Source organism: Clostridium lamae (assembly GCF_033043255.1).
GTDB classification, from domain to species: Bacteria; Bacillota; Clostridia; order Clostridiales; family Clostridiaceae; genus Clostridium; species Clostridium lamae.
The window spans coordinates 1-57,671 of record NZ_JASCQJ010000016.1; the positions used below are offsets into that span (position 1 = coordinate 1).

The window sequence follows — 57,671 nt, forward strand, 5'->3', positions numbered from 1 at the left end:
ATATAAAACTAAGTGATAGTATAAAAAATAAATGATAATAGAAATAAAAAAATCATTTATACTTAAAAGGATATAGAAATTAAAAATTATCTAGAGTATAAATTTTCTAGCTTATTTTTATTTAGAAAAGTTATAAATAGTTTATTCTATGAATAACTTTCACTTTCATAATTCCTAATGAAATGAGGAATTATTACCTTCAGTTTAGGAGGAGATAAATATTATATGACGGTGACTTGGAACGCAGTGACGGAACAAGGAATATAATATTTATCTCCTTTGCTTTAAGATTAATTTAAGGTAAAGATGATATTATTTACTCAATTAAATAATAGGAGGATTTTTTATGAGTAAAAAGATTATAGCGATTCTTTCTATAATGTCTATTTTAATAGGGGTTACAGGTTGTACAAATAAATCGGCTACAACTAATGATAATACTGTATCAAGTGATTATGCAGAAAATATAGATACTACTATTTCTTTAGGAGATACTATTTCAGTTGATGGAAATGGAGCCACAGTTGAAAATAATAAAGTTATAATAAGCTCTGCTGGAACATATGGTATATCAGGAACCTTAAAGGATGGACAAATAATAGTTGATGCAGGTGATGAGGATAATGTTAAATTAGTTTTAAATGGTGCTAATATATTCAGTTCAAAGAGTGCGCCTATATATGTTAAGAATTCTAAAAATGCATACTTAGTTTTAGCAGATGGTAGTGAAAATATTGTTACAGATGGAGAAAATTATGTTTTTGAAGATGAAACTAATGATGAACCAAATGCAACAATTTTTAGTAATGATGATTTGTTTATAAGTGGTAATGGTAAGCTAACTGTTAATTCTAATTATAATAATGCAATAGCAAGTGATGATGACTTAGAAATCGGTGATGCCAATATAGATATAATTTCTGTAGCAGATGGACTAAGAGGTAAGGATTCCATTACAATTTCTAGTGGTAATATTAATATAAATGCTACAGGAGATGGGATGAAATCTAACAATACAGAAGATACTTCAAAGGGTTATGTATTAATTAAGGATGGAACTATTAGTATAACTTCAGGAGAAGATGGAATTCAAGCTGAAACAAGTGCCACTATAACTGGAGGAGACTTAACTATAAACACTGGTGGTGGTAGTGAAAATGGCAGTCAATCTAGTTCTTGGGGTAACTTTGGAAATGGAATGTTTGGAGGAAATACTAATACTAATTCAGAAGAGGATACAGTTAGCGCTAAAGCTATTAAGGGTTCTGTATTAGTACAAATAGATGGAGGAAATATAAATATAGATTCTGCTGATGACTCAATACATTCTAATGGTAATGTAGAGATAAATGGAGGAAATATAAATATAGTTTCAGGTGATGATGGAATTCATGGAGACTCAACAATAGATATAAATGATGGAGAAATTACCATAACAAAATCTTATGAAGGAATTGAAGCAGAAACTATAAATATTAATAATGGAAAAATTAATATTGTTGCAAGTGATGATGGAATAAATGCAGCTGGTGGAAATGATGGTTCTTCTGTAAATGGTAGACCAGGACAAAATATGTTTGCTTCATCAGGAAGTGGAGTTATTAATTTAAATGGTGGAAGATTAGTTATAGATGCTAGTGGCGATGGTGTTGATGCTAATGGTTATATAAATATGAAAGATGGAGTAGTAATAGTAAATGGAACAGAGAATAATGGAAATGGTGCTTTAGATTATGATAAAGAGTTTGTAATTTCTGGAGGATTATTTATTGCAGCAGGAAGTTCAGGTATGGCTCAATCACCAAGTGAAACATCAAGTCAAAATTCAATTAATGTATTTACTTCAGTTTCAGCAAATACAATACTTCATATTGAAGATGAAAGTGGTAATGAATTAATAACATTTGCACCAAGTAAATCAGTAGGGTCTATTGTTATATCTTCACCAAATATAAAAACTGGAACAACTTATAAGGTTTATACTGGTGGAGAATCAACAGGTACAGCAACTGATGGATTATATTCAGAAGGAACATATTCAGGTGGAACAGAAGGAGATAGCTTTACTATATCTAGTACAGTTACTAATATAGGTGGAAGTGCTGGTGGATTCAGAGGTCCAGGTGGATTTGGAGGCCAAGGTGGTGGAAGAGGAAACCAAGGAGGAATGCCTTCAAGACCTTAGGTAAATAAAAAAGATAACATAGTGATTATAAATAAATTTAAGTTTAAGAAATGGAGTTGTCGCAGCAGCTCCTAAATTAAAAATGTAGAATTATTGAAGTAATTCCAAAGGAATTACTAAAAACATATATATTTTATAAACTCCTAAGGGAGTTTATTCTTTAATTTTACATTTTTCATTATTCATTTTACATTGTGCGACAGCTCGATTTTATAGTTTATATTAATTTTTTATTTCTCAGGTATTAATACTGCATCAATAACATGAATTGTGCCATTACTAGCAGGAATATCAGTAATTATTATTTTAGCGTTATTAATAAATACTGCACCATCCTTTACAGTTATATTAGCTGTTTTACCATTTAGTAATGTAAGTTTTTTACCATCTAATTTTAGTATATCTGCAGAACTTAAATTACCTTTAGCAACATGATAAAGTAATATATTCTTAAGTGTATCTTTATTTTCAGGTTTTAATAAGTTTTCTAAAGTTCCAGCAGGAAGTTTTTTAAATGCATCATCTGTAGGAGCAAATACAGTAAAAGGACCTTTTCCTTCAAGTGTATTTACTAAATTTGCCTTATTTAATGCTTCTACTAATGTATTAAATCTTCCATCACTCTTAGCAATTTCTACTATGTTTTTATCTTCTTTTACCTGTGTAGATGCATGAGAATACATAGAGAATACAGGTAATATCGAGATGAGAAATGCTAGTAATATTGTTGATATAAATGTTTTTGTGAAATTTTTCATAAGTTTTAATCTCCAATTTAAAAAATGTATTTTATAATATAATTAAGTGTTGAAATATAGTATTAATTATTACTAAAGAAAATTTGGTAATAATTAATACTAAAGTCTTTAATAAATATTAATCTTGGTAGTTTTGATAAGAGCTATTTGCTATTGATACTGCATTATTAACAGCAGTTAATGCTTTTTCTATCTCTTGTCTATTACTTGCTTTTTCAACAGAACTCATAGCTTGATTTAAGGCGCTTTGTGCAGTAGATAATTGATTGCAAGCACTTTGTAATTGATCCTTTGCATTTTTTTGCATACTTATTCACCACCTTACATTTCTTTGTATTACTTTTTACATACTTAGTATTAGATTTATAAGATAGTTATATTCATTAAATTCTTAAATGAAAATATTTTATAAATACTTCTTAGTTAATCCAAAATATTCATAAGTAATTTTTTTGTAATATTTCTTTTATAATTATATGTTAAAATTAGTAAAATAATTAGGTGGATAGGGGATGATGATAATATATAAAAGAGTTATTTATTTTGTTATTGAAATATTTTTATTAATTACTTGTTTTATTGGATGTGGAACTCTAAATAATAAAATTGATAAAAGCAAAGTAGATGTTCCAACAGAAATTGAAACAATTACTGAAATTATCCCAACCGATGCTAAAGTAGATGAAGAAACTTGGATTGGTGTTGATATGGCAACTATTAACTATGCATCAGATGATAGGATTGTTATTCATGGGAATTTTGGACTTTTCGTTTATGATTTAAATGGTAAAAGAATTATTAGAGGAATTGATGTTAAATCTATAGGATGTGGCTCAACTCAAGGAGATAATGCTTGTGTTGTTTCTGTAAGCAATAATGGAAATGTAATTAGATTACATCCATCTAGCAGTGAGGATATGTATATTTATGATGTTCAAGAAAATACACTAATAAAGACAAGATACGGTAAATTAGATGATGAACTTAAAACTTTACCAATAGATGAATCGTATGTACAATATGATGAGGAATATACTTATTCATATATAAAACTTCTTGATGAAGAGGTTAGTTATTTAAGGTGCCCTAGATCAAATATGGCAATAGATTTACAATATATAAAGAATGATAAGGTATATGAGATATTTAAATAAATGGAGTTTTGATAAGTTCTATACATCTCTTATTATTATTTTTAAGAGATGTATAGGAATATATTGACAATATTGATACTCGATATTACAATGATAATATAAGATAAAAAGTTTATTTTATATAGTTTAAATATCGAGTATCGATACTTAAGGAGTGAGTAAAGATGCCAAGAGAACAGTTTCAAAATTTAACTGAACCAATGTACTATATATTAATATCATTACTAGAAGAACGCTGTGGAGTAGATATAATGGCAGCAGTAGACGATATATCAAAAGGAAGAGTAAAAATAGGTCCTGGAACCCTCTATGCTTTACTTGGCAGATTTGAAAAAGAAGAAATGATTAGAGAAACTGAGGTCATTGGGAGAAAAAGAAGTTATATAATTACAGAAAAGGGATTTGAAATACTTAAAGAAGAATATAATCGATTAATAAGGTTAGTTAAAGATGGAGAATCTTTTTTAGGGGGAAATAAAATGGTAGAAATATATACTATGGAGACTATAAGTGAAGAAGAATTAATAAATACTGTTTATGAAAATGTATTTAAAGAAAAATAAAAGTGCATTTAAAATATATATAATAAGGAGTTGTCCCAAACAACTCCTTATTATGCAATTTTAGAAACTCCATAAGGAGTTTCCTCTATAATTCTTTCATTATTTCATTCTTTAATTTTTTCATTGTGCTATAGTACATAATTAGTTGTACACTTTTTCTTCAAGTCCAGCAAAGTTTAGAGAAATATTTAAATTTCCATTTTTACATCTTAACTCATCGATAAATTTCTTTTGATCTACATCAAGCTTCATTTGAATTATATAATGGATTTCAAAAAGAGAACCAAAATCTCTTGTTTTAATAGTTTCAATTTTCCATGAGTTTGTGTATTTGTTTAATATGTCATCAAATATTCCATCATAATTTAAATCTTCAGGAATTGTTATTTTAAGCTTTGAAGTTTTAGTTTTAGGCATAGCAAACTTTGTTGCATCTAATATTAGTGTTAAAGCACAAAGTACTATAGTAAATATAAAGGCATATCCAATATATCCCATACCACATGTTAATCCAACAGCTAAAGTAAAGAATACATAAGTTATATCCTTTGGATCTCCAGGAGCACTTCTAAAACGAATAATTGAGAAAGCTCCAGCTAAACTGAAGGCTCTTGCTACATTATTACCAACTAAAAGTATAATAATTGATATAATAACTGGTAACATAATTAGTGTTACTGTAAAACTTGGAGCATAACCTTCCCTTTTATGTGTTCTCATGTATGCAAGGCTAATAATTAAGCCAAGAACAATTGATGATGAAAGAATAATTAAAGCATTGAGTAAAGTAAATGATTCCCCGTTAGTTGATGTTATTATTGTTTCTAGCATATGCTTTTCCTCCTTATGTCAGAAATGTTATTTAAACAATAGCTCTTATATTCATTTCCATATTTAGAAAAGTGAGTATTGTATATTTTGAATTCTGAAAGTGATTTAGTTAACCAAAGTGGTATAGCACCTAATATTTTAACTTCCATAAGATAACAACCCTTTGGAAGTAGATTTTCTCCAAAGCCACTAATATTAAAAGATAAGTTATCACGTCTACTTAATATATTTGAATCAAATGTGATTCTAAAATCTTTATCATTTTTTCCGAATAAGGCTTTTCTACTATAACTTATAAATACTTTAGGCTTTACATTATTGTTTTCTAAATAGTACTCTATTTCATCTAAAACTTGATTATTTAAATAATCAATAGAGCTTGGCCTTATTCTAGATTCTAAAAATATTTCAGCTTCTTTCAATGTTAGGGTGGCCCTTCTTTTACTTACGATTCCATTAATTTTTTTCTTAAGTTCTAAAAAAACTTTATCATCTTTATCTATAGGAGCTTTATAACTTCTTAATCTAAGCTTTTCTTTATAGTAAGGTTTATTAATTGAATGTCTAATCACTTGATTATCATCAGTATCATAGTAAATACTATAAATATTATAGTTATTTCCATCTTTACAGTATTTATCTGCATTCATATATTTATATAAAATAGGTAGAAGAGATTTATATTGACTTTCATTTAATATGAACTTCTTTTCAAATCTTTTAAATGCTTTTATTGCCATATAATTACCTCCTGTTAATTTTCTTCTTGTGGTAATTATATAAACTTAAGCTTAAATAAATCTTAAATTGGAAAACATTATTTAAAAAATATGTTATTTCTTCTATAAAAATAGTAAAATGGAGGTAAGATATTTTTTTACAAAATTATGTAAACGATATAATGATTATTTATGGGGGATTAAATATGAGGGAATGTGATTATGAGATTGATGAGGAGAATATATTTATAAAAGATGTACCTAGGCAAAACTATTTGAAATTATTATCTAAGCAATATCCAAGTATAGCAGAGGCTTCAACTGAAATAATAAACCTTGAAGCAATTTTAAATTTACCAAAAGGAACAGAACATTTTTTAAGTGACATACATGGAGAGTATGAACCTTTCATACATGTTCTAAAAAATGGTTCAGGAGTAGTAAAAAGAAAGATAGAAGATATCTTTGGAAATTCACTTATGGAAAGTGAAAAAAAGAGTCTTGCAACTTTAGTTTATTATCCAGAGCAAAAATTAGAAATAGTACTAAAGGAAGAGAAAAACATTAATGATTGGTACAAAATAACATTATATAGACTGATAGAGTTATGTAGATTTGTATCATCAAAATATACGAGGTCAAAAGTAAGAAAAACTCTTCCTAAAGATTTTTCTTATGTTATAGAAGAATTGTTGCATGAACAAGTTAGTGAAGTAGATAAAGAAAAATATTATGATAGAATTATTACTACAATAATTGAAATTGATAGAGCAAATGAATTTATTGTTGCTTTATCTAAGCTTATTCAAAGGTTAGTTATTGATAGACTTCATATTTTAGGAGACATTTATGATAGGGGACCTAGACCTGATATAATTCTTGATACATTAACTGACTATCATTCAGTTGATATTCAATGGGGAAATCATGATATTTTATGGATGGGTGCAGGGGCTGGATCTAGAGTTTGTATGGCAAATGTATTAAGGATTTCTGCAAGATATTCTAACTTAGATATAATCGAAGATATATATGGAATTAATATGCTACCTTTAGCTACCTTTGCCCTAAAGTATTATAGAGAAGATCCTTGTAAAAACTTTATTCCAAAAGAATATGATAATAATTCAGAAATAGAATTGATAGCAAAGATGCATAAAGCTATAACAATAATTCAATTTAAGCTTGAATACGAAGTTATAAGTAGAAATCCAGAATTTAAAATGGAGCATCGATTATTATTAAATAATATAGACTTTGAGAATGGAATTATTAAGATTAAAGATAAAACTTATAAGCTTAATGACCTAAATTTCCCTACAATAGATAGAAAAAATCCATTTAAACTTACTAGAGATGAAAAAATATTAATTGAAAAAATAGAGTCATCTTTTATTAATAGTGAAAAGCTACAAAGACATATTGCATTCCTTTTTGAGAAGGGTACTATATATTTAAAGTATAATGATAGTTTATTATTTCATGGATGCATACCATTAAATTCTGATAAGTCCTTTGCAAGCATGAATATTCAAGGGAAATATTATAAAGGTAAAGATCTATTAGAAAAGTTTGAGTTATTAGCAAGAGAAGGGTATTTTAGCAAAAGAGATACTAAGGAAAAAGAGTATGGAATGGATATAATGTGGTATCTTTGGACAGGGGCTAAATCATCTCTTTTTGGTAAGGATGAAATGACAACCTTTGAAAGATATTTTATTGATGATAAAGCTGCTCATATAGAACATAAAAATCAGTATTATAAATGTAGAGATGATGAAGAAATTTGCAATAAGATACTTAGTGAGTTTGGAGTAAATTCAGATGAAGGAAGAATAATTAATGGACATGTACCAGTTAAAAATAAAAATGGTGAGAGTCCAATTAAAGCAAATGGGAAATTAATAGTAATAGATGGAGGATTTTCAAAAGCATATAGAAGTCATACAGGAATCGCAGGATATACATTAATTTATAATTCTTATGGGCTACAGTTAGTTGCTCATGAACCTTTTGATTCTACTGAAGAGGCTATAGTTAAGGAGAAGGATATACTATCTACAACTTTGGTAGTTGAGAAAAAATTAGAGAGAAAAAGAGTAGTAGATACAGATATTGGAGTAGAACTACAAAAGCAAATAAAGGATTTAAAAATGCTTCTTACTGCTTACAGAAAAGGGTTAATTAAATAATTTAATTGTTAAAACTCCATTTAGATTAACAATTGTAAAAAAATTAATTATTAAATCTCTGTTCAATTAAATTGACGGAGATTTTTTAGCTTTCTAAATTGTAATTTTAAAGTAATTTAGTAGTCGTGATTTTAATATAGAATTATATTGTAATTACAAAATTTGGTTAGAGGTGGGAGTATGAGAAAAATAATATTAACTAAAAATAAGGTTTTGATTAGTGTATTAATATTTATATTTGTAATAGCTGGATTTATAAGCTTTAAGAGTATATATAAGAAAGACATTTATGAAAATGAAGGAATTAATATGACAGAAGAAGACAAAGAGGTTGTAGATAAGGTTATAGAGATGGCACAATCAAAAATTGGATTACAATATGTTTGGGGAGGCAAAGGAGAAATAATGACTGAAGAGAGGCTTGATGAACTTATTAGTTATTACGGAGATAGTTACTATCCTTTAAGTAGAGAAACTTATATAGGTAGCCAAGCTTTTGATTGCTCAGGATTAACATATTGGTTGTATAGAGAAGTAACAGGCGAAGAAATAGGTTATTCAACCTTTGATCAAGAAGATATTTTACAAGGTTATGAAGTTAATAAAGAAGAGGTACAACCTGGTGATTTAATATATACTCCAGGGCATGTAGTTTTATATAAGGGTAGGGGGAAAACAATTAACGCTGAAAACAAATATAGCTATCCAATTGGAGGAGTAAAAGAAGGAAATCTTTATTTAAGTGATGATAGTGTAATTTATAGACCTATTGATTATATTAATTCCTTAAAATAATTTTAGATTAGGGAACTTTTTTAGTTATTTATTACTCTTAGTTATATAAGGTGGTAGCAAGTTAGGGGGAATATGCTTGGAACTAGAAGTGAAAAAGGCTATAAATGGTGATAAAGAAGCTCTTTTAAATTTAATTCTTAAAGAAAAAGATAATTACTATAAGTTAGCATATTTCTATATGAAAAATGAACATGATGCTTTAGATATACTTCAAGAAATGATAATAGTTGTATATAAAGAAATTCCAAAGTTGAAAAAATTAAGTTCATTTTATATATGGAGTAAGAAAATATTGGTTAATTTATGTAAGAAAGAATTAACTAAGGAAAATAAATTTGAAGAAATAGATGAATTCTTATATTCAGAAGAAAAGGGCTTTAAGGATACAGAGAATCAAATTTATTTAAAATCATTAATAGAAATGTTAAATGAAGATCAAAAGGAAGTAATTAAGTTTAAATTTTACTTAGATTATTCCTACGATGAAATTTCTAGGCTTCTAGGTATTCCTCTAGGAACAGTTAAGTCTAGAATTAATAAAGGTCTTAATAAAATAAGAAAAAATATAGGTGGTGATATAAATGATGGACTTAGATAAGGAATTGAAAAATTTAAAAGAAGATAAGTTAAATGCTCCACCAGGATTTGAAAATTTAATGAGAGAAGCTTTAGTTAGTGCTGAAAGAGATAAAAAGAAAAAATTTAATTTAAATAATAAATACATTAAGGTTGCAATATTATTTATATCATTTCTTTTTATTATTAATATTAGTACAGTTTCAGCAATGATAAAGAAGTTAATAGGATATGATGAATATTTTTCTTATTACAGCTATGTTGAAAAGTTAAATGAAAATGGAGAACTACAAGAGGTTAACCAAAAAGTAAGCTTTAGTAATGGAAAAGAAATAACTATCGAAGCTATAGTTTATGATAATAAATATACTGCTGTTTTTATAAGAGAGAAAATTACTAAAGAATATGGTGAAGAAGCTAATATTGAAGCTATAGATGGAAAAACTACAGGAGTAATAGGCGTATATGGGGGAAATGCTGAAAATGGAGAGTACCTAAGAGTTGAAAGATTTAAAATAGGAGAAAATAAAGAAGATTTGACTTTAAGTATAACTGAAGAAGGTGAAAGAAAAGAAATAACTATTGATATTGATGAATCTAAAATAGTTAAAGTAAAAAATATAAAGCCAGAAGATAATGAAATAGAAATAGATGGAGTAAAATTTGTAGTAAATAGTTTAAGAGTCAGTCCACTTGCTATAAATCTAGATTATTCACTTGTTTCAGAGGATGCTGAAAAAGTTAAAGCTATTCAATTAAACAATGGTGATTTCTTTAGTGAGGGAATATATTTTATGCCTATAATTGAAGGAAGAAATATTGAGGCGATGGGAGTATTATCATTTGATGAAAGAGAAAATTTAAGCAATGGTATTAGATTAGTTAAAAATTTTGTTCTTAAAGATTTAGCTATAGATAAGTTTAATAATGCAAAAATAATAATACAAAGAGCAAATTTTAGTGAAGATTTAAACTTAGATATGAAAAGTAATGTAAATGATATTAAAATAAATGATAATCTATTTATTGAAGAATTAAAATATAATGAAGGAATGAAAACTGTAGATATTGCTTATTGGAGTAAGTATAAGAAGAAATGGTCATATAAATATTTATATTATGAAATACTCCCTTATGATGGATATATTTCATTTGAGCCTTCAGCTCATAAAAGTAATATAAAAGAGTATTTAGGTAAGTATTATAGAGAGTATGAATTTAATAGAAGGCAACTATATATTGGAGAAGGTAAAAAGTTCTTTATTGTAAATGATAAAGCTATAGATATTAGTAAGAAAGATAGAACTATTAAAGTTAAAATTGATTATTAGTTTATAGAATATTAGAAAAATATTGACAACTATAAAAATAAGTTTTATAATCCGTATTAATAAATAAGCAAAACTAAGAATTATTTTAATAGTTCGGAATATAAGATAATAAAAGCTGTGATAAGAAGAAGTAGTGATTCGTAAGTCTTACAGAAAGTTACCGGTTGATGAGAGGTGCAAGAAAAACTAATTATGAATACATCTTTGAGCTTCACACCAAATGGCGTTATTGCATAAAAATAAGAATTAGAATAATAACCAAATTATTAACTTTAATTTAAAAAACTCTATAAGAGTTTTTACATTAATTCTACATTCTACATTTTACATTTTTCATTATGCGAAGCATTTAGTAGGCTGTGACGTATTCCTTGCACACGTTATAGTGCTAGAGTATTACCTAGTTTAATCTAGAGTACTCGAAAAGGTAGGCAATGTGAGTTGCCTATGAACTTAGGTGGTAACACGAAGATTTATCTCTCGTCCTTTGATATAAAGGGCGGGAGTTTTTTATTTTCTAAAATAGTCTTAGAGTTACAAGATAATGCAATATTGTCAATTTATAAATTCCGAGTTATGAGGAATTTAAACCTTTAGCTTTAAAGTATAAAATATACTGTTGTGATGACTTGGAGCTTGCGACGGAATAAGCAACAGTATATTTTATACGATATTATCCTTATAGAGCTTGCTTATATTAAAAAAATATAAGAGGAGTGTCAAAGAAATGAAAACAGTAGAGGAACAACTAAAAATTATTAAAAAGGGAGTAGAATTGATAGTTAGTGAAGAAGAACTTAAATTAAAGCTTGAAAAATCTATAAAAAATAATAAACCATTAATTATTAAATTAGGACTTGATCCAAGTGCACCTGATATACACCTAGGTCATGCCGTTGTTTTAAGAAAAATTAAGCAAATGCAAGATTTAGGACATAAAGCAATAATAGTTATAGGTGATTTTACAGGAAAAATTGGAGATCCAACAGGGAAAGCAAAGGGAAGAAAAGCATTAACTGAAGAGGAAGTATTAAGAAATGCAGAAACTTATAAAAATCAAATTTTTAAAGTCTTAGATAAGGATAAAACTGAAGTTAAATTTAATAGTGCTTGGCTTTCAAAGTTAAATTTTGATGATGTATTAAAGCTAGCAGCTACAACTACTGTAGCTAGAATGTTAGAAAGAGATGATTTTCAAAAAAGATATAAAAATAATGTTCCAATAGGAATTCATGAATTCTTTTACCCATTAATGCAGGCATTTGATTCAATAGTACTAGAAGCTGATATTGAACTTGGTGGAACAGATCAAACCTTCAATATACTCATGGGAAGAACTTTACAAAAGTCAAGGGGACAAGAGCAACAAATTGCAATGTTTATGCCTTTATTAGAAGGTCTAGATGGCATTGAAAAAATGAGTAAAAGTCTAGGAAATTATATTGGAGTTAATGAAGAAGCTAATGTAATGTTTAAAAAGGTAATGGAAGTACCTGATAATTTAATAATTAAATACTTTGAATTAGCAACTGATGAGCATCCAGATAAAATAGAAGAAATAAGAGAAAGACTTAAGTCTGGAGAAAATCCAAGAGATATTAAGTTAGAATTAGCAAAAATTATAACAGGTTTATACCATTCAAAAGAAGAACTAACTGAAGCTATAGAATTTTACAATACTGCATTTACTAAAAAATCTATACCAGATAATATTCCAAGCTTAAATATTAATGGTAGTACATTAAGAGATATTCTTGATGAATTGGTAAAGGAAAAATTCGTATCTAGCAAAAAAGAATTCAATAGATTACTAGAACAAGGTGGAATTCAACTCAATGGGGAGACAATAAATACACTAGACACAAATATTAAAGAAAATGATGTGTTAAAAATAGGAAAGAAGAAGTTCCTTAAACTAATAAGATAAAATAATAGGTATATTTGGTATAGAAGTAATTTTACTAAATCATAATATTAGTCTTTTTAATATTTGAAAAAAGTATAAGTCTATATAAGTGTATAATAATTATATATTTATATGATTATTATAGAAATTAGATAAAAATACAAATTGCGAGGAGATTAATATTATGTTTTGTGATTATCATGTTCATACAAATTTTAGCGATGACTCTGAATATATTATGGAAAATGTAATAAAAGATGCTATAAAAATGGGAATGAAAGAAATTTGTTTTACAGATCATGTTGATTATGGCGTTAAAATTGATGTAGAGGATTTAAATAAATCATTATATGTAAAGAAACCATTCTTAAATGTTAATTATCCATTATATTTTGATGAGATTTCAAAATTAAAAGAAAAATATAAGGATAAAATAGTTATTAAACAAGGAATGGAGTTTGGTATGCAGATGCATACTATACCTCAATTTCAAGCATTATTTAATAAATATCATTTTGACTTTATTATACTTTCAATCCATCAAGTAAATAATAAAGAATTTTGGATTTATGAATTTCAAAAAGGCAAAACAGAAAGAGAATATTATAGAGAATATTATATGGAACTATATAATGTAGTTAGAAATTATCATGATTATAGCATTTTAGGACATATGGATTTATTGAAACGCTATGATGACAAGGATGGGTACGATTCTTTTAAAGAAAATAAGGATATTATTACAAATATATTGAGATATATTATTGAAGATGGCAAAGGTATTGAGTTAAATACTTCTTCTATTAGGTATGAGCTTGATGACCTTATGCCGTCTAGAGACATCTTAAAACTTTATTACAATTTAGGTGGCAGGATTATTACAATAGGTAGCGATTCTCATGTAAAGGAAGATTTAGGAGCTCATATTGAAACATTAAAAGTAGATTTAAAAGAAATAGGCTTTACTGAATTTTGTACATTTGAAAATATGAAACCTACATTTAATAAGCTATAGAAGTAAAAAATAAGTATATTGTGATGACATATCAAAATTTACTAGGAGATGTTAAATATGAAGGAACTATATTTAAAATATAAAATAATAAGAATACTAATTAAAATTTTAATTGTCATTTTAGTACTATTCTTATTGGTATTTTTCTTTTTAAAGTTATGGGAGCCTTTTGGTGGAACTCCATCGAAAGAGGATAAAATAGATTATGAAGAAAGAGCTATTAATTATAAGGATGGATCATTTCATAGCCAAAATGATTTTCAAATGATTTATAATGATGACAAAGAAAATCAGTATGTTTCTAGTAAAGATGTGTTACCAATTGATGATTTACCAGTAGTAAGGCCAAGTTATTTAGAAAATCCAAGTGTTAATGATTTTAATATAACTTGGTTTGGACATTCAACTATATTAATGCAAATACATGGAATGAATATTTTAATAGACCCAGTATTTAATGAAAAGGCATCTCCAGTATCATTTTTAGGACCTACTAGATATAGTGATTTAGTTATGGGAACTGATGAATTACCAGATATAGATATCGTAGTTATTTCACATGACCACTATGATCATTTAGATTATAAAACTATAAAAGAAATAGATAGTAAAGTTGATAAATATATAGTTCCATTAGGAATAGAAAACCATTTGGAAAGATGGGGAGTAGATGAAGATAAAATAATAAATTTAGCTTGGTGGGAAGAAACAACAATTAATGGATTACTAATAGGCTGTACACCAGCAAAACATTATTCAGGAAGAAGCTTAAATGATAGGTATAATACTTTATGGGCTTCATGGGTGTTTATTGATGAAAACTATAAAGTCTTTGAAAGTGGAGACAGTGGTTTTGATAAGCATTTTGAAGAAATATATAATAAATATGGAGAGTTTGATTTTGCAATGTTAGAGTCTGGACAATATGATGTTAGATGGAGAGCTACACACATGACTCCAGAAGAATCAGTGGAAGCAGGTAAAAAACTTAAGGCTAAAATAATAATGCCAATTCATTGGGGTGCTTTTAAACTGGCAAACCACCCGTGGGACGATTCTGTAGAAAGATTTACTTTGAAAGCTTCTGAAGAGAATATTACTTATGTAACTCCTATGTTAGGTGAAACAATAAACTATGATTTAAATCCTGAAATAAATAAGTGGTGGACTAATATAAAATAAAAAAGGATATCTATTTCTTATTTTGGAATAAGGTCCAATTTATAGAAGTAGATATCCTCTATAGTATATTTTAAGATATTTCAAGCTATAAACTAGTTTTTACATCCAAGATTCTATAATAAATATGTTGAGGTGCAACACATAATCTAAAATATTGGAGTTATAACATTATTTGTTATGAGATAACTTTGATCTCTTTGTAAATTTTTTACCGTTAGAATGAGCACCTTTCTTTTGGCCATTTTCAATTCCTATTTCTGCTCCTGATTCAGAGTACATTTTCCTAAGTTCTGCATTTGATTTAGGACGATCTTTACGTCTGTTTTTATTATTATCCATATTTAATTACCTCCTAAGATAAGTTGTCTATATTATTATTTCCTTAATAAAATAAAAAATGATATATAAATAGATACTGTCATGGTAGTTATTAATAGTTAAGTAAAAAGTTAATATATTTATCTCTTACTTATCTTAAGGCTTTAAGTTTATTTAATAAACTATGATATTCTTTTTCTAATTGATCTTTTTTTCCTAAGTCATTTTCGAAAGATAGCAAAGAAATAACCTCGGAAAGTTTATTTTCCAGTATTAATTTATTTTCTTTAATTATCTTTTCAGTTTTATCTTCTTTAGGTTTAGACTTAAAGTTTACATACTCATCATAACTACCATCAAATTGATAAACTTTATTATTATCTATTTCTAATATATAGTTACAAATATTAGAAATGAATTTCCTATCATGAGATACTATTAATAAAGTCTTATCAGTATTTTTAAGTGCATTTTCAAGAGATTCCATGCATTTTATATCTAAATAATTAGTTGGCTCATCAAGAATAACAAAATTATTATCAGAAAGTAATAGCTTGCAAATAGCAACTTTAACTTTTTCTCCACCACTTAGATTAGAAACCTTTTTATAAACAGCATCACCTTTAAATCCAAATCCATCAAGATTAATTCTAATAAAACTTTCTTGATATGATGAGTTAACTTGAATATTTTCTAATATTGTTTTATCCGGATTTAAAATGTTTTGTTCTTGATCTAGAAAACCAAATACAACATTATTAGATATTTTAATGCTTTCATTATTATTTTTAATCAATTCTTTTAAAAGAGTACTTTTGCCAGAACCATTTTTCCCTATTAGGGCTACTTTTTTACCTTTTTTTATTTTAAAGTCAGCATTTGATAATAAGGTTTTATCTTTTACTATAAGATTTAGATTTTTTACCTCAATAGGGTTTTTGGAAGTAAGTTCTAAACTTTCTATAACATTTATCTTTATTTGCTTCTCATCTTTTGGCTTCTCTTTTACCTCTAGATGTTCAATTCTGCTATTAATTGCTTTAATGGTATTATCTAAATGTTTCTTTGCCTTTTGGCCACCCATTTTATGAAGTCTAGCTTCTGAGTTTCCCATTCTTTTTGGTGTTCTTCTTATAGCGTTTTTAAGTTTTTCTTTAACTACCATAGCTTCTTCAAGTCTTCTTTTTTCATTTATATATTTATTATATTCATCATTTTGTCTAGTCTTTTCTAAAGCCTTAAGTTCTAAATACTTTGTATAGTTACCCTTATATAAATTTATTTTTCCATCATCAATTTCAATTATTGTATTACATAAAGCATCTAGAAAATTTCTATCATGAGAAACTAATATGAATGAACCAGTATGACTTCTAAACATTTTTTCTAGAGTTTCAATACTATTACTATCTAAATTAGAAGTTGGCTCATCTGCAATTATAAGTTCTTTATTTTCACTTAAAGCATTAGAAATTTTGAGCTTTACTTTTTCACCACCTGATAAATAATCTTTATATTCTTTAGGAGCATTAAATAAGCTAGTTACCTTACTAATAGAAGAATCTTCTTCATAGTTTTCTATTTGGCTAATATAAGAAAAACTTTTAGTTAAATATACACTTCCTGAATCAGCTTCTTCTTCACCAATTAATATTTTTAATAGAGTGCTTTTACCAGCACCATTTACACCTACTAATCCTATTCTATCTCCTTTTAAAATTTCTAATTTCTTAATATCTAGAATTAATCTATCTCCATAATATTTTTTTACGTTATTTAATAATGCTAATTGCATAAAAAAATCCCTCCTTATTTTGGGAGAGAGTTATAGACATATAAAAAAGGCAACACAAATAAACCTTTAGTCAATAATCTACTCTCCATAAATTTGAGCATACAAAAAAAGCCTAGGTTTGTTTTATATGCACTAAAATTAATTAAAGTAGATTACATTTTCATTTATGAAATTACCTTTTCCTTTCGTATAATAAGTTTTATTTTTTTGAAGAAAATATATCTTCACTTATATTATATATAAAATTTTAAATTTTAGATAGACTAATATTTAATATTTATAGTAAATAATTAATTTTAGCATTTAAGTTAAAATGGTATAATTGATATTAATAAGTAAAAAGGAAGTAAAATTTATGAGTAAAATTATTAAAAAAGAAATAAATAAACTTATTAAAAAGGAAAATAAGATAGTTAACAAAAAGAGAAACAACTTTATTAAAGATAAATTAACACCAATATCAGAGAAAATAGAAGGGAAAATTCCTGACAAATTAAGAGTAACGCTAGAAAATGCTTTTTATAATGCCTTCAAGATAGTATTTAAAAATGGTAGTAAGTATATAGAAAAGCTTTATAATAAGGAGGAGCTAAAATTAGACCATGATATAAATGATTATTCTTTAAATAAGAGAATGACAAAGAAAAGTTTAAAATTAATAGATTATCAAGGTAAGAAAAGTAATCTAATTAATTCTACTATTTCAACTATTGAAGGGATAGGTCTAGGTGCTTTAGGAATTGGAATACCTGATATTCCATTATTTATTGCAATGATATTAAAAACAATTTATGAAATTGCTTTAAGCTATGGATTTAATTATGAAAAAGAATCAGAGAAAATATATATTTTAAATTTAATTAATGTTTCATTAACAGATGAAGAGGAAAAAATCTTTTATAATGAGAAATTAAATGAAATAGAAAGAAAAATTACTTTAGGTATGGAATTAGAAAATGTATTAGAGGATGAAATTAAAGAAACCTCTAAAGTATTATCTAATAATATGTTAATAGCTAAGTTTGTTCAAGGGCTTCCTATTGTCGGAGTAATAGGTGGTATTACAAACTATCAATTTATTACTAAAGTAAGTAAATATGCAAGAATTAAGTATAAGAAAAGATATTTAAATAAATATTAATTTTTAATATTAGAAAGGAGATTAAATGAAGAAAACAATAGGGATACTTGCACATGTAGATGCAGGCAAAACAACATTTTCAGAACAATTACTTTATCATACAAATAGTATTAGAAATAGAGGAAGAGTAGACCATAAAAACTCATTCTTAGATTCACATAACATAGAGAAGGAAAGAGGAATTACAATATTTTCAGATCAAGCTGTTTTTGAAACAGATGATTCCACTTATTATCTTATTGATACTCCAGGACATATAGATTTTTCGTCAGAGATGGAACGTGCACTTAGTATTTTAGATTATGCAATATTAATGGTAAGCGGGGTAGAAGGGATTCAGGGGCATACTTATACTATTTGGTCATTACTAAAAAAATACAATGTTCCTACCTTCTTTTTTATAAATAAGATGGATAGAACAGGTGCAAACTTAGAAAAAATAGTGGAAGAAATTAAAGAGGATTTAACTAGTGATATATGCTATATTAATAAGTTGAATGATTTGGATGAAGAATTAATTGAGTTTATTTCAGAACGAGATGATACTCTTTTAGATAGATATTTTAATGGAGAATATAATGAGAAAGAATGGATTTATAATCTTAAGAAGCTTATAAGAGAAAGAAAGGTTTTTCCTTGTCTCTATGGAAGTGCTCTTCAAGACGAAGGAATTCATAATTTCATTAATATATTTAATGAGTTAACATTTAGTAATTATAACGAAAAGGATAACCTTTCAGGAAGAGTTTATAAAATAAAGTATGATAATAATGGAACTAGAATTACATTTATAAAAATTCTTAATGGAGAAATAAAGGTTAGAGATGAAGTGTCTTATGGAAAAAGTAAAGAAATAAGAGAAAAGATTAGTAGCATAAGAATTTACAATGGGAATAAATTCATTACAGTAGATAAGGCCTCTGCTGGAGATATAATTGGAGTTACTGGTCTATCTATGCTTAAAGCTGGTGATGGAATTGGGCATTTAGATGATTGTGTGAATTTTAATATGATTCCAACCTTAATGTCTAAGGTTATTTTCGATAAAGAATATAATGTAAAAGAAATATTAGGATATTTCAGAATATTAGAAAGTGAAGATCCTGCTTTAAGCGTTTTATGGAATGAAGCTTTGCAAGAAATTCAAATTTCTATAATGGGAAAAATTCAATTGGAAGTATTAAAAGAAGTAGTTTATGAAAGATTTAACATAAAAGTAGGTTTTGGTCCATGTAAGATTATGTACAAAGAAACTATTGGAAGTTCATCTTATGGATATGGACATTTTGAACCACTAAAACATTATGCTGAAGTTCATTTGAAATTAGAACCTAATTATAGAGGTGAAGGAATAACATTTGAAAATAAGTGCCATGCAGATGATTTAACGACAGGCAATCAAAACTTAATAAAGACACACATATTTGAAAGAAATCACCACGGACTTTTAACTGGATCTCCAATTACGGATATAAAATTTACTTTATTAACTGGAAGAGCACATAATAAGCATACAGAAGGTGGAGATTTTAGAGAAGCTACTTTTAGAGCTATTAGACAAGGACTAGAGAAAAGTGAAAATATACTTTTAGAGCCATATTATAAGTTTAAGATAGATGTTGATTTAGAGTATATGGGAAGAGTGATTTCAGATATTCAAAGATTAAATGGAACGTTTAATGCACCAGAAACAAAGTTAAATAAAGTCACGATTACTGGAAGAGGGCCAGTATCTACTTTTATGGATTATAGTTCAGAAATACTTACTTTTACAAAAGGGAAGGGAAGTATAAATTTAATTTTTGATGGATATGATTTATGCCATAATAAGGATGAAGTAATAAAAGAATTAGGATATGATAAAAATGCTGATATAGAATATTCTTCTAGTTCAATTTTTTGTTCTAAAGGACAAGGATTTATAGTATCGTGGGACAAAGTGGAAGAATACATACACTGTGAAAGAAAAGAATAAAAAGGAGATAGAGATTATATTCCTTGCGACCTCGCAGGCTCCAAGTCGCCAGAATATAATATCTATCTCCTTCTATAATTTTACATTATTCATTTTACATTAATATAATTAGAATAGATGAGCAAGAAGCTTATTTCCATCTTCAAAAACTGTTACAGTGAAATAGTTCCAAGGTACCACTGTTGCACCAACTCTAGAGATTGCAACTCTAATTTTAAATGTTGATCCTGTATTAGTTTCAAGACTTACTCCTTCAAAAGTGACTTTATCTAGCCTTACGATCATTTCCTCACCGGTAGCTAATTCCATTTGAGATCTTAATGAATTTAAATCTTTAATAAGTTTTTCTTTATTTGATTCTGTTATTGAAACATATCCATTTTCAGAACTACTATCATATGAAACTAAGTAATCATAAACTGTGGAATCTTCATTTAGGTATAAGTATAATAAGTCATTAATAAAATCTATTTCCTTATATTCACCAGAAGAATAGTGAATTGATTGTTGGTCATCATATATGTTAAAACCTTCTTCTATTTGAGATAAATCTTTTGAAGAAGTATAAGTTTTCCCTAAAGCTTCAAAAATAGTTGGAAGCTCAGGTTCTTTGACATCTTCAGTCTGTTGGATTTCTGCATTGCTTTCTTTATCTGCATTTGTATTAATAGATGATGAACAACTAATTAAAGTCATAGATAAGAAAAGTAATATCAGAACTAATAAATTATTTTTCATTATATCCTCCCAAAAGTAACTAGTTTAAAGTGGTATGTAATTTAATTTTATGATAAATAAAAAGAAAAGTAAATTGCTACAGTATATAATATTGATAATTGAATTTTATATAAATATAATATAAAGTAGAATAAATATTATAAGGAGGAGAAAAAAATGTCAGTAAAGATGCTACACACTTGTATAAGAGTAATGAACTTAGAAAAGTCTTTAAAGTTTTATCAAGAAGCTTTAGGGTTAATTATAACAAGGAGAAAGGATTTTCCAGAGCATAAGTTTAGCTTGGTATATCTATCAAATGAAGAAGGTGGATATGAAATAGAATTAACTTATAATTATGATATGGAAAAGCCTTACGAATTAGGAAATGGATTTAGTCATATAGCTGTAGAAGCTGAAGATTTAGAAGCAATGAGGGAAAAACATATAGCTTTAGGATATGAAGTAACACCTTTTAAAGGACTTCCTGGAACTAAACCTTCATACTATTTCGTAACAGATCCAGATGGATATAAGGTAGAAGTTATAAGAGCTAAATAATATAAAACTAGTAACTGGGTAAAGTTACTAGTTTTTTTTGCTTGTTATATTCATAAAATAAGTTGAACTACATTCTAATTGATATCAATTATTGATTAAGATATAATATAATTATATCAATTATTTTCAAAAAAAGGATGAAGGTGTATTTTTATGAGTAAAATATCAATTATTGGCGCAGGAGCAATTGGAGCTACTACTGCCTTTGCCTTATTGCAAAAGGGAGTTGCTAGACAAATAGTAATTAATGACATTAATCAAGAAAAAGCATTAGGGGAAGTACTCGATTTGATACATGGAAGTGCTTTATCGAGTCCGTGTAATGTTACATTAGGTTCTTTAGAAGATACAAAGGAATCAGATATTATTATAATTACAGCAGGAGTTGCTCAAAAACCTGGAGAGACTAGATTAGATTTAGTTGATAAGAATTATAAAATTTTTAAAAGCTTTGTACCAACATTAGCAAAATTAAGCCCAAATGCGATAATTTTAGTTGTTTCGAATCCAGTAGATGTATTAGCGTATATGACTTATAAACTATCAGGTTTTCCTAAGGAAAGAGTTGTTGGATCAGGTACAGTATTAGATACAACTAGACTTAGAAGTTTATTAGGTAAATATTTTGGAGTAGATGGTCGAATTGTTCAAGGTTATGTTCTTGGAGAACATGGAGATAGTGAATTTGTTCCGTGGTCATCTTTAACTATAGGAAATATTCCAATAGAAGAATTCTCAAGTCAATTATCAATAGAATGGGATCAAGCGACAGAAAAAGTTATTGCCGATGATGTAAAGAATGCTGCATATGAGGTTATTAATAGAAAAGGGGCAACAGCATTTTCAGTTGCAGCTGTTTTAACGAGAATAGTTGAGGCATTCTTAAAAGATGAAAAAACTATATTATCAGTTTCAACTTTATTAAATGATTACTATGGTGTAAGCGAGACATATTTAAGTGTTCCAACTATAGTTGGGAAAAATGGAGTAGAAAAAGTATTGAATATTAAATTCTCTGAAGAAGAAAAAGAAAAATTTGTTTCGTCAGCTAATTTAATGAAGGAATATATAGATAGAATAAATGAGAACTAAGTAAGAGTTATAAAAAGTAAAGGTAGACTATTCGTGCATGTAAAGATGCAGGTATAGTCTACTTTTGTATTTCATAAAACTTATATAAATTTTATATAAGTTTTAAAATAAAGAAGTAATACATATTATAGATTAGCTATTATTTTAGAAAGGTAATTGGGATTATGGGGAATATACTTAATAGAATTTTTAAAGGTAAAGTTCTTGGAAACATAATTATATCTGTAGGAATTATAACTTTACTATACTTAATTTGTTCAATTTACTTTATCAATCATTTTTTTATTAATACTAAGGTCAATGGGGTAGACTTATCTTTAAAAAACTACAATGAAGCTATGATTATTTTAGAGAATTCAATTAATGAATACAGTTTAAAAATAGTAGGACGTGATGGTAGAAGTGAAATTATTAATGGTGATGAAATAAAATTAGCTTTAATAAAAAAAGATATTAGAAACGAAATAAAGAAACAGCAAAATCCAATCATATGGGGAGAATCCTTAATAAATAGAAAAGAATACTATATAGATGGATTAGTTGAGTATAGTACAAATGATTTAAATGACATAATAGATAACTTACAAATTTTGATAAAAAATATAGAAAATCCAATTAATGCTGGATTTACTTACTCTAATGGAATATATGAAATTGAGCCTGAAGTTTATGGAAATAAAATAAATAAAGATAAACTTAAAAAAGTCATATATGATAGTATATTAAGAGGGCGTAGTATAGTAAATCTGGAGGAGAGTGAATGTTATGAGAATCCTATCTTCACTACTATTTCAGATAAGACAATGGAAACAGAGGAATTGTTGAATAAGTATATATTAACAAAGATAACATATTTATTTGGAGAAAATAAAGAAATCTTAGATGCAGATATTATAAATGAATTTCTTTCTATAAATGAAAATTTAGACGTAGTTATAAATGAGAAAACTTTAAGTGAATATATATCAAAACTTAGTAGTAAATATGATACTGTAGGTATAACTAGAAGCTTTAAAACATCTACAGGAAAAACTATAGAAGTAAAAGGCGGATACTATGGATGGAAGATTAATTCTGTAGCAGAAAAAAAATTGATTCTTGAGTATATTAAATTAGGTGCAAACATAGAAAGGGAACCGATATATACTCAAAAAGCTTTATATAGAGATGAGAATGATATAGGTAATACTTATGTAGAAATAAATATTTCTAAGCAATATATGTGGTTTTATAAGGATGGCAAATTAGTAACAGAAGGAAGTATAGTAACAGGAGATCCAAGAAAAGGACACTCAACTGCCCTGGGAACTTATATGATTAATTATAAACAAAAGAATGCAGTTTTAAAAGGTCAAGGGTATGAGGCAAAGGTTACTTATTGGATGCCTTTCAATGGGAATATAGGTATTCATGATGCAACTTGGAGATATTCTTTTGGAAGTAATATATACCTAAATAATGGAACTCATGGATGTGTAAATGCACCTTTAAGTTTAGCTAAGAAAATATATGAAAGTATAGATGCAGGAACACCAGTTATATGTTATGAAGAATAAACATGATAAAATGGAGGATTAATTTAATCCTTCATTTTTTATATTTCTAATATACATAATAAAAATAATGACGAAATAAAACGAAGAAAAGTTTAACAATATATGGCAAAAAGGTTGTATAATTATTTTAAATTAAATTAATAAAATTTTTAATAATACTAAATTTTTTATTAAAACCAATTAGAAAGGGGGCTAAATAATGAAAAAAAGCAAAAAAAGTTTTGTATCCATTATCATTTCGATTTTAATGTTCTTATCGTTGTTTATGGGTACAAGCCAATCTGTAGTTCGTGCTGAGGAGAATATTAATGAGGAAATTCTAAAAGAAGCATTACTACAGAAAATAAACAGAAGAATAGATCAAAGTGATTCCTTCGCTAATGTAGAAAAACTTGAAAGGGATAATGAAAACTCTTCGATAAGTGATGAGGGTAACCCAGAGGAAAAGATAAGAGTAATAGTTGAGCTTCAAGAGGAACCAGCAACTCTTAAGATAGAAGAAGGTGTACAACCTGAAGATGAATTGATTAATGAAGTTAAAGAAGCTCAAAAGCCAATTCAAGAGGAAGTAGAAAGCGAGACAGGAGAGGAAATTAGACATACCTATGGAAATTTAATAAATGGATTTTCAATAGAAGTAAAACGTAAAGACGTAGATAAAATAGAAGAAATTGATGGTGTAAAAAAAGTAAGTCAAGCAAGAGTTTATTATCCAGATATGTCACAGGCAAAAGAGTTTTTACAAGCTACAAGTGTATGGAAAGATTATGGATATAAGGGTGAAGGTCTTGTAGTATCAATAATAGACACAGGTATAGATTATACACATAAGGATATGAAAATAACCGATTTATCCAAGGTTAAGATAAAAGAAAAAGATGTGAATCAAGATGTAGGTAAATATTTTACTGATAAGGTACCATATGGTTATAATTTTGCTGATAAAGATGATAAAGTTATAGATTCATCAGGGAGTATGCATGGAATGCATGTTGCTGGGATAGTGGCAGCTAATGCTAGTGATGAAGAGGTAGCAAGTAATATAGGGATTCAAGGAGTTGCGCCAGAAGCACAATTATTAGCTATGAAAGTATTTAGTAATAATAGTGAAATTCCATGGGCTTATTCTGATGATATTATTGCTGCAATTGAGAAATCTGTAGAGTTAAATGCAGATGTAATAAATATGTCATTAGGTGCAACAGCAGGATATAGAGATGATGCTGATCCAGAGCAAGTTGCTATAAAAAATGCAACTGATGATGGAGTCATTTGTGTAGTGTCAGCTGGTAACTCAACCACATCTACATCACCGTATATGATAGATGGAGTAAGTGATGTTGGCGTTGTAGGATCACCAGGAATATCAAGAGATGCATTGCAAGTTGCAAGTTCAGAAAATTCAGTAATAACATTACCAGCATTTACTGCAATAGTAGATAATAAAGAGACTATAGTTGGATATACTCAAGCAGATGTGGAACCTTTAGAAGTATTTGGGCCAACGGAAGACTTAACAGTTTTAGATGCTGGTAATGGGAAAGTTGAAGATTTTGAAGGAAGAGACTTTGAAGGGAAGCTTGCATTAATAAAAAGAGGAGAAATTACCTTTGTAGAAAAGCAAATAAATGCTCAAGCTGCTGGAGCAAAAGGAGTTATTATTTTTAATAATGTGCCAACAGAATACATTAATATGGCGACTGATCCATCTATAAATATACCAGCTGTATTTATCAATGGAAATGATGGTGAATTATTAAAAGCCAATATAGAAAAGACAGTTATTAATTTTAATAATAAGGTTACAATTAAGGAAAATATTGCAGAAGCTGAGATGTCAGATTTCACTTCATGGGGTCCAACTCCTAACTTAGAGTTTGCACCACAGATTACTGGTCCAGGAGGGAATATTTATTCAACTTTAAATAATAATAGATATGGAAGCATGAGTGGAACTTCTATGGCAGCTCCAAATGTATCTGGTGCAACAGCTCTAATTATTCAAGGATTAAAGGATAATGGAATAGAACTTCAAGGTAGAGAATTAGTTGAATTTGTTAAGAAATCTATAATTAATACTGCTGAGCCGCTAGAAGAAACTAATGCTTTGGGAGAAAATGTTCTCTATTCACCTAGAAGGCAGGGGGCTGGTATGTTACAGGCTAAAAAAGCTATTGAAAATAGAGTTCTTGCAACGGGTGAAGATAATGAAGCAACTATATCATTAAAAGAAATAGATGAGAAAACAGAATTTGAAATACTATTAAAGAATTATTCAGATAAAGAAGAGTCATATATAGTCAAATCTTTAGAGGATATATTAACTGCTTTTGAACCTAGTATGATTGGTCAAGAAATCTTAGGAGGCTATGTAGACTTTGATACAATTTTAGATGGGGCAAGCTTAGAAATTAGTGCAAATAAGGTTGTAGTGCCAGCAAATGGAGAAGTAAAAGTTAAATTTACTTTAAATATCCCTAAAGATTCAGTTTCAAATAACTTTGTAGAAGGCTTTATAAGATTTGAAGCTATAAATGAAGGAGTACCATCATTAATTGTACCGTACATGGGGTATTATGGAGATTGGTCAGAAGAAACTATAATAGATGGTGCAGCATGGGATGAAGATGAAATATATATATCACCAAGTTTTATGGTATCTGAAGTTTTAGGAGAGTATAGTTATCTGGGCTTTGCTGGAAGAGATTCTCAAGGCAATGTTATTCTAGATTCAGAAAAAATTGCTATTTCTCCAAATGATGATAAATTATTTGATTCTATAATTCCTGCATTATATTTATTAAGAAATGCTAAAGATTTAAAAATAGATTTATTAGATGGAAATAAAAAGATTATTCAAGAAAATGTTAATGGTGATATTGATCTAAGGAAGAAAATTTTATCAGCTGAAGGTGGGGGCCAAGCTTCTATTTATTCAAACTTATCTTGGGATGGGAAATTATATAATAAATCAACTGGAGAGTATGAAGTAGCTAGTGAAGGTCAATATTATTTAAACTATAAGGCAAGAGTAGATGGAACAGAAACTTATCAAGATTTTATAATTCCTATAAAAATTGATACAACGCCTATAAAGACTACTTTAGACTCTAGCAATGAAAGCAAGGAAACAAGTTACGAATTAAAGATAGGATTTAATGGTGAATTAAAAGATAATAATGTAACTGGTGCCATTTTATATGTGAATGGGCAAGAGGTAAGTGATTATACTTTAATTGAAGACAACTTGATAGCAAATTTAAATCTAGCAAAGGATTCAATTAACAAAATTGAAATAGCAACAATTGATATTGCAGGCAATATGGGGATAGATAGATACGAAGTAGGTGTAGGAAATTATAAAGCAGAAGTTAAATTAATAGATTTCCCATATGAAGAGCTTCTTAATGATAATCAACTATTAGTTAAGGGTGAATACTTTGGAGATGTGGAAGAAATATTAATTAATGGTGAAGCACCTGACTTAATGGAAAATGGTGAATTTTCTAAATTAGTAACGTTAAATGAAGGATACAATACTATTAAGATATTTGCTAAATCTTCACAGGGTGATGTCATAGTTGATAAGGCTTATAAAATATTCTGTGATACTATAGCACCAGAAATAAATATTTTTGAACCAAATGTTTTAGAAGAAGGAATAGTTATAACTTCTAAAGATGTAATAAAGCTTAGGGGATCAGTAAGTGATAATACAGAAGGGTACAAGCTATTTATTAATGGCGAAAATAAATTAAATATATCTTTAGATGGAGCAAAAGGTTCTGTAGACACTTATAGAGAATTTGAATATGATATTCCAGTTAAAGATGGAGACATTATTACAGTTAGAGCTGAAGATTTAGTTGGAAATGAAATAATTAAGAAATTTAAAGTTGTAGTTGATAAGAGTGTGCCAGAAATAACTATAAATGGTGTAGAAAATAATAAGTATTATAATACAAGTGTTTCTCCGGCTGTGGCTATTAATCCAGAAACAGCTAAGATAACAGCTACTTTAAACGGTGATCCATATAACTTCGAAGAAATTTCAGAGGATGGAAGTTATTTACTAGAAATTACTGCCTTAGGTTTAAATGGAGTAGAATCTAAGAAGACATTAAGCTTTACAATTGATAAAGCAGAGCCAGAAATTTTAGTAGAAGGTATTGAAAATGGTAAGTACTATAATACTAATATTTTACCGAAAATAACTTCTAATGAAGAGGCTAGCATTTATCTTGAATTAAATGGGGAAGCTTACAATGGAGAAACTATAGTAGATGAAGGAAGTTATATATTAAAAGTTAAAGCTATTGATAAAGCAGGAAATGAATCTGCTTTAGAATATACTTTTGTAATAGATAAGACTGCTCCGAAGGTTAATATTGATGGAGTGGTAAGTGGTATGAAATATAATAAAGAAGTTGAGCCTGTAATAACTAGCGAAGAAGAAGTTGATTTGACAGTAACATTAAATGATAGCCCATATAATGGTGAAATCATTATTGAAAATGGAAGTTACACTATTAAGGTAGTTGCAAAAGATTTAGCTGGTAATATTACTGAAATTACAAAATCATTTACGATTAAATTACCAGAACAAAGTCATAATAACCCTACTCCAAGCCCTACTCCAAATCCTGGCACTGGAAATCCAGGAGGAAATAATGGAGGGGAAGTTAATGACGATAATAGTGCAAATGGAAATAACAATAATTATGAAGATAATAATTCATTAAAAGAGGCTAAAGAAAGTTTACCAGAGACAGGAAATGAAGGTTTCTATTATGTAGTATTATCAGGAATAGTTATAATTGCAGTAGGAATGCGACTATATAGAAGAAAAACTAGTATAAAATAGTCGAATAAAATGAAAAGGTATCGAATACTTATATAGTATTCGATACTTTTTTATGCGGTAAATATTTTTAGCAATAATAAAAAGTGCATATATTTGTTACAATAATATAGGTTATCATATACTATTAAGGTAAAATATGTAATAATAATAAAAGGGGGGATGTTTATGAAAAATAGAATAGTAGGTATATTAATAAAATCTATAATTTGGGGATTGATATGGTTAGGATTAGCAGCAATAGTAGGATTTATAATAACTAAAATTTTACCTGATAAAAGTTTTGAAAATATATTGTTTATTGAAGGTTTAGTTTTAGTTTTTGGAGGGATTTTTGCATCTATATCTGGAGATCCTATGGGATTATCAATGCAGGGCTTAGGACAAAATAATGCACAATATATAACTAATGCAAACTTGGAAATAGCAAAAATGCAAAAGGAAAAATCTGGGGTAAAAATTGATATTGGATTTTCATTAAGTACTTTTGCTTTATTAATAGGTGGAATTTTATCTGTTATAGTAACCTTTATAATGTAAATAAAATGAATTATATAAAATCATTTGAAAAGTCAATCATATATATAGATTGGCTTTTTTATATTTCAAGATGAAAAAATATTAAATAATAGATATTATTGTTTATACTTGCCATGGTACTAAAGCTTATAGTATTATTTATTTAATTAAATGAAAAAATATAATATACACAGCTAAACAATGGAGGAAATAATGTTAAATATAGGATGTCATTTATCAACAACAAAGGGCTTTGAAAACATGGGAAAGGAAGCTTTAGAAATTGGAGCAAATACTTTTCAATTCTTTACTAGAAACCCTAGGGGTGGAAAAGCAAAAGATATAGATATGAAGGATATGGAAGGGTTATTAAAAATAGCAAAAGATAATAATTTTGCAACTATTTTAGCTCATGCTCCTTATACTTTAAATGCATGTTCAGCAGATGAAAGAACTAGAGAATTTGCAAGAGAAATGATGGAAGATGATTTAAATAGAATGGAACTTATGCCACATAACTTATATAATTTCCACCCAGGAAGTCATGTAAAGCAAGGGGTAGAAATAGGAATTAACTATATAGTAGAACTGTTAAATAATGTATTAAAAGAAGAGCAAACTACAACTGTTTTACTAGAAACAATGGCAGGAAAGGGATCTGAAGTTGGTAGAACCTTTGAAGAAATAGCAGAAATAATATCTAGAGTAGAATTAAAAGATAAAATGGGAGTATGTTTAGATACATGCCATGTTTACGATGCTGGATATGATATAGTAAATAACTTAGATGGAGTATTAGAAGAGTTTGATAGAGTAATTGGATTGGATAGATTAAAGGCAATTCACTTAAATGATAGTAAAAATCCATTTAAAAGCCATAAGGATAGACATGAAAAAATTGGAGAAGGATTCTTAGGATTAGATGCTATAACTAATATAATAAATCATCCCAAACTTAAACACTTACCATTTTTCCTTGAAACACCTAATGAGTTAGATGGATACGCTAAAGAAATTGAATTATTAAGAAGTAGATATCAAGATTAACTTGATATTATTTACTTTCTTGTGTATCATATTTGATAGTTAGAAAGGTGTGTTTTTAATGAAAGAATTAATAAAGGCTATTAAAGAGATAACGAGTGAAGAAATAATAAAGATTGTAATTAGCAATAAACTAAATAAAAGTGTAGAACATAATAAAATTAATGTAGTTTTAAAAATAAATAATAAGGGTAAAAAGTATTATCAAATAGAAAAGTTTACGGATAAACAAGTATTTCATGAAAATATTGAGTTTAACAATTTAGAAAAAGAATTAATTAAATTAGTAGCCAATAATTATAAACAATTAGCTGCTTGGTCTAATGATCAGACTTTTGATTTAAAGATATCTAAAAAAGGAAAGGTATTCTTAGGTAGAAAGAAGTCTGATAATAAAAATATAGCTAATAAAAGTCATAATAAAGAAAAGAACTACATCCTAAAAGAAGGAATGATAATTGAGCCTTTAATTGATTTAGGGGTTTTTACTAAAGAAGGTAAGGTTATTAATTCTAAATATGATAAGTACAAACAAATAAATAGATTTATTGAAATAATAGACGATGAAATAAAGAAAAATGATTATAAAGAACTAACAATATTAGATTTTGGTTGTGGTAAGTCTTACTTAACCTTTGTACTATATTATTATTTTGTAGAAATTAAAAATATTAAAGTAAAGATGATAGGTTTAGACCTTAAAGAAGATGTAATAAAAAAATGTAATGAAATAGCTAAGAGATATAAATATGATAATTTACATTTTGAACTTGGAGATATAAATGGGTATAAGTATGAAAATAATGTAGATATGGTAATAACATTACACGCATGTGATACTGCGACAGATTATGCTTTGTATAATGCAGTAAAGTGGAATGCTAAGATGATTTTTTCAGTTCCATGTTGCCAGCATGAATTTAACGCTCAAATGGAGCCAGAATCCTTATCTATTATTTCAAAATATGGTATAATTCAAGAAAGAGTATCTGCACTTATGACAGATGCAGTTAGAGGAAATCTATTAGAAGCAGTAGGATATAAAACTCAGCTTTTAGAATTTATAGATATAGCTCATTCACCTAAAAACATATTAATTAGAGCATCAAAAGGTAAAATTTCTTTAGAAAAGAGAGAAAAAGCTTTAAATGAAGTAGATGCTTTGATTAGAGAGTTTAAATTTAATCCTACATTATTAAATCTATTAAAAAATGATAAATTAATATGACCCACAATGCTGTGCTTAATTTAAGTACAGCATTTTTATTTATAATTAGGAATTAAAACTAAGATAATAATATATAAGAAGATAAATAACGAGGGAGGAGAATTATGAATAAAAATGAATTGAAAATAAAAATACAAAAAAAATTAAATAGTGAATATATAGGACAAGGAGAATATTTTAGAGACTTATCAGATTATTTTATTGAAAAAATAGATAAAAATGAAAAAGGAATATTGCTTGTTGCAGGGCAAAGGAATACATTTAAAAAGGTTAGCATTAGAACGGTTTTTGAAGAATTAAATGAAGAAAATTTAATTAATAATAAAAAATTAGAAGAGATTGATTTATCATCATATAACTTTAATTTGGGATATAATGCTTTTTTAACAGATTTATATGAAATATTAAATAGTAAGTCATCTGATGGTGTGATATTTAAGAATACTGAACAAGCATCTAAAGAAATAATAAATTTATTATCAAAAATTTATCCTAATTCATGCATAAAATTAAAAAATAGATATAAAGTTAAGAATAAATTTTTTGTAGATGCTGAAGAGGAAGAGAAGAATACTATAAATGAAATAGTATGTCATAATAAATTCTTTGTTTTTATCTACAATTATGAAGGGAAAATTGAGTTGACGGATTTTGTTGAGTCTTCTTTAAATAATGTTGATAAAGTTTTATATACGAGAGAGCTTACTGAAAAAGAAAAAAATAATATTATAAGAAGAAAGCTAAACAATGAAATAGATAAAATAAAGGATGAATATGGAATTCAATTACTTTTAGGTTATAAAGAAGATGTTAGTGAAAAAGAAAAGTATGGCGTAGGTGAGTATCTGCAAGAATCTTTTAGAAAAAAGGGAAGCTTTGCAATTACAGAATATATAAAATATAAATTTAGTAATCCAGTTAGGAGTCTAATAGAGAAAGAAAAATTAAGTGAAGGTGAGAAACTTTTAATATATGTAGAAAATAATGGATTAAGATGTAAAGTTAGGAGTACCATCTATAATATGAATAAATACTCAATTCCTACTTTAGAAGAAGTAAAATATAAGCTTGAATCAATAATAGGTTTAAAAGAATTAAAAGAATTTTTATTAAATATAGAAAATAATAATAAGGTTCAAAAAATTAGAGAAAGGCTAGGATTAAGGACTTCTTATATTTCTTTAAATATGATTTTTGCAGGTAATGCAGGTACAGGAAAAACAAATGCAGCAAGAATAACTTATGAATATTTATATGCTCTTGGATTATTATCCAAAGGGATATTAGTAGAAGTAAGTAAGGCTGATTTTATTACAGAAAATATTAATGAAACATCTAAAAGAACTAATGATATTATAAATTCAGCTTTAGGTGGAGTATTATTTATAGATGAAGCATATTCATTATTTCAAGGTGAAAATGATAAAATTGGTAAGGAAATAGTAGACTCATTGATAAAGGGTATCGAAGATAATAGAAATAATTTAACAGTTATTTTAGCTGGTTATGAAAAAGATATGGAAGAATTCTTAAGTATAAATCAAGGGCTTAAGTCTAGATTCCCTAATATAATACATTTTGAAGATTATACACCAGATGAAATGTATCAAATAGCAATTCAAATTGCGAAATCCAAAGGATATAGAATTTCAAAGAATGTAAAAAATGATCTAATTGACTTATTTATAAGAAATCAACTTACAGGGAAAAATGATTTAGGAAATGCAAGATTTGTAAGAAATATAATTGAAAATGCAATTATATATTCTTCAAGGAAATATTTAAATAATAATAAAAGAGAGATAGATCTTTTAGAAAGAGAAGATTTTAATTTCAAAGCTAATGCAAAATTTGATTTAGAAGAAAAATTGAAAAACATAATAGGCTTAGAAGAAGTAAAAGATTTATTAAGAAGTCAATATAAATTATTAATAGCTCAAGAAAAGAGAAAATCTGTTGGGGTAAATACAGAAATAGAACAGAATTTAAATATGGTTTTTGTAGGAAATCCTGGAACTGGAAAAACTAGTATTGCTAGATTAGTTGCTGAAATGTTAAATAGTATGGGTTTATTAAAAATTGGCCAATTAGTTGAATGTGATAGATCAAGTTTTGTGTCAAATATTCCAGGCGAAACGGCTAAAAAAACAGAAGAAAAATTTAAAGAAGCTCTTGGAGGTATTTTATTTATAGACGAGGCTTATACCCTTGCTAATGATAATTTAGGGAAAGAAGCAATAGAAACACTTCTAAAATTAGTTGAAGACTACTCTAGAGAAGTAATAGTTATATTAGCTGGCTATGAAGAGGAAATGGAAGATTTCTTTGATGTTAATATTGGATTAAGATCAAGATTTCCACTATGGACTAATTTTGAAGACTATAATCCAAATGAACTTTTAGAAATGGCAATTAGACTAATGGAATCAAAGGGATTTAAGTTATCTAAAAATGGGTATTCTGCTCTTAAGAAAAGTTTTATAGATATTTATGAAAATTCAGATTCACAATCTGGAAATGGTAGAATGGTAAGAAATTATGTTGAAAACCTAATAAGAGTACAAAGTATAAGGATAGCAGAAGAGGATACTAGTGTATATGAAATAAACTTAATAACTGCAAAGGATATTGAAAAATTAAATACATCTCAACATGATAATGAATTTGATTTGGAAAAGAGATTAGACAACTTAGTAGGAAATGAAGAAGCAAAAGAATTTTTACGAAGCCAGTATAAACTTATTAGAGTAAAAGAAAAGAGAAAAAAACTTGGACTATCTACGGATATAAATAGATATATGAACATAATTTTTACAGGAGAAATTGGAACTGGTAAAAAAACTGTTTTAAATATATTCTCAGAGACACTATATTGTATGGGAATAGTAAAAACTAAAAATATAGTTGAAATAAATAAGGATGAAGCAATAGATTGTATAAATAATAATACATCCTTTGAAGAAGTGTTAAATAAACAAATAGGAAAAGTTATTTATATAGATGGAGCAGAGTTTTTATTAGAACCATACTCTAATAAAATAATCAAAGATTTAATAAAATTTATGGATAAGAATAGCAATAACTCAGTGTTAACATTATCAGGAAAAGAAGATGATATTAGAAGATTAATGTACTTAAATCCAGAATTAAATTATAGATTTTCATCAATGTTAAATTTTAAAGATTATAGTAAAATTGAATTAATAAATATGACTTTAGGTATTCTTCAAGATAAGGGATATATTTTAGAGGATAGCACAGATAATGAATTAACAAAGACAATAGGTGAACTTTATGATAATGAAAATTTGACATTAAAAAATGCACTTATGGTAAAGCAGTATTTAGATATTTTGATTAGAGAACAAAGTATAAGAATCTGTGACACAAGAATAAACAATAAAGAAATGAACGTAATAGTTACAAAAGACTTAATTAAAAGTAAAGAAAAATTTATTCAAAAAAATATTTATAAGTAGACTATAAATTTCATAATTCCGAGTGTAGGAGGAATTATTTCCTTTAGTATTTGAATTGAATAAATAACATAGTCTGGCGACTTGGAGCAAAGCGACGGAGCAAGGACTATGTTATTTATTTAATTATCTTAGTTCTTTAATATTTGTTACTTTAATGTTTACATATTCATTATTTTCATAAATTACATGACTACCTGAATAAGGTTTTCCATCAACTAAGATTATTACTTTTTCAATTCCGTAATTATATGCATAGGTTAAAGCTAAAGTTTTTAAGGCAGAAATCTCGGTGCCAGAGCCAAAGTTTTTTAATAAATTATAATAAGAATTAGAGAGATCTACAGTTAAAGTATCTCCATTTAATTTTGCTGACTTAACTGATAAGTTATCACCAAACTTTAAAAAACTTTCATTAGGTAAATTCTTCATTTCGCTTGTTAAGGATGTTACTAAAGCACTATCGGTTACTTCTATAATTTTATTAGTAAAGTAGAATGTATCATCAGTAATATCATAATAATATATTCTACAATTCATATTTTTAATGTTTGATGATGATGTGTTAGTATCATCTGTATAACTATCCTCTTCGTATGGTATAGCACTACTATACTCAACATCAAAATATCCCTTAGGCAAATCACCTCTTAAAGATGTATATAAAGTATCTTCAAAATATATTGCTATTTTATTTGTATTTAAATTATAACCATAGGTTGAAAGTAAAGATGCTAAAAGACCACTTTCTGTTGAAGAGCCTAACAACATTTTATCAACATAAGAGGATGAAAATACTACTTTTAGAATACCTTCTTTTTCGTCTAATTTTGCTGAAGTTACTTCTACTTCCTTAGTTAAATTTAAGAAGTTTTTATTTGGAGAATAATCTTGAAGTTCTTTAGTTAAAGCTCTTATTATAGCTTTATCTGTAATTTCTATTTCTTTATCTACATAATACATTTCATATTTTTCTGTATCGAAATAAAATAATCTAACTGTCTTTTTTGTTTTAGATGGATTTTCAATTTGAGGCTTGTCATTCCCATTATTACTTTCATCATTTTTATCTTCAATATTTGGATTATTTGAATTATTAGGAGGTGTATTTTCTTTATTTTTACTACAGCCAATTAATATTATTGAAAAAAATAGAGAGAATAATAAAAGAAAGAGTTTCTTTTTCATAAAATCACTTCCTTATTGCGTTATTAGTATATTTTATTTAGTTATTTAAATATTATTGACAAAAATGATATAAAATAATGATAAAATATATTACAAACAAATAATTATAAAAGGAGAGAGTATGAAGAAATTTTTAAAGTTTTGTGGAATAATAATAATTTTAATTATTTTAGTAATTGGAATTTTAGTCTTCACATTTAAAGATAAAATAAGTCTTACAGTTAGTATCTTTAATAAGTATTCAGAATTTGTAGAAGAGAATGATTTACTAGCAGGAAATGATTTTTCCATTAGTCAAGAAAGTAATAAAGACTATGAAGAAGTCGAATATAAAAATACAAATGGAGTACCTTTAACATTGGATATTTTTCATGCAAAGAAAGAGCTGAAAAATGGTTCGCCTGTTATTATTTATGTTCATGGAGGAAGTTGGGTATATGGGGATAAAGAAATTCCAAATGCTATATCACCATTACTAGATGCTTTTAGAGATGAGGGATATGTAATAATTAGCACAAGTTATGAGCTTATGCGTGGTGAAGAAATTTTTAATAAGCAAATAAGTGATGTTAAGGATACTATTAGATGGGTTCATAAAAATAAAGATGAATATAATTTTAATGAAAATAAAATAGGAATAATAGGTGCGTCTTCTGGAGCACACTTAGCACTAATGGCTGCATATAGCGATAATGATGATTTTATTGATGATGAGATTTTAAAGGAATATCCATCTAAAGTGAAATACTTAATTGATTTTTTCGGACCAACTGATTTAAATACATTAGATATGAATAATGTTAATTGGGATTTAGAACAAATTATTAATTCTGTTGGAGAAAATAAAGAAGAAACATTAAATAAATATAGTCCTATAAATTATGTAGATAAGAACGAACCAAATACATTAATAATTCATAGTAAAAAAGATGTTATGGTGCCCTATGAAAATGCTGAAATATTATATGAGGAGCTTTTAAACAACAAAAATAAAGTTAATATCATTCCTTTAGAAGGAGCAACACATGATTTTTCAGAATTTGATATGGAAGAAATCATATCTGTAGGAACTAAGATGCTTGAGTTTATTGTACGAAATATGTAGGAAAAGAATATTATATATTTGTTTAGCTAATTATATCTAATATAATAAAGAATTTCTTTATATACAAAGGAGGATAACTATGAAAGTTGTAGTAGTTGGATGTACCCATGCTGGTACATCAGCAGTAGTAAATTTAAAGATATTATACCCTGATGCAGAAATAGTTGTATATGAAAAAAATGATAATATATCATTTCTATCCTGTGGTATAGCATTAAGTGTTGGAAAGATAGTCACTGAGCCAGAAAAGTTATTTTACAACTCTCCAGAAAAATTAGAAGAGAGCGGAGTAACAACGAGAATGAAGCATGAGGTATTAGATATAGATTTTGATAATAAAAAAATAAAAGTTAAAGATTTAACTAGTAATGAAGAAATTGAAGATAGTTATGATAAGCTACTTTTAACATTGGGTTCTTGGCCAATTATTCCAAAACTAGAAGGTATAGAATTAGATAATATTTTATTATGTAAGAATTATCATCATGCAAAGATTATAGATGAAAAGAAAGGTTCAGCTAAAAATGTGATAATAATCGGTGCTGGTTATATTGGGGTAGAATTAGCAGAAGCTTTTGAAAGACTCGGGAAAAAAGTTACATTAATAGATGCTGAAGATAGGATAATGTCTAAATATTTAGATAAGGAATTTTCAGATGTGGCAGAAAAAGAATTTACAAGTAGAGGGATAAAACTTGTTTTAGGAGAAAAGGTAGTAAAGTTTAACGGAAGTAATGGAAAGGTAGAAAAAGTTATTACAGATAAGGGTGAATATGAAGGTGACTTAGTGGTATTATGTATAGGTTTTAGACCTAATACAAAATTAATTGAAGGTAAGTTAGATACTTTAAAAAATGGAGCAATAATTATAGATGATTATATGAGAACAAGTAAAGAAGATGTATTCGCAGCTGGGGATTGTTGTATGGTTAAATATAATCCAGCTAAGGATAATAGATATATTCCACTTGCAACAAATGCTGTCAGAATGGGAATGTTAATTGCGAGAAATATAGAAAAACCTTCACTGAAGTATATGGGGACACAAGGAACTTCTGGCATAAAGATTTATGATGTATGTATTTCATCTACAGGTCTTACTGTAGAAAGTGCAAAAGCAACAACTAATTTAGATGTAGATAGTATTATTATTCATGAAAATAATAGACCGGAGTTTATGCCTACTTTTGATGATGTAATGGTAAAATTAGTTTTTGAAAAAGAAAGTAAGAGGATAGTTGGAGGGCAAATTGCATCTAAAGTAGATGTGACAGAGTTTATGAATACTTTATCAGTAGTTATTCAAAATGATATGACTATAGAGGAATTAGCGATGACAGATTTCTTCTTCCAACCTCATTTCAATAAGCCATGGGGAATACTAAATCAAGTTGCTTTAAAGAAAATAGATTAAATCTAAAAATAATGTTATCAATTTGATAAAAGTTATAAAAAACGTTGTAAAACTTAGCTAAATAGCATATTTAACCAAAGTGATAAAGAGTTATCATAATGATAACTCTTTATTTTTTTATTTAAAAAACTTGCATTTATTAATATAAATTAGAGAAAAACTTATATCAAATGTTATAAAAAGTTGGCATATAACTTGCTTTTAAAATACATATGATGAATGGATATTAAGGTTTATATAAAAATATAAGGGGGAGAAAAATGGATTTTAAGAAAATAAGAATAGAAGCAGAAGGATATGAGAATCAAATGACTAAATTTTTAAGAGATTTAGTTGCTATTCCTGGTGAAAGCTGTGAAGAAAAAGGTGTTGTTGAGCGTATTGCTGAAGAAATGAAAGCAGTAGGATTTAATAAAGTTGAAATAGATCCACAAGGTAATGTTTTAGGATATATGGGAACTGGTGAAACTTTAATAGGATTTGATGCTCATATTGATACTGTTGGTATCGGAAACAGAGATAACTGGACATTTGATCCATATGAAGGATATGAAACAGATACTGAAATAGGTGGACGTGGAACTTCAGACCAATTAGGAGGAATAGTTTCAAGTGTTTATGGTGCAAAAATAATGAAAGATTTAGGTCTTTTAAATGAAAAATATACAGTTTTAGTTGTTGGAACAGTTCAAGAAGAGGACTGCGATGGTCTTTGCTGGGAATATATAATTAAAGAAGATGGAATAAGACCAGAGTTTGTTGTTTCTACAGAGCCTACAGATGGTGGTATTTACAGAGGACAAAGAGGAAGAATGGAAATTCGTGTTGATGTTCAAGGGGTTTCTTGCCATGGTTCAGCTCCAGAAAGAGGAGATAATGCAATTTATAAAATGGCTGAAATATTAATGAACATTAGAGATTTAAATGAAAATGATGCAGCTGAAGGTAAAGAGATAAAAGGATTAGTAAAGATGTTAGAAGAAAAATATAATCCAAAATGGAAGGAAGCTAATTTCTTAGGAAAAGGAACTATTACGACTTCTGAAATATTCTTTACTTCACCAAGCCGTTGTGCTGTTGCTGATTCTTGTTCAATATCATTGGATCGTCGTATGACAGCAGGTGAAACTTGGGAAAGCTGTTTAGAAGAAATTCGTGAGCTTCCAGCAGTAAAGAAATATAATGCAAAAGTAAGTATGTATAACTATGATAGAGCAAGCTATACAGGATTAATATATCCAATTGAGTGTTATTTCCCAACATGGGTAATTCCAGAAGATCATATGGTTACAAAATCAATGGAAGAAGCTTATAAAGGCCTTTATGGAGATACTAGAAGTGGTGCAGCTAATGCTGATGAAATGAGAAAAGCTCGTCCTCTTACTGATAAATGGACATTTTCTACTAATGGAGTTTCAATTATGGGACGTAATGGAATACCAGTAATAGGATTTGGACCTGGAGCAGAAGCTGAGGCACATGCTCCAAATGAAATGACTTGGAAGGAAGATTTGGTTAAGTGTGCTGCTGTATATGCTGCATTACCAACAATATATTGTACTAATAAAGAAAAATAATTATAGATATAAAAAATGAAGGGTAGGAATTTAAAAATGGCTTTAATGGATCAGTATATAGGTGAACTAAATAAATTAGATTTTTCAAAAATGTATAATGATGATTTTATGGAAACTTGGAAAAAGAGTGATGATGAATTAAAGGCTGTATTTACCGTAGCCGAAGCTTTAAGAGACTTAAGAAAAAATAATATATCAACAAAGATATTTGATAGTGGACTTGGAATTTCCTTATTTAGAGATAATTCTACTCGTACAAGATTTAGTTTTGCATCAGCTTGTAATCTTTTAGGATTAGAAGTTCAAGATTTAGATGAAGGAAAATCTCAAGTAGCTCATGGAGAAACAGTTAGAGAAACTGCTAACATGGTATCTTTTATGGCAGATGTTATCGGCATTAGAGATGACATGTATATAGGCAAGGGAAATACTTACATGAGAGAAGTATCTAAAGCTGTAAGAGAAGGATTTGAAGAAGGAACATTAGAGCAAATACCTACATTAGTTGATTTACAATGTGATATTGACCATCCAACTCAATCTATGGCAGATGCATTACATTTAATTAATGAATTTGGAGGAATTGAGAACTTAAAGGGTAAGAAAGTTGCTATGACTTGGGCTTATTCTCCATCTTATGGTAAACCATTATCAGTTCCACAAGGAATTATTGGATTATTAACAAGATTTGGCATGGATGTTGTCTTAGCTCACCCAGAAGGATATGAAGTAATGCCAGAAGTTGAAGAAGTAGCTAAAGAAAATGCAATTAAGTCTGGTGGTTCATTTACTAAGACAAACTCTATGGAAGAAGCATTTAAGGATGCAGATATAGTATATCCAAAGAGCTGGGCTCCATTTGTTGCAATGGAAAAGAGAACTGATTTATATGGAAATGGAGACTTTGATGGAATCAAAGAATTAGAAAAAGAATTACTTGCTCAAAATGCACAGCATAAAGATTGGCAATGTACTGAGGAATTAATGATGACTACTAAAGATGGAAAGGCATTATACTTACATTGCTTGCCAGCAGATATTACTGGTGTTAGTTGTGAAACAGGAGAAGTTGAAGCTTCAGTATTTGATAGATATAGAAAGCCATTATATAAAGAAGCTAGTTATAAACCATATGTAATAGCAGCTATGATCTTCTTAAGTAAGGTTAGTAATCCACAAGAAGTATTAGCTAGATTAGAAGAAGCTAAAAAAGAAAGACATATTAAATAGACTTTACATTTAAACGAGGCTTTTATCCAAGAAGAAAATAAAAGGGTAAAAGCCTTAAAAATTAAAATATCATATATTCTGAAAGTTTGAGGGAGAGAATTATGAAAAAGAGAATTGTAATAGCTTTAGGGGGAAATGCATTAGGTAATAATTTGGCAGAACAAATGAGTGCAGTTAAATCAACAGCAAAGGCTATTGTAGATTTAATTGAAGAAGGACATGATGTTGTAATATCTCATGGAAATGGCCCACAAGTTGGAATGATAAATCTTGCAATGGATGCATTAGTAAAAGTGGACACAAAATATTCATCAATACCAATGTCAGTATGTGTAGCCATGAGCCAAGGGTATGTAGGGTACGATTTACAAAATTCTATTAGAGAAGAATTATTAAATAGAAATATTAATAAATCTGTTGCAACTATAATCACTCAAGTGGAAGTAGATAAAAATGATAAAGCTTTTGAAAATCCAACAAAGCCAATAGGAAGTTTTATGACAAAAGAAGAAGCAAATATATTAATTTCAAAGGGGATTAATGTAGTTGAAGATGCTGGAAGAGGATATAGAAGAGTAGTTGCATCTCCAAAACCAAAGAGCATAATTGAAATTGAAATTATTAAAAATTTAGTAGAGTCAGGAAATGTTGTTATTGCTTGTGGAGGTGGTGGAATTCCAGTATTGAAAGAAGGAAACCATTTAAGGGGAGCAAGTGCAGTTATTGATAAGGACTTTGCAAGTGCTACATTAGCAAAAGAATTAGATGCAGATTTTTTAATAATTTTAACCGCAGTAGAAAAGGCAGCTATTAATTATGGAAAAGAAAATGAAAAATGGTTAGATAATGTTTCTGTAGAAGAAATGAAGAAATATGTTGAAGAGGGACATTTTGCACCGGGATCTATGAGACCTAAAGTTGAAGCAGGTATAGATTTTGCTGAATATAAAGAAGGAAGTTCATCACTTATTACTTTATTAGAAAAAGCAAAGGATGGAATTTTAGGTAACACTGGTACGAGAATAACAAAATAGATTTAGGGGTGAAAAATATTATGTCTGAAAAAATACAATGGAAGGAAAACACCATGCCTAAAAATGAAGTTACTTTAGACTTTTTAAGTATGAATGAAATAAATAAAGCTAGGAACTTTCATAAAAGTTTTCCTGAATATAGTGTTACACCATTAGTTAATTTAGAAAACTTAAGTAAAAGATTAGGTCTTGGTGATATATTTTTAAAGGATGAATCATATAGATTTGGATTAAATGCATTTAAGGTGCTTGGGGGATCTTATGCCATGGCTAAGTATTTAGCTAAAAGATTAGATATGGATATTAAAGATTTGCCATATTATAGGTTGGTTTCCAATGAAATTAGAGAAAAACTTGGTGATATTACTTTTGTAACAGCAACTGATGGAAATCACGGCAGAGGGGTTGCTTGGACTGCCAATAGACTAAAACAAAAATCAGTAGTATACATGCCAAAAGGATCTTCTTTAACTAGGCTTGAAAATATTAGAAAAGAAGGTGCTGATGCATCAATAACTGAAATGAACTATGATGATGCTGTAAGACTTGCAGCTAAATATGCAGATGAGCATAACGGAGTAGTAATTCAAGATACTGCATGGGAAGGCTATGAAGAAATTCCAGCATGGATAATGCAAGGATATGGAACTATGGGATTAGAAGCTTTAGAACAATTAAGAAATGATTATAAAGTAGAAAGACCTACACATATATTCTTACAAGCAGGAGTAGGCTCACTTGCGGGAGGTATTCAAGGATTCTTTGCATCAGTTTTTGGAGATGAATGCCCAACAACTGTAATAGTGGAAGCAAAGGAAGCAGCTTGTTATTATGAATCTGCTATAGCTAATGATGGTAATCCAAGAGCAGTTGGTGGTGATATGCCTACAATAATGGCTGGTCTTGCATGTGGCGAAGTTAATATAACAGGGTTTGAAGTTTTAAAAAATTATTCAAAGGTATTTGTTTCAGCACCAAATTATGTAGCTGCTAATGGTATGAGAATTCTTGGTAATCCATTAAATGGAGATGAGAAGGTAATATCAGGAGAATCAGGAGCTGTTACTCTAGGATTAGTTTATGAATTAATGACAAATCCTGAATATAAGGAATTAAAAGAAGCTATTGGACTAGATGAGAATTCTAAAGTACTTTTATTTAGCACAGAAGGAGATACAGACCCAGATAAGTATAGGGAAATAGTTTGGGAAGGAACTTACAATAGATAAGTTACTCTTATGCAATATTTATAAAAAGGAGCAATTCTAATAATAAAGGAATAGCTCTTTTTTTTATTCTTTAGTAATTTATATACAGATTTCAAAATTGGATATAATCATAAATAGAATAATTTTACTGAGTTCAAATTTAATTTATAAAACTAAAATATTACAAGAACTATAGTAGAAAAATATAATGCAGGAGTGATAGTATGTTATCGCTAAAAAATATAACAAAATCATATGTAACAGGCGAATTTAAACAGATTGCTTTAGGTGGTGTAAGCTTAAACTTTAGGCAAAATGAATTTGTTGCCATACTTGGACCAAGTGGGTCAGGCAAGACTACTTGTCTAAATATTATTGGAGGATTAGATAAATATGATAGCGGAGATTTGATTATTAACGGAAAATCTACAAGAGAATTTAAGGATTCAGACTGGGATGCATATCGCAATAATAGTATAGGATTTATTTTTCAGAGTTATAATTTAATTAATCATTTAAGTATTTTATATAATGTAGAGATTGGAATGACGTTAAGTGGAGTTTCTGCACCTGAAAAACATAAGAAGGCTTTAGAAGTATTAGAGAGGGTTGGGCTTAAAGATCATGTTTTTAAAAGACCAAATCAGCTTTCAGGGGGACAGATGCAGAGGGTTGCTATTGCAAGAGCACTTGCTAATGACCCTGATATAATATTGGCTGATGAACCAACAGGCGCATTAGATTCTAAAACTAGTATTCAAATAATGAATCTTATAAAAGATATAGCTAAGGACAAATTAGTTATAATGGTAACTCATAATTCAGATATTGCTAAGGAGTATGCAGATAGAATAGTTGAATTCAGAGATGGGTATGTTATTTCAGATACTAACCCTTTAGAAGCTGAAAAAAGTAGTGTTTCATATAGTCTTAAAAAGACAAGTATGAGTTTCTTTACAGCTTTAAAATTATCTGGAATGAATATAAAAACTAAAAAATGGAGGACTTTCTTAACTGCTTTTGCATCAAGTATAGGTATTATAGGAATAGCATTAATTTTATCACTTTCAAATGGATTTGATAAACAAATAGATATTTTTGAATCAGATACATTATCAGGGTTTCCTATAATTATATCCCAAAAGGCAGCTGAAGTTGACATAAATTCTATGATGGAACATAGTAGAGAAATGAGAAAAGAGATTATGGGGGAGGATAAAGAAGATACAAGTAAGTATCCTGAAACAAATTTTATATATCCTTACAATAGTAAAGAAAATACAATTATTCATACGAATAAACTTTCGGATGAGTATGTAAAATATATTGAGAGTATTAATGAAAATTTACTTTCAGGAATTTCATTAACTCGCTTAGTAAATATGAATTTATTAAAAAAAGTTGATAATATAGCAACTCCAATTAATGCATCAGATTTGAAGCTATCTTCTTATCCAATAAAGATAGATAGTAATTCTGAAGGGTATTTAGAAACATCTTATGATTTGCTTGCAGGATCATTTCCGAAAACTATGAATGATTTAATTTTAGTGGTAGATGAATACAATAAATTAGATACTGCAATTTTAGAAGCACTAGGAATTGATAGTAATGTAGAAGAAATTAATTTTAATGATATAATAGGATATGAAATAAAGGCGATTTTAAATAATGACTATTATAAAAAAATAGGGAATTACTTTACTTTAACAGGGAATCCAAATAATATGATTGAAATATACAATAATGAAAGAGCAATACCTTTAAACATAACAGGAATTTTAAGAATTAAAAAGGATGTTACAATTCCAGTTTTATCACAAGGATTATCTTACTCAGATGAATTAAGTAAGTACTTTATAGAAGATGCTAAAAAATCGGAAGTTGTAAAGGCTCAGGAAGAAGTTTCATATAATATATTTACTGGAGAAAGCTTTAAGCAAGACAGCAACGTGAGAAATTCTAGGAATACTAATACTAAAGATAATCTTCTTGCATCTATAGGGGCAACTTCAATTCCTTATATGATAACCTTATACCCAAAAGATTTTGCTACTAAAAAAGCTATAACAGATTACTTAGATGTTTGGAATGAAGGAAAAGATAAAGAGGATGTAATAGTATATAATGATATGGCCAGTACATTTGTAAGTTTATCAGGAGGAATAATGGATGCTATAACAATGGTACTAATAGCATTTGCTGGAATATCATTAATAGTTTCCTTAATTATGGTTGGAATAATAACATATATATCTGTTCTGGAAAGAACAAAGGAAATAGGAGTTTTAAGAGCATTAGGTGCAAGAAAGAAGGACATTGCAAGAGTTTTTAATGCAGAAACATTTATTGTTGGAAGTTGTTCAGGTATTTTAGGAATAGTTATTGCTTATCTATTAACATTTCCAATAAACAACATACTTTATGATATTACTGATTTAAAAAACGTAGCAATTTTAAATCCAGTTCATGCAATTGTTTTAGTAATTATAAGTGTATTATTAACTATGCTTGGAGGTACTATACCAGCTAAGATAGCTTCTAAGAAGGATCCAGTTGAAGCTTTAAGAACGGAGTAACATTATTAAGTAAGTAGATATATTAACTTAGTAGGGTTGAATATTTCAAAGTAGTTATTTCTTTGAATTTATAATATAATTATTTTAATAAGTAAATAAAGAATTAAGAGGGATATAAATGAAATCTTTATTGGTAAAAGATAGAAATGAGTTAACCAAAGCAGAAAATAAAATTTGTGATTATATAGAAGAATATATGAATAGTAGTATATATATGACAGTAACTGAAATAGCTAATAATTGCGGTGTTGGTGAAGCAACAGTCACAAGATTTTGTAGAAAGCTTGGATTTAGAAGTTTTTTAGAATTTAAGATGACAATGGCACAAGAGTTCAAGAATAATGGATATAATAATGCTGATATTAGTGATGAAGCAGCTAGAAATGAAGTGTTATCAGAGGATGATTCTCTAGGTGAATTTGTTAAAAAATTTTATGATATGAATATAAGTTCTTTAGAAAACACTTTAAAGAAAATAGATTATACAATAATTGAAGAAATATCAGATATATTGGTAAAAGCAAAAAGAATAGCTTTTGCAGGTGTGGGACACTCTGGATTAATTGCAGAAGATGCATATTATAAGTTTATGAAAGTAGGTTTAGCTTGTAACTTCTATAGAGATAGTCATACTCTTCTAATGATGGCATCTTTAATGAAAGAAGATGATGTATTATTCATTATTTCAAATAGTGGTAATACAGAAGAGGTGAATATGGCAGCGGAAATTGCTAGAGAAAATAATGTACGGGTAATTTCTATAACAGAAAATTTGTTGTCAAAATTAGCAAGGGTTAGCGACTACGTATTAAACTATACATATCAAGAAATAAAGCTTGATATGGAATCCTTAGGAATAAGGATATCCCAGAGTTTCTTAGTAGATTTAATATGTACTAATGTTATAAGAAAAAACAAAGAAATAGCAATAGAATCTAAGATTAAAACAGAAAATGCAATTAAAAGAATAAGTAAATAATTAGAAAATAAGCAATGAGGCTTTATTAAGTCGCATTGCTTTATTTTTTAAGTAAAAACAATTTTCAAAAAAATAGAAAAAAAATTTCAAAAACTATTGCTGAAAAGGTTTTACAATGTTAACATTAAATAAATAATATAACTAAATTAAACAATTAAGTTAAAAAAAGGTAATTTTAGTTCTGCAGGCTAATTTTATAATTATTTAGTAGACACAATTATATGCATCATAATACAAAAGATATAAAAAATTATGATTAAAATATAAAAAGGAGTGAGAAGAGTGAAAAAGTCTACAAAAAAAATAGTTAGCTTTCTAATAGGGACTTTCATTGTTTTAGGAGTTTTTTCAGGAAATGTATATGCGAATTCTATTGAAAAGTATAAGGGAAGCAATGTTGCTGATAGTATAAATAGTAAAATACCCGAAGAAGTAAAAGAAGAAAATACCCCAACTTTAGATTTAATGTACATTATATATATAGAAAATAGAGATGGAGGAAGTATTTATCAAGAGTTTCCGGATGGTTCAAAAAGGGAAATGGGAAATGTAATAAGAGCTGGTAAATATCCAACAACTTCTTCAGCAGGTTTTTGGGCATCTCACTATGATGCTGCTAATGATGGATCTCATTCTGGTGTAACAGCTACAGCTTCAAATAATGTCCATGTAAGAGTAGGTCCTAGCGAAAGTTATGATCCTATAAAAGCAGCTGAAATAACAAAGACATCAGTACCAAGCCTTTCTCCAGCAGATATTGAGGCAGCAGGAGTTTGGATGCCAAGGCAATTTACTATAGGAACAGAGGATGATTATGTTTATTCAGAAATTAATAATCCAGTGAAGTTTACTGATAGTATAATTTATACAGATATCTTGGGTGGAAGTGAAATTTTTGGGGGAAACAGTGGAGCCTTTGTTGGGAACCCAGTTCAATTTTTAGATAGCGATGAAGAATGGAAGTCACTTGATTATTATTATAATGGTAGTTTTGATAAACCAATACCTGAAGATTTAAGAATAATAGTAAGTAAACCATCAATAGATATTGGATCACCAGTAAGTATTGAAATTGAAAACTGGGCAGCAGGAGATACAGTGAATGGTGAATACAAAGAAGCTAATGGAAGGGTGTTACTTAATTATGAGGATGGAACTAGTAAACATATAGCAGATATAATTCAAAGAGTAAGAGGAACAGGAAGATTTGGAGGAACTGAATATTCTCACGTGGGAACATTTAGAGCAAGTCATCCAGGAGTTATTTGTTTATCTACTTCTCCAAAGATTGGTAAATCAGGCTGGGGAAAATATATTGACTACTCAGGTGGAATTCAATTAGTACCAGCTAATCATGCTAAGTTCTTAGCTTATAATGTGGATCAAAAAGCTTTTATAGATGGAGCTTTCTCACAGCAACCTCATTATGGAATAATAGCTAGTATTGGATCAAATAAAGAAGATCTTTATAATCCAGAATACGCACCAAATGGAGAAGTAACTTTTGACCCTATTTTAGAAGCAGTAGCACCTCTTTATTCTCAATACTTAAAACCTAAGTATATAGAGGGTGACGTTGAAAATAGTACTAGGTTTGTTATATCAGAAGATTTTGGTGCTAATTATCAAGATGTCCCTACAATCATGGGATTAACTGGCTTTAGTGAACATGCATCATCTTTTGAAGAATCACCAGTTGCAAATTGGACAAACATTAAGATTCTATTAGAATATTAATTTTAATGAGGTGAGTAATATGAGGAAGAATTTAAAAGTTAAAATAGCTGCATTATCAGCTGTGTTGATATCAAGTATGGTTATATCAGCTTTTTCTGATAATAAATTAGTTTATGCAGATGAAAATGAATCAATTAGCATTAATGAAGTAGATTTAGATAGAGAGATATATGAAGAAGAATTAAAATTAATGTTTCCAGATGAGAATTTTAGAAATGTGATTATTAGGACAGTTACTTTTACCACTTATACTAATCCTCAGGATATTCCAGATATACAATCCAATAAAGTTACTTTAAGAAAATTGCAATCTGTAAAGTATTTATTAGCTGTTGAAGAAAAAATTAAGTCAATAGAAGGAATATCCTATTTACCAAATCTCTTTGAAGTAAATTTAGAGGGTAATCACATAAATATAATTCCAGAAGAAATAACTAAATTAGAAGGTTTAGATAAGTTAATAATTTCAAGAAATAAAATAGAAGAGCTACCATCATATATTGGAAATATGAAAAAGCTTCGTTGGTTTGATATTTCTCAAAATTTATTAACTTCTCTACCAAAGGAAATTGGTAATATTACAACATTAGACAGACTAGATTTCTCACAAAATAAAATAATTGAAATACCAGCTGAAGTAAATAATCTAAAAAAGCTTATAAGATTAGTTGCTTATGGTAATGAACTAACAACTTTCCCAAATGATATAGTAGCATTACCAGTTTTAAGAGAATTAAGTCTTTTTAATAATAATATAACAGAGTTACCTGATAATATAGGTTCTTTCCCTGAGCTTATGTATTTAAGAATTGGAAAGAATAAACTTACTTCACTACCAGAAAGTATTGGTGGATTAAATAAATTATATACATTAAGCATTGATAATAATGAATTAAGTAGGTTACCTAATAATATAGTAAATCTTAGTAGATTAACAGAAATAAATTTATCAAATAACAAAATAGATGTATTACCAGAAAATATGGATAAGTTAGTAAGTTTAAAAGAAATAAATTTAGAAAATAACAGTTTAGAGAACTTTCCTAATTTATCACCTTTAAGTGCTTTAAAGACTTTATATATTTCAAAAAACAATATAAAAGAAGTGGATATGAATTTTGTTCCAGTTTCATTACAATATATAGATTTATCAAAAAATCAATTAAGTTCAGTTCCGATTATAGAAAATATCAAGCATTTAGATCTTTCTTTTAATAATATACAAGAAGTTCAAGAAGAAATAAGTAAGATGAAAGTAATATCATATTTAGGATTAAATGATAATGAAATAAAAGTATTACCTAATAGTATAGGAAGCTTGATAACTTTAACAGGAATAAACTTAAGTCACAATAAATTAGAAGTATTACCAATGGAATTAGGTAGTTTATCAAAGTTACAAGGTTTATATATAAGTAATAATGAATTATTAGATATACCAAGTTCAATAGGAAATATAGCAGAATTAAGATTTATTTTTGCAAATAATAATAGATTAACTACAATACCAAAAGAAATAACTGCTATTGAAAAATTGAAGAAAGTGGATTTAAGAAATAACTATTTAACAAAATCAGAATTTAGTGATAAGGTTAATGTTTTGTTAAATGAAAACTTTATTAAAGGTATGGAAGGACAATTTGAAATAGAGAAAGTTTCTAATAAAAAGATAGACTTCAAAATAGGAGAAGAAATAAATTTATTAGATTATATAAAAATTAAGGGATCAGATAAGAAGATACCTTTAGGAGTGATGGAAATTGAAGATATATCTAATAAAGAATTCTTTGTTACGGGAAGCAATTCCACTAGTATAGTTGGAACAAAGAAAGGCAATGGAAAAGTAATAATTAAAATTAAAAATTCTACAGTAGATAATGCTACTGAAACTTTAGGTGTAAGGATAAAAGGTAAGTAAATATAGAAAAGAGTCTGATATTTCTCAGACTCTTTTCATTTTGAAATATATTTTCAAAATATGTGAAAAAATATTCCGAAAAGTATTGATTTAGTAATTTTTGGATGATAGAATTATATTAAAGAAAAATAAAACGTAGAAAGGAAGTCTAGTATGAATTTGATTAATATATTGAAAAAAGAATCAATATCCCTAATAGTAAGTCTTCCAGAAAATAATTTAGAACTTGCTGAAGCGGCATTATCAGCAGGAGCAGATATATTAAAAATCCATATTAATGTGGAGCATAGAGCAAGCAAAACTAGGTTTGGATCTCTAGAAGAAGAATTAAAGAATATTAAAGAGATAGTTTCACTTTGTAAAAAGTATGATAGACCTATAGGAATTGTTGCTGGAGGGCATGATAAAATACCAATGTCAGAAATAGATGGAATAATTGATGAAGGCTTTAACTTTATCTCATTATATGATAAACATATGAATCCATTAGTATTTAATAAAGATATTGATAAGATGGTGGCTATAGATAATGAATACAAATTAGAATATGTAAAAGCTTATGATGAATTGCCTATAGATATATTAGAGTGTTCTATTATGGAGCCATCTACTTATGGAAATGAATTAACAGTGAGAGAATTATTACAATATAAATCAATCAGAGGTGCTACTTCTAAACCTATAGTAATACCAACTCAAAGGAGTATAACACCTGAACAAAGTATAGTATTACAACAAATTGGTATTAATGGGTTAATGATTGGAGCAATAGTAACTGGTAAAACAAAAGAATCAATTTATGAAGCTACATTAAAATATAGAAAAGTTATAGATGATTTTAATAAAAAAGAGGATTAAATATGAATAATAAAGTTTTATATATACCACTAGATGATAGACCAGTAAATTTAGATTTAGTTATTCAGTTAGCTAATCTAAGGGGGTTAGAAATAAAAACGCCTAAAAGTGAAGATTTAGGCTTCTTTTTAAAAGAAGGAAATGTAGAAGAAATAGTAAATTGGTTAAATTGTGAAGAGGGAGATGCATTAATAATATCCCTAGATATGTTTCTATATGGTGGTTTAATTGCTTCTAGAACTGATAAAAGACCAGCTGATGATGCAATAAAAATATTAAGTAATTTAACAGAATATAAGAAGAATAATAGAAAAGTAAAGATATATGCCTTTTCAAATATTATGAGGTTATCTATATCTGTATCCAGTGATGAAAGTCAAGTATGGTGGGATAAAATAAATAAATATAATGAATTAAGATATAGGGTAGAGTCATTAAATGAAACTGAATTTAAAAGTAATTTAGAAAAAATAGAATTGGAAATACCACAAGAAGTATTAAATACTTATTTAAGTACTAGAGAAAGAAACCATAAAATTAATATGGAAGCCATAAATCTTGTAAAAGATGAAATAATTGATTTTCTAATACTATCACAAGAGGATTGCTCTAAATATGGATTACATTTAATAGAGCATGAAAAGATACATGAAAAGATAAATAAAGATAACATAAAGGATAAAGTATATGTTTATCCAGGTGCCGATGAAATTGGACAAATACTTCTTAGTAGGTATGTAAACGATGTTGAGAATTATAAACCTAAGGTTTATATAGATTTTGATGATAATAAATTAAAAGAAGTTATTCCAAAATTTGAAGATAGACCTCTAAATGTAAATATAATTGAACATTTAAAAAGTACCAATGCAATAATAGTAGATAACTATAATGAGTGTGATTATATACTTGCAATTACAACTCCAAATATTCCATATATAGATATGGCAGAAGGGAAAGCAGAAAACTACAATAAAAACAATACTATTGATGAGCTTATTGAGAGAATAAAAAGATATGTTAAGTTAGGAAAGAATGTAGGAATAGCTGATTTATCTTTTGCAAATGGTGGAGATAGTTATCTTATAACAAGATTAAAAGAAGAAGATTTATTGCTTAAGGTAGTAGCTTATGGAGCTTGGAATACTGCTGGAAATGCAATGGGTACTACAATTTCTCATGGAAATATAATTTCAACCTTATTATCAAAGGGGATGATTGATTATAATAATTCTTTACAAAGTCTAAAATTTTTAATAGAGAGATATTGTGATGATTATATGTATCAGAGCTATATTAGAAATGAAGTAAATAAAGAAGTATTAAAAGAAGATTTAAGCATTTTTAATATGAAAAAAAGGGTGAATAAAATAGATAAATTTATTGAAAAAGAGTTAAGAAAAATGATTAATGATTATTTTTCTAGAAGTGAAGTTAATTACTTAGAGGCTAAGGGATTTATAGAAGAAATAAATGTAAATGCAATATTGCCTTGGAACAGAACCTTTGAGGTTAAATGTGAAGTGAATATTGCTTTAAAGGAGAGATGATATGAAGGTAAAAGGAAATAAAAGCTGTGATGTTTTAATTATAGGAGGAGGACCTTCTGGTATTATTGCAGCAAGGGCAGCTGTTTCAGAGGGAAACAAAGTAATATTAATAGAAAGAGGCGGATATTTAGGTGGATGTGCAACTAAATCTTTAGTAATACCTCTTATGACCTTTCATGCTGGAAAAAAGCAAATTGTAATGGGATATGCAAATGAACTTATTGAAAGAATTAAAAAAAATGGTGGGACAATAGGTCATATTGAAGATCCACTTGGAGTAGCAGCAACTGTTACACCTGTAGAAACAGAGGTTTATAAATATACAGCTCAAGAGTATTTGCTAGAAGCGGGAGTAGAGATTTTATATCATACTGAAGCATTAGATGTAGAAGTTGATGAAAAAGATATACAGGCTATTATAGTTAAGACTAGATCGGGTTTATATAGAATAAGTTCAAGATATTATGTTGATGCTACTGGAGATGGAGAAATAGCTTACCTTTCTGGAAATGAAATGAAGATAGGAAGGGAAAAGGATGGTAAATGTCAACCTATGACAATGATGTTTAAATTAAGTGATGTTAATATAGATGAGCTTATTGATTATGTTGAAAGTAATAGAGATGAATTTGTGTTGGGAGATAATATAAAGAGCCTTCGTGATACAAAAAGAATTGCAATTTCAGGCTTCTTTTCAAAAATAAAGGAGGCTACAAAAAATGGTGATTTTACAATAAGTAGAGATAGGGTTTTGTTTTTTGAATTAAATAGAAGAGGCGAAGTTGCTATAAATATGAGTAGGGTTATAAATAAAATAGCTGTAAGAGATTTTGATTTATCTGAAGCAACTATAGAAGGTAGAAGACAGGTAATAGAAATATATAATTTTTTGAAAAAATATATACCGGGATTCAAAGATTCAATTTTGGTTCAATCGGGTGATGAAATAGGTGTTAGAGAAACTAGAAGATTAGTTGGAGAATATCAATTAACTGAAAGGGATATTTTTTCTAAGAAGATATTCGAAGATACAGTAGCTCTTGGAAGTTGGCCAATAGATATTCATGATCCAGATGGTAAGGAATTAGATTTAATAGAAATGAAAATGGGTGATTACTATGGAATACCATACAGAGCATTGTTACCTAAAGAAATTAACAATTTAATTGTTACAGGAAGAGCAATAAGTACAACTCATGAGGCATTTGCATCTATGAGAGTTTCTCCAATTTGCATGGCTTTGGGACAAGCAGCTGGTACTGCAGCAAGAATTTGCGTTAAAGGTAATAAAAGCTTTAGGGAATTAAGCTATCCTGAACTTAGAGAAGAGCTACTAAGGGATAATCAAGTTATCGGATAAGACAACTTGAGGACACTATTTATTATAAATATAAATACAAGGAGGGCGATATATGAAATAAAAATAAAATTTTATAAACTAATTGAATTCTGGGTCTTTTATTAAAAATGCAATTATAAAAAATATTAGAAAAGGGGAATGAAAAATGGGAGAAGTTTTAAATATTCAAGTTATCCTTATATTATTAGTTTTTGCTGCAATAACAGTACTTATGATATCTAAGAAACTACCGACACTTTTAGCATTACCACTACTAGGAATTATAATAGCTGTAATAGCAGGAGTTCCATTTATGACACCAAAAGAAGAGGGTGGACAAACCTTAATGGCTCATGTAATTGGAGGTGGGTCAGTTAGACTTGCTAGTACAATGATGGCTGCAATATTTGGTGCAATGTTTGCAAAGGTTATCCAAAAACAAGGTGTATCAAATACTATAATTAGAAAAGCAGCAGAGCTTGCAGGAGATAAACCTTTAGCAATTGCATTTGTATTAACAGCTGCTTGTGCAGTAGTATTTTCAGCGCTAGGTGGAGCAGGAGCAGTTATAATGGTAGCAACAATAGTAATTCCGCTTATGTTATCAGCAGGGATAAAGCCAACAATTGCAGCAGGTTCATTTCTTATGGGTTTAGGTCTTGGGGGATTATTCAATGTTGCAAACTATCAATTTTATGTTGATGCAATAGGAATGGATATGGAACTTGTAAAATTAACATCCTTAGTTTTAGCAATAATATCTATTGTTGTAACTGCGGCGTATATATTAATTAATGTAAGAAGTAAAAGTGTAAGAAGTACTTGGGCAATGCCAAGTAGTAAATTTGAAACAAAGACACAGGACGATGTAAATGTACTTGCTTTATTGTCACCATTAGTACCTATATTATTAGTATTCTTCTTAAAATTAAGTGCTGAACTTTCACTTTTAATTGCAGTAATATATACAATTTTAGTAACTAAGCCATCACAAATAATTCAAATTACAACAAGCTCTCTTGTAGAAGGAATACAAGATGTAGCAGGAGTTATAGGATTAATGATAGGAATTGGAATATTATTAAATGGAGTATCAGCTACAGCTACTATACAATTAATGCAACCGCTTATAGGTGCTATATTACCTACATCTCCATTACCATATATAATAATATTTACTATAGCATCTCCACTAGCTTTATATAGGGGACCTCTTAACTTATATGGTTTAGGTTCAGGCCTTGGAAATGTTATGTTGGCTGCAGGAACATTAAGTCCAGCAGCTATAGGAATGGCATTAAGATCTACAGGTGTGGTACAAGGAGTATCAGATCCGACTAATACTCACAATGTAATTGTAGCAGATTTTGCAAAAGTGGATGTTAACTCAGTTTTAAAATCTACTTTACCATACACAGTATTAATTACTTGTTTATCATTAATATATACAGCTATAATGATATTTTAAAATTATATAGCTAAGGATATTTTAAAAAAAATAAAGGGCTGTCGCACAATGTAAAATGAATAATTCTACATTTTACATTCTACATTTTTAATTTAGGAGCTGTTGCGACAACTCCTTGATAATGATTTGCATTAGGAGGGGAAAATGAGTAAGGTGAGAATTGGAATTGACGTCGGAGGAACATTTACAGATGCTGTTGTTATAGATAATAATAGTTTTGAAGTAATAGGAAAAGCTAAAATACCTACCACTCATCATGAAAAAGAAGGGGTTGCAAAGGGAGTTATAGATGTTATAAAAAAGGTACTAGAAGAAAATAATATTTCTCCGAATGATGTAGTATTTATAGCACATGGAACTACCCAAGCAACTAATGCATTGCTAGAAGGTGATGTAGCTAGAGTTGGTATAATTGGAATGGGAAAAGGAATAGAAGGTGAAAGGGCTAAAAACGAAACTAAAGTTGAAAATATAGAGTTATCTCCTGGAAAGTATTTATATACAAAACACAGATATATAGATTCTGGAAATTTATATAAAAAAGTAATTTTAGATTCAATAACTGAACTAAGAGAAGAGGGAGCAGAAGTTATTGTAGCATCAGAGAGCTATTCAGTAGATAATCCAGATAATGAAAAGCTTGTAATAGAAGAGGCGTTAAATAGTGGAATGTATGGAACTGGAGGATATGAAATATCGCAATTATATGGATTAAGAGCAAGAACAAGAACCTCAGTAGTAAATGGGGCATTAATTCCTAAAATGATGGAAACGGCAAATATGACAGAGGCTGCAGTTAAAAATGCTGATATAAAAAAGCCACTTATGATCATGAGATGTGATGGTGGTGTTATGACTATAGACGAGGTTAGAAAAAGACCAATATTAACTATGTTATCAGGATTAGCTGCTGGAGTTGCTGGGGCATTAATGTATGAAAAGGTTTCTGACGGAATATTTTTTGAAGTTGGAGGAACATCTACTGATATTTCTGTAA

42 protein-coding genes and 1 pseudogene (1 of these 43 running past the window's edge) are annotated in these 57,671 nt (G+C 28.1%); 35 read left to right on the forward strand and 8 right to left on the reverse strand.

All coding sequences use genetic code 11. The features are described 5' to 3' along the window. Positions 1-346: 346 nt before the first annotated feature. Complete coding sequence (locus tag QK892_RS09395; RefSeq protein ID WP_317273293.1) at positions 347-2,185, forward strand: carbohydrate-binding domain-containing protein; 1,839 nt, start codon at positions 347-349, stop codon at positions 2,183-2,185. A gap of 230 nt (positions 2,186-2,415) precedes the next feature. On the opposite strand, the gene QK892_RS09400 is transcribed toward QK892_RS09395, so the two are convergent. Together QK892_RS09400 and QK892_RS09405 are read right to left on the reverse strand one after the other, a co-directional pair. Next, positions 2,416-2,943: a fasciclin domain-containing protein gene (locus tag QK892_RS09400; protein ID WP_317273294.1), complete on the reverse strand. Its 528-nt coding sequence runs from the start codon at positions 2,941-2,943 to the stop codon at positions 2,416-2,418. 118 nt (positions 2,944-3,061) lie between these two features. After that, complete coding sequence (locus QK892_RS09405) at positions 3,062-3,250, reverse strand: EscE/YscE/SsaE family type III secretion system needle protein co-chaperone (RefSeq protein ID WP_317273295.1); 189 nt, start codon at positions 3,248-3,250, stop codon at positions 3,062-3,064. Between the two features lie 205 nt (positions 3,251-3,455). Here QK892_RS09405 and QK892_RS09410 point away from each other — a divergent pair, with 205 nt between their 5' ends. Further along, a complete protein-coding gene (locus QK892_RS09410) occupies positions 3,456-4,097 on the forward strand; it encodes a hypothetical protein (protein ID WP_317273296.1) in 642 nt (213 codons plus the stop codon). 164 nt (positions 4,098-4,261) lie between these two features. Further along, positions 4,262-4,564: pseudogene (locus QK892_RS09415) on the forward strand (PadR family transcriptional regulator); the annotation flags it as partial. Positions 4,565-4,801: 237 nt separating this feature from the next. On the opposite strand, the gene QK892_RS09420 reads toward QK892_RS09415, so the two are convergent. Continuing rightward, complete coding sequence (locus QK892_RS09420; protein WP_317273297.1) at positions 4,802-5,491, reverse strand: DUF4956 domain-containing protein; 690 nt, start codon at positions 5,489-5,491, stop codon at positions 4,802-4,804. Then, the gene (locus QK892_RS09425) at positions 5,485-6,231 is read right to left on the reverse strand and encodes a polyphosphate polymerase domain-containing protein (protein ID WP_317273298.1); all 747 of its coding nucleotides are present in this window, start codon (positions 6,229-6,231) and stop codon (positions 5,485-5,487) included. The genes QK892_RS09420 and QK892_RS09425 overlap by 7 nt, the downstream gene beginning before the upstream one ends. Before the next feature lie 185 nt (positions 6,232-6,416). Here QK892_RS09425 and QK892_RS09430 point away from each other — a divergent pair, with 185 nt between their 5' ends. The 7 genes from QK892_RS09430 to QK892_RS09460 all read left to right on the forward strand — a co-directional run bounded on the left by QK892_RS09430 (position 6,417) and on the right by QK892_RS09460 (position 15,207). After that, on the forward strand, positions 6,417-8,402 hold the full coding sequence (locus QK892_RS09430; RefSeq protein ID WP_317273299.1) for a fructose-1,6-bisphosphatase: 1,986 nt from the start codon (positions 6,417-6,419) through the stop codon (positions 8,400-8,402). A 180-nt stretch (positions 8,403-8,582) separates the two neighbouring features. Next, positions 8,583-9,197 (forward strand): C40 family peptidase, encoded by a 615-nt coding sequence (locus tag QK892_RS09435; protein ID WP_317273300.1) that lies wholly within the window; start codon positions 8,583-8,585, stop codon positions 9,195-9,197. 76 nt (positions 9,198-9,273) lie between these two features. Beyond that, positions 9,274-9,795 carry an RNA polymerase sigma factor gene (locus QK892_RS09440; RefSeq protein ID WP_317273301.1) on the forward strand — a complete coding sequence of 174 codons (522 nt, stop codon included), beginning with the start codon at positions 9,274-9,276 and terminating at the stop codon, positions 9,793-9,795. Further along, the gene (locus QK892_RS09445) at positions 9,779-11,104 is read left to right on the forward strand and encodes a DUF4179 domain-containing protein (RefSeq protein ID WP_317273302.1); all 1,326 of its coding nucleotides are present in this window, start codon (positions 9,779-9,781) and stop codon (positions 11,102-11,104) included. The genes QK892_RS09440 and QK892_RS09445 overlap by 17 nt, the downstream gene beginning before the upstream one ends. A 727-nt stretch (positions 11,105-11,831) precedes the next feature. Continuing rightward, on the forward strand, positions 11,832-13,031 hold the full coding sequence (tyrS, locus tag QK892_RS09450) for a tyrosine--tRNA ligase (protein WP_317273303.1): 1,200 nt from the start codon (positions 11,832-11,834) through the stop codon (positions 13,029-13,031). Between the two features lie 163 nt (positions 13,032-13,194). Further along, on the forward strand, positions 13,195-14,025 hold the full coding sequence (locus tag QK892_RS09455) for a histidinol-phosphatase HisJ family protein (RefSeq protein WP_317273304.1): 831 nt from the start codon (positions 13,195-13,197) through the stop codon (positions 14,023-14,025). A gap of 57 nt (positions 14,026-14,082) precedes the next feature. Then, positions 14,083-15,207 (forward strand): MBL fold metallo-hydrolase, encoded by a 1,125-nt coding sequence (locus tag QK892_RS09460; protein ID WP_317273305.1) that lies wholly within the window; start codon positions 14,083-14,085, stop codon positions 15,205-15,207. A gap of 168 nt (positions 15,208-15,375) precedes the next feature. Here QK892_RS09460 and QK892_RS09465 read toward each other — a convergent pair whose 3' ends face one another. Next, positions 15,376-15,546 carry a hypothetical protein gene (locus QK892_RS09465; protein ID WP_016207335.1) on the reverse strand — a complete coding sequence of 57 codons (171 nt, stop codon included), beginning with the start codon at positions 15,544-15,546 and terminating at the stop codon, positions 15,376-15,378. 130 nt (positions 15,547-15,676) lie between these two features. Continuing rightward, positions 15,677-17,320, reverse strand: a complete 1,644-nt coding sequence (gene cplR / locus QK892_RS09470; protein ID WP_317273306.1) for an ABC-F type ribosomal protection protein CplR — start codon at positions 17,318-17,320, stop codon at positions 15,677-15,679. Between the two features lie 355 nt (positions 17,321-17,675). Between cplR and QK892_RS09475 the strand changes: the two genes are divergently transcribed. Beyond that, positions 17,676-18,461 (forward strand): EcsC family protein, encoded by a 786-nt coding sequence (locus tag QK892_RS09475; RefSeq protein ID WP_317273307.1) that lies wholly within the window; start codon positions 17,676-17,678, stop codon positions 18,459-18,461. A 25-nt stretch (positions 18,462-18,486) separates the two neighbouring features. Further along, complete coding sequence (locus QK892_RS09480) at positions 18,487-20,436, forward strand: translation factor GTPase family protein (protein WP_317273308.1); 1,950 nt, start codon at positions 18,487-18,489, stop codon at positions 20,434-20,436. 108 nt (positions 20,437-20,544) lie between these two features. On the opposite strand, the gene QK892_RS09485 is transcribed toward QK892_RS09480, so the two are convergent. Further along, the gene (locus QK892_RS09485) at positions 20,545-21,174 is read right to left on the reverse strand and encodes a hypothetical protein (RefSeq protein ID WP_317273309.1); all 630 of its coding nucleotides are present in this window, start codon (positions 21,172-21,174) and stop codon (positions 20,545-20,547) included. A gap of 156 nt (positions 21,175-21,330) precedes the next feature. Here QK892_RS09485 and gloA point away from each other — a divergent pair, with 156 nt between their 5' ends. The 8 genes from gloA to QK892_RS09525 all read left to right on the forward strand — a co-directional run bounded on the left by gloA (position 21,331) and on the right by QK892_RS09525 (position 35,493). Continuing rightward, positions 21,331-21,714: a lactoylglutathione lyase gene (gloA, locus tag QK892_RS09490; RefSeq protein WP_317273310.1), complete on the forward strand. Its 384-nt coding sequence runs from the start codon at positions 21,331-21,333 to the stop codon at positions 21,712-21,714. Positions 21,715-21,867: 153 nt separating this feature from the next. Next, complete coding sequence (locus QK892_RS09495; RefSeq protein ID WP_317273311.1) at positions 21,868-22,806, forward strand: L-lactate dehydrogenase; 939 nt, start codon at positions 21,868-21,870, stop codon at positions 22,804-22,806. 164 nt (positions 22,807-22,970) lie between these two features. After that, positions 22,971-24,362: a L,D-transpeptidase family protein gene (locus QK892_RS09500; protein WP_317273312.1), complete on the forward strand. Its 1,392-nt coding sequence runs from the start codon at positions 22,971-22,973 to the stop codon at positions 24,360-24,362. Between the two features lie 199 nt (positions 24,363-24,561). Continuing rightward, positions 24,562-29,226 (forward strand): S8 family serine peptidase, encoded by a 4,665-nt coding sequence (locus QK892_RS09505; protein ID WP_317273313.1) that lies wholly within the window; start codon positions 24,562-24,564, stop codon positions 29,224-29,226. Positions 29,227-29,391: 165 nt separating this feature from the next. Then, entirely contained in the window at positions 29,392-29,763 is a 372-nt protein-coding gene (locus QK892_RS09510) for a hypothetical protein (protein WP_317273314.1), read from the forward strand. A 192-nt stretch (positions 29,764-29,955) separates the two neighbouring features. Further along, positions 29,956-30,789 carry a deoxyribonuclease IV gene (locus tag QK892_RS09515; RefSeq protein WP_317273315.1) on the forward strand — a complete coding sequence of 278 codons (834 nt, stop codon included), beginning with the start codon at positions 29,956-29,958 and terminating at the stop codon, positions 30,787-30,789. A gap of 58 nt (positions 30,790-30,847) precedes the next feature. Next, positions 30,848-32,014 (forward strand): class I SAM-dependent methyltransferase, encoded by a 1,167-nt coding sequence (locus QK892_RS09520; RefSeq protein ID WP_317273316.1) that lies wholly within the window; start codon positions 30,848-30,850, stop codon positions 32,012-32,014. Between the two features lie 104 nt (positions 32,015-32,118). Beyond that, on the forward strand, positions 32,119-35,493 hold the full coding sequence (locus tag QK892_RS09525) for an AAA family ATPase (RefSeq protein WP_317273317.1): 3,375 nt from the start codon (positions 32,119-32,121) through the stop codon (positions 35,491-35,493). A gap of 123 nt (positions 35,494-35,616) precedes the next feature. Here the strand turns inward: QK892_RS09525 and QK892_RS09530 are convergent, their stop codons facing one another. Next, complete coding sequence (locus QK892_RS09530) at positions 35,617-36,678, reverse strand: GerMN domain-containing protein (protein WP_317273318.1); 1,062 nt, start codon at positions 36,676-36,678, stop codon at positions 35,617-35,619. A gap of 121 nt (positions 36,679-36,799) precedes the next feature. Here QK892_RS09530 and QK892_RS09535 point away from each other — a divergent pair, with 121 nt between their 5' ends. From QK892_RS09535 to QK892_RS09605, 15 genes are all read left to right on the forward strand, one after another. Continuing rightward, entirely contained in the window at positions 36,800-37,783 is a 984-nt protein-coding gene (locus QK892_RS09535; protein WP_317273319.1) for an alpha/beta hydrolase, read from the forward strand. A 79-nt stretch (positions 37,784-37,862) separates the two neighbouring features. Beyond that, positions 37,863-39,197, forward strand: a complete 1,335-nt coding sequence (locus tag QK892_RS09540) for an FAD-dependent oxidoreductase (protein WP_317273320.1) — start codon at positions 37,863-37,865, stop codon at positions 39,195-39,197. Between the two features lie 260 nt (positions 39,198-39,457). After that, a complete protein-coding gene (locus QK892_RS09545) occupies positions 39,458-40,774 on the forward strand; it encodes a YgeY family selenium metabolism-linked hydrolase (RefSeq protein WP_317273321.1) in 1,317 nt (438 codons plus the stop codon). A 36-nt stretch (positions 40,775-40,810) separates the two neighbouring features. After that, positions 40,811-42,004 carry a knotted carbamoyltransferase YgeW gene (gene ygeW, locus QK892_RS09550; protein ID WP_317273322.1) on the forward strand — a complete coding sequence of 398 codons (1,194 nt, stop codon included), beginning with the start codon at positions 40,811-40,813 and terminating at the stop codon, positions 42,002-42,004. Positions 42,005-42,105: 101 nt separating this feature from the next. Continuing rightward, positions 42,106-43,038 carry a carbamate kinase gene (gene arcC / locus QK892_RS09555; protein ID WP_317273323.1) on the forward strand — a complete coding sequence of 311 codons (933 nt, stop codon included), beginning with the start codon at positions 42,106-42,108 and terminating at the stop codon, positions 43,036-43,038. A 20-nt stretch (positions 43,039-43,058) separates the two neighbouring features. After that, the gene (gene dpaL, locus QK892_RS09560; protein WP_317273324.1) at positions 43,059-44,267 is read left to right on the forward strand and encodes a diaminopropionate ammonia-lyase; all 1,209 of its coding nucleotides are present in this window, start codon (positions 43,059-43,061) and stop codon (positions 44,265-44,267) included. 203 nt (positions 44,268-44,470) lie between these two features. Then, complete coding sequence (locus QK892_RS09565; RefSeq protein ID WP_317273325.1) at positions 44,471-46,825, forward strand: ABC transporter ATP-binding protein/permease; 2,355 nt, start codon at positions 44,471-44,473, stop codon at positions 46,823-46,825. A 118-nt stretch (positions 46,826-46,943) separates the two neighbouring features. Beyond that, positions 46,944-47,804: a MurR/RpiR family transcriptional regulator gene (locus tag QK892_RS09570; RefSeq protein ID WP_317273326.1), complete on the forward strand. Its 861-nt coding sequence runs from the start codon at positions 46,944-46,946 to the stop codon at positions 47,802-47,804. 282 nt (positions 47,805-48,086) lie between these two features. Beyond that, positions 48,087-49,541 (forward strand): hypothetical protein, encoded by a 1,455-nt coding sequence (locus tag QK892_RS09575; protein WP_317273327.1) that lies wholly within the window; start codon positions 48,087-48,089, stop codon positions 49,539-49,541. A gap of 19 nt (positions 49,542-49,560) precedes the next feature. Next, positions 49,561-51,459: a leucine-rich repeat domain-containing protein gene (locus QK892_RS09580; protein WP_317273328.1), complete on the forward strand. Its 1,899-nt coding sequence runs from the start codon at positions 49,561-49,563 to the stop codon at positions 51,457-51,459. Between the two features lie 153 nt (positions 51,460-51,612). Beyond that, positions 51,613-52,317 carry a hypothetical protein gene (locus QK892_RS09585; protein ID WP_317273329.1) on the forward strand — a complete coding sequence of 235 codons (705 nt, stop codon included), beginning with the start codon at positions 51,613-51,615 and terminating at the stop codon, positions 52,315-52,317. A 2-nt stretch (positions 52,318-52,319) separates the two neighbouring features. Next, positions 52,320-53,867, forward strand: coding sequence for a DUF4127 family protein (locus QK892_RS09590; protein ID WP_317273330.1), 1,548 nt, complete (start codon positions 52,320-52,322; stop codon positions 53,865-53,867). Position 53,868: 1 nt separating this feature from the next. Continuing rightward, on the forward strand, positions 53,869-55,227 hold the full coding sequence (locus tag QK892_RS09595; RefSeq protein WP_317273331.1) for an FAD-dependent oxidoreductase: 1,359 nt from the start codon (positions 53,869-53,871) through the stop codon (positions 55,225-55,227). Between the two features lie 145 nt (positions 55,228-55,372). Next, positions 55,373-56,674 carry a transporter gene (locus QK892_RS09600; RefSeq protein WP_317273332.1) on the forward strand — a complete coding sequence of 434 codons (1,302 nt, stop codon included), beginning with the start codon at positions 55,373-55,375 and terminating at the stop codon, positions 56,672-56,674. 144 nt (positions 56,675-56,818) lie between these two features. Beyond that, positions 56,819-57,671, forward strand: partial view of a hydantoinase/oxoprolinase family protein gene (locus tag QK892_RS09605; RefSeq protein WP_317273333.1) — the beginning only. The gene runs 1,295 nt beyond the window's last position; the window shows 853 of its 2,148 coding nt (coding positions 1-853); it begins with the start codon at positions 56,819-56,821; its stop codon lies beyond the right edge, outside the window.

Excerpts from the sequence above, each read along its gene's own strand:
- QK892_RS09395 (WP_317273293.1), top strand. The coding sequence starts at position 347 with ATGAGTAAAAAGATTATAGCGATTCTTTCTATAATGTCTATTTTAATA.
- QK892_RS09400 (WP_317273294.1), bottom strand. The coding sequence starts at position 2,943 with ATGAAAAATTTCACAAAAACATTTATATCAACAATATTACTAGCATTT.
- QK892_RS09405 (WP_317273295.1), bottom strand. The coding sequence starts at position 3,250 with ATGCAAAAAAATGCAAAGGATCAATTACAAAGTGCTTGCAATCAATTA.
- QK892_RS09410 (WP_317273296.1), top strand. The coding sequence starts at position 3,456 with ATGATGATAATATATAAAAGAGTTATTTATTTTGTTATTGAAATATTT.
- QK892_RS09420 (WP_317273297.1), bottom strand. The coding sequence starts at position 5,491 with ATGCTAGAAACAATAATAACATCAACTAACGGGGAATCATTTACTTTA.
- QK892_RS09425 (WP_317273298.1), bottom strand. The coding sequence starts at position 6,231 with ATGGCAATAAAAGCATTTAAAAGATTTGAAAAGAAGTTCATATTAAAT.
- QK892_RS09430 (WP_317273299.1), top strand. The coding sequence starts at position 6,417 with ATGAGGGAATGTGATTATGAGATTGATGAGGAGAATATATTTATAAAA.
- QK892_RS09435 (WP_317273300.1), top strand. The coding sequence starts at position 8,583 with ATGAGAAAAATAATATTAACTAAAAATAAGGTTTTGATTAGTGTATTA.
- QK892_RS09445 (WP_317273302.1), top strand. The coding sequence starts at position 9,779 with ATGATGGACTTAGATAAGGAATTGAAAAATTTAAAAGAAGATAAGTTA.
- tyrS (WP_317273303.1), top strand. The coding sequence starts at position 11,832 with ATGAAAACAGTAGAGGAACAACTAAAAATTATTAAAAAGGGAGTAGAA.
- QK892_RS09455 (WP_317273304.1), top strand. The coding sequence starts at position 13,195 with ATGTTTTGTGATTATCATGTTCATACAAATTTTAGCGATGACTCTGAA.
- QK892_RS09460 (WP_317273305.1), top strand. The coding sequence starts at position 14,083 with ATGAAGGAACTATATTTAAAATATAAAATAATAAGAATACTAATTAAA.
- QK892_RS09465 (WP_016207335.1), bottom strand. The coding sequence starts at position 15,546 with ATGGATAATAATAAAAACAGACGTAAAGATCGTCCTAAATCAAATGCA.
- cplR (WP_317273306.1), bottom strand. The coding sequence starts at position 17,320 with ATGCAATTAGCATTATTAAATAACGTAAAAAAATATTATGGAGATAGA.
- QK892_RS09475 (WP_317273307.1), top strand. The coding sequence starts at position 17,676 with ATGAGTAAAATTATTAAAAAAGAAATAAATAAACTTATTAAAAAGGAA.
- QK892_RS09480 (WP_317273308.1), top strand. The coding sequence starts at position 18,487 with ATGAAGAAAACAATAGGGATACTTGCACATGTAGATGCAGGCAAAACA.
- QK892_RS09485 (WP_317273309.1), bottom strand. The coding sequence starts at position 21,174 with ATGAAAAATAATTTATTAGTTCTGATATTACTTTTCTTATCTATGACT.
- gloA (WP_317273310.1), top strand. The coding sequence starts at position 21,331 with ATGTCAGTAAAGATGCTACACACTTGTATAAGAGTAATGAACTTAGAA.
- QK892_RS09495 (WP_317273311.1), top strand. The coding sequence starts at position 21,868 with ATGAGTAAAATATCAATTATTGGCGCAGGAGCAATTGGAGCTACTACT.
- QK892_RS09500 (WP_317273312.1), top strand. The coding sequence starts at position 22,971 with ATGGGGAATATACTTAATAGAATTTTTAAAGGTAAAGTTCTTGGAAAC.
- QK892_RS09505 (WP_317273313.1), top strand. The coding sequence starts at position 24,562 with ATGAAAAAAAGCAAAAAAAGTTTTGTATCCATTATCATTTCGATTTTA.
- QK892_RS09510 (WP_317273314.1), top strand. The coding sequence starts at position 29,392 with ATGAAAAATAGAATAGTAGGTATATTAATAAAATCTATAATTTGGGGA.
- QK892_RS09515 (WP_317273315.1), top strand. The coding sequence starts at position 29,956 with ATGTTAAATATAGGATGTCATTTATCAACAACAAAGGGCTTTGAAAAC.
- QK892_RS09520 (WP_317273316.1), top strand. The coding sequence starts at position 30,848 with ATGAAAGAATTAATAAAGGCTATTAAAGAGATAACGAGTGAAGAAATA.
- QK892_RS09525 (WP_317273317.1), top strand. The coding sequence starts at position 32,119 with ATGAATAAAAATGAATTGAAAATAAAAATACAAAAAAAATTAAATAGT.
- QK892_RS09530 (WP_317273318.1), bottom strand. The coding sequence starts at position 36,678 with ATGAAAAAGAAACTCTTTCTTTTATTATTCTCTCTATTTTTTTCAATA.
- QK892_RS09535 (WP_317273319.1), top strand. The coding sequence starts at position 36,800 with ATGAAGAAATTTTTAAAGTTTTGTGGAATAATAATAATTTTAATTATT.
- QK892_RS09540 (WP_317273320.1), top strand. The coding sequence starts at position 37,863 with ATGAAAGTTGTAGTAGTTGGATGTACCCATGCTGGTACATCAGCAGTA.
- QK892_RS09545 (WP_317273321.1), top strand. The coding sequence starts at position 39,458 with ATGGATTTTAAGAAAATAAGAATAGAAGCAGAAGGATATGAGAATCAA.
- ygeW (WP_317273322.1), top strand. The coding sequence starts at position 40,811 with ATGGCTTTAATGGATCAGTATATAGGTGAACTAAATAAATTAGATTTT.
- arcC (WP_317273323.1), top strand. The coding sequence starts at position 42,106 with ATGAAAAAGAGAATTGTAATAGCTTTAGGGGGAAATGCATTAGGTAAT.
- dpaL (WP_317273324.1), top strand. The coding sequence starts at position 43,059 with ATGTCTGAAAAAATACAATGGAAGGAAAACACCATGCCTAAAAATGAA.
- QK892_RS09565 (WP_317273325.1), top strand. The coding sequence starts at position 44,471 with ATGTTATCGCTAAAAAATATAACAAAATCATATGTAACAGGCGAATTT.
- QK892_RS09570 (WP_317273326.1), top strand. The coding sequence starts at position 46,944 with ATGAAATCTTTATTGGTAAAAGATAGAAATGAGTTAACCAAAGCAGAA.
- QK892_RS09580 (WP_317273328.1), top strand. The coding sequence starts at position 49,561 with ATGAGGAAGAATTTAAAAGTTAAAATAGCTGCATTATCAGCTGTGTTG.
- QK892_RS09585 (WP_317273329.1), top strand. The coding sequence starts at position 51,613 with ATGAATTTGATTAATATATTGAAAAAAGAATCAATATCCCTAATAGTA.
- QK892_RS09590 (WP_317273330.1), top strand. The coding sequence starts at position 52,320 with ATGAATAATAAAGTTTTATATATACCACTAGATGATAGACCAGTAAAT.
- QK892_RS09595 (WP_317273331.1), top strand. The coding sequence starts at position 53,869 with ATGAAGGTAAAAGGAAATAAAAGCTGTGATGTTTTAATTATAGGAGGA.
- QK892_RS09600 (WP_317273332.1), top strand. The coding sequence starts at position 55,373 with ATGGGAGAAGTTTTAAATATTCAAGTTATCCTTATATTATTAGTTTTT.